The sequence below is a fragment of the Empedobacter sp. GD03861 genome (assembly GCF_029840885.1).
Classification (GTDB): Bacteria; Bacteroidota; Bacteroidia; order Flavobacteriales; family Weeksellaceae; genus Empedobacter; species Empedobacter falsenii_B.
In genome coordinates this window covers 57,672-115,342 of record NZ_JAOCDJ010000002.1, presented here as the reverse complement: position 1 = coordinate 115,342, position 57,671 = coordinate 57,672, and the positions used below count along the sequence as shown (strand labels likewise).

Below are 57,671 nucleotides of genomic sequence, written 5' to 3'. Positions count from 1 at the left end.
TGCAATCGTAGAATTAACGTGAGAATGATTGTTTGGATTTAATTTTTTCACATCCATTTCGAAAATACCAGGCGTGTAATCCATTGGTCCACCTAATAGACGTGTGAAAGGTAAAACCGTTACGTGATTTGGTTTAGAACCACCGAAAGCTTGGTATTCTGTTCCACGTGCAGATTCGTTTCCGATTAAATTTGGCCATGTACGCGCAACTCCAGTAGGACGAACCGCTTCGTGTGCGTTGACCATTATTTTATAATCAGCCGCTTTTTCGATTGCATATTGATAATGATTAATTGTATTTTGGCTGTAATGATAATCTCCACGAGGAACGATATCACCAACATATCCACTTTTTACAGATGTATAACCATTATCGTTCATGAATTTATAGGCTTTATCCAAATGTCTTTCGTAATTACGAATAGAACCCGAAGTTTCGTGGTGCATCATAATTTTTACACCTTTAGATTTTGCATAAGCATTTAACATTTTCACATCAAAATCTGGATAAGGTGTTACAAAATCGAACACATAATCTTTGTGATTACCGAACCAATCTTCCCAACCTTCGTTCCAACCTTCAACTAAAACAGCATCAAATCCGTTTTCTGCAGCAAAATCGATGTATTCTTTTACATGTTCGTTATTTGCTCCATGTTTTCCGTTTGGCTTCGCATTTTTATAATCGGTTACACCTAATTGTACTGTCGGAAAATCATCTGTATATGCCCAAGAGCTTTTTCCTGTAATCATTTCCCACCAAACACCAACGTATTTTACAGGTTTGATCCAAGAAGTATCTTTAATTTTTGAAGGTTCATTCAAATTATAAACCAATTGCGGCCCTTTGAAAGCAACTTCTCGTGCATCATCACTCGCAATAATAGTACGCCAAGGCGTATTGAAAGGCGCTTGTAAATAACCTTTATCACCCAAAGCATCAGGAGTCAACCAAGATTCAAACGTTAATGTTTTATCATCTAAATTCAAACTCATTGCAGGATAATTAATCAACGCTGCTTCGTGTAAATTGATGTAAAGTCCATTTGTTGCTTTCATCATCAAAGATGTTTGTACTCCTGTTTTTGAGAAAGCTTGTTGAGATGCATTTCCAATATAAGCTTTATCAAATAATCCTCTAATTTCTGATAATTTAGATTCTGTGTAATCGTATTCTTGCGTATCGTAATCACCAGGAATCCAAAAAGCAGTATGATCTCCTGCCATTGCGAATTGTGAATGCTCTTCTTTGATCACAAAATATTTCAAATTCTTTTGTTCTGGGAATTCGTAACGGAAACCTAATCCTTCATTAAACAAACGAAAACGAATAATCATTTGTCTATCTGTATTTGGTTGAGAAACCGTCACCGCTAATTCGTTGAAATTATTTCTGATTTTGTCTACTTCTCCCCAAACCGGTTTCCAAGTTTCATCAAAAGTTGATGTTTTAGTATCAATAATTTTGAAACCTGATAAGAAGTTTGCAATGTCTTTTGCACGCTCATCTTCTACTCGATCTTGCACTGCAAAATCCATTTCTTTATGCTTCGTTTTAAACTCAAATCCTAAATGACTTGGTTTAACCACATCTTTTCCTTTGTATTTTAACTGATAAGTAGGTTTTCCATCTTTAGACAACGAAAAATCCATTACAAAATTTCCGTTTGGAGATTTCAATTCTTGTCCATAAACCATATTCATCATCGCGATTCCTAACCCCAGTATAAACTTAAAGTTTTTCATATTTCTTGTTTTTGTTTTATTGTCTGTTTTATGCTTTACGCCTAATGCGTAAAGCAATAAATTTCTTGTCAAGCTGAACTTGTTTCAGCTTCTCATTCTCTACTTTATGTGATCCTGAAATGAATTCAGGATGACTTTTATATTTCATTCATTTTTGTCTTGACACAAAAACGAATCAAAAAAGTCAAGGCGGTAAATCTATTTGACTAAAAATTTAAACCGTTTCGAGAATGATTTAAAAATTCGCTATCGCTCATTAAATCATTTTTACTCTTCACTTATTAAATTTTATTAACATCATAGATTTAATGCCATTTTTAAATACATTTTCAGAATAAACTTAGAACGTAGAACTTAAAACCTACTACTTTTTAAGTTCAATAATCATCGAAGATTTACCATCAATTGTGATTTCACCGTTTGGATGAATTGTGAAATCTTGATTCGATAAAATATCTTTTCCAGTATGATATCCTTTGATCGATTCTTCAAAACGATCCAATTGGAGGGTTTGCTTATCTAATTTATTATTTAAAATCACCATTACCGATTCGTTGTCATTGTATCGGAAATACACATAGACATCATTGATTGGTGCATAATGTTTGGTTTTACCGGAATGAATCACCTCTTTATTTTTACGCCAATTGAATACTTTCGCTGTAAAATCATAGAATGCTTTTTGCGTTGCTGTTCGTGAATTTGGATTAAATGCATTTTGTGTATCAGACTTCCAACCACCAAGAAAATCTTGACGAATTGCTGCATCTCCACCAGTATTTTTATCTCCAGCCATACCGATTTCAGTGCCGTAATAAATTTGTGGAATTCCACGAACCGTTCCGATTAAAGTCGTTGCTAGTTGATACGGCTTAATATCTCCTTTGTAGATTTCGTTCCAACGTTCGGTATCGTGATTTTCAAAAAAGACCAATAAATTATTGATGTCTGGATATAAGAAATCATTCGTGAATGATTCGTAGATTTTCACCAAACCTTTATCCCACGATTCTTCTTCCTGAAAAGCTTTCGTCATATTTGCATACAACGAAAAATCCATCACCGCTGGTAAATTCGAATTGTACCCCGCCATTTCACCGATTTTCGAATCTTTTTGCCAATACGATACATGAGCTGGCGAATGCATCCACGCCTCTCCTACTACATTTAGATTGGGATATTCATCTGTAATTGCTTTTACCCAAGTTGCCATTCCTTCTTTGTTATTGTAAGGATATGTATCTACACGTAAACCTCCTAATTCGGCATATTCTATCCACCAAATGGCATTTTGAGTGATGTACTTTAATACTAATGGATTTGCTTGATTGATGTCTGGCATCGTCGTATCGAACCAACCATTTAATGCGCCTATTTTATCAATCTCTGAAGCATTAGGATCAAATTGGGTTGTTGTTCTATAATTCGAACGACGGAATCCATTTTCTCCTTCTGGAAATGTATGGATCCAATCTTTTGAAGGTAAATCCTGAATCATCCAATGTGAGATTCCCCAGTGATTCGTGACATAATCTTGAATCAAATACATTCCACGTTGATTCAATTTCTGAGACAATTCACGGTATTCTTCGTTTGTCCCGTAACGACCATCAATTTTATATAAATCGGTTTGAGCATACCCGTGATACGAATATTCTTTTTCATTGTCTTCGTTTACTGGAGTTAACCAAACTGCAGTGGCTCCTAAATTTTGGATATAATCTAAGTTGTTGATAATTCCTCGTAAATCTCCTCCGTGACGACCACCTGGCAATTGACGATTAACTTTCTCACGCAATTCTTTTTTCGAATCATTGCTTTCATCTCCATTGGCGAAACGATCCGGCATAATTAAATACACCACATCTTTTGATGAAAACGATGAACGATTCGCTGAATTTGGTTGACGATCTTTTAACTCGTATGTATACGAATCAACGATTTTATTTTTGTTTTTGATGTTAATTTTGAATGATGATTTGTTTACTTCATTCGTATTAATCGTTACAAAAACATAATTTGGATTTTCAGTTTTCTGTAAATTTTGAATTTTTACATTATCCGATAATTCAATATTGTATTTACTAATATCTTTTCCATAAACCAGAATTTGAACTTCTGGATTTTTCATTCCTTTCCACCAAAACATTGGCTCTACTTTTTGAATCTGTGCAAAAGCAAATGTTGATAGGAAAGATGATAATAATAGTATTTTTTTCATGTGTTTTGTTTTTTAGATTCCTCCATTCTGCGGAATGACATTTACTTTATTGTCGTTAATGAACTTGTCATTCTGAGTTTATCAAAGAATCTTTTTAAATTCTCTGTCCAGCTGAACTTGTTTCAGCTTCTCATTCTCTGCTTCATGCGATCCTGAAATGAATTCAGGATGACTTTTTTAAAATACGTTTTCAGAATAAACTTAGAACTTAAAACATCTATTCTAAATAAAAATACCCTGAAAACCGAAGCCTTCAAGGTATTAGATTCCCTTTATTAAATCGAAGGCTGAACAACTACTTTCTGGTCGAAAACATAAACCTCTAACGGTTCTGTTCCTTCCAGTTCAAAAATTGTTTCTCCTTTATTTACAATAACTTTTAGGATTTGATGACGGAAATTGACTTTGAACGAAAAACCTTCCCATTGTTCTGGTAAACGCGGCTCAAAATACAATTGATCGTTTTTCACACGCATTCCACCAAATCCTTCTACAATCGACATCCAAGTTCCAGCCATAGATGTGATGTGTAATCCTTCGTGAACTTCTTTGTTATAATCATCTAAATCTAAACGAGAAGTTCTCAAATAAAATGTATATGCTTGCTCCATTCTTCCTAACGTTGCTGCTTGGATGGAATGAACACAAGGCGATAATGATGATTCGTGAACCGTTAATGGTTCGTAAAAATCAAAATGTTTTTCTAATTGATCTTTCGAAAATTGATCTTCGAAATAATAGAACGATTGTAAAACGTCTGCTTGTTTGATATAAGCTGAACGTAAAATTCTATCCCAAGACCATTTTTGATTAATCGGACGTTCTTCTTTTGGTAATTCAGAAACAGGTGTTAAATCTTTATCCAAGAAACCATCTTGCTGTAAATAAATTCCTAATTCTTCACTGAATGGAAAATAAATATTCTCTGCAACTTCTTTCATTTCTGCTAATTCAGCATCAGTAATACTTCTCTTTGCAGCGATTCGAGCGAAATCCTCTGGATAATTTGTTTTGACGTTTTCAACTTGTTCCAACAAATAATTCATACACCATTGTGCACAATAATTTGAATGGAAATTGTTGTTGACATTATTTTCATATTCGTTAGGTCCCGTAACTCCTAACATCACATATTGTTTTTTGTCGTTTGACCAATTCACACGCTGTTTCCAAAAACGTGCAATTCCTAATAAAACCTCTAAACCAGCTTCTGGAATATACGTTTGATCTCCCGTAAAACGAACATAGTTGTAAATCGCAAATGCAATAGCTCCATTACGGTGAATTTCCTCGAATGTAATTTCCCATTCGTTGTGACATTCTTCACCATTCATCGTAACCATCGGGTACAAAGCTGCACCTTTGTTGAAGCCTAATTTTTCTCCATTTTCAATCGCTTTATCCAATTGATTAAAACGATACATTAATAAGTTTCGCGCAACTTCTTGATTTTTTGTTACCATGTAAAATGGCAAACAATATGCTTCTGTATCCCAATATGTAGAACCTCCATATTTCTCTCCCGTAAAGCCTTTTGGACCGATATTCAAACGCTCATCTTTTCCAGAATACGTTTGATTTAATTGAAAAATATTAAAACGAATACCTTGTTGCGCTTTCGTATCACCTTCTATAGTGATATCAGCCATTTCCCAAATCTTTGCCCAAGCTTCTTTTTGGTTTATTAACAATTGTTCATAACCTTGTTCATTTGCTTGAGATAATACATTTTCGGCAGCGTTAATTAATTCATTTTTAGGATGATTTGTCGAAACTACATAACCTCCAAATTTCTCAATTGTCGCGGTATCATTCGCTTTTACCTCAACTTCATATGTAAATTCTACTTTTGTTTCAGTTTTAACATCACTTGTTGGTGTATTTTGTTGATAACTTCCATTTACCAAGATTTTATTCTGCATAAATGTTACGACTTCAAAATGAGTTTTGAACGTACGCGCTTGTACAAAACCTTGTTCACCTTTAATTTCAGAAAAAATTGGTTCCCAAAAAATCTCTTCCCAGTTCGCATCTTCGTTCTTTACAGCTGCATCAACATAAGGTTTGAAGACAATTTTCGCATCATCATTGATTGGTTTGATGTCATATTTAATTGCTCCTAATTCATCTAAATCAGCAGAAAGAAAACGTCGAACAAAAACCTCAATTTCTAATCCTGAAGGTAAAATCGCAATAAATGAACGATCCAATAAACCTTCTTTCATATTCAATTCGCGACGGAAATTTTTAACTTCTTTACAAGTGTTTAAATCAAATTTTTCACCGTTAATTTCGATGTCAATTCCAATCCAAACTGGCGCATTTAATACTTTTGCAAAATATTCTGGATAACCGTTTTTCCACCATCCCACTTTTGTCTTGTCAGGATAATAAACGCCGGCAATATAGCTTCCTTGAAATGTATCACCTGAATAAAATTCTTCAAAATTGGCACGTTGTCCCATTGCTCCATTTCCGATAGAAAATAAACTTTCAGACGATTTTACACGATCTTTTTCAAACCCTTCTTCGATAATTGACCACGCATTCGGGATGATATAATCTTGATTCATTTTGTTTGTTGTATGTAGTTTGTATAATTATTGATTGATTAATTCGACCAAGAAATCCTCTGAGATTTCAGTAAAATTTTTAAAGTTGTATTTCGCTTCATTCAAAACCGAAGCTTCTCCAATTCCGATGCTTGTCATTCCTGCTACATTTGCTGCTTCAATTCCTGCAACAGAATCTTCAAATACAATTGAATTTTCGTTTGTTTGATTCGCTTTTTTTGCTCCAACGATAAAAACTTCTGGATCTGGTTTTGCGTTAGAAACATCGTTTCCATCCACGATATCATCGAAATAATTTAGAATATTAACTTTCTCTAAAATTGGACGCGCATTTTTAGAAGCCGAACCCAAAATAATTGGTTGATTGTTTTCTTTTAGAAAGTTTAAAACGTCCATAACGCCTGGTAAAATTTCAGAATCGTCCATCTTATCAATGTATTCTAAATATTCTTTGTTCTTCTGAATTAACCATTCGTTTTTCTGCTCATCAGAAGCTTTAACATTTCCCAATCCAAGAATAATTTCTAATGATCGCACACGAGAAACACCTTTCAACAGTTCGTTGTGTTCGTGCGTAAAATCGATATTTAGATTATTCGCTAATTTTTTCCATGCTAAATAATGGTACTTTGCAGTGTCGACGATGACACCATCTAAATCAAAAATAAATGCTTTAGTTTTCAAAATGATTATGCTTTGATTGGTTCATCCACATCTTTTACGCGCGTTACAAAAAGTGCTGCAATAATTAGCGCAACACCGCTGGTAACAATGGCGAAAATTGGATTATCGTGATATAAATATTTTACAATTGGACCGCCTAACAATGCGTTGACGATTTGAGGCATACAAATGAAGAAATTGAAAATTCCCATGTAAACACCCATTTTTTTCGCTGGAATTGCTCCCGCTAAAATTGCATAAGGCATCGATAAGATACTTGCCCAAGCGATTCCTACTCCGATCATGGAAAGGATTAATAATTTTGGATCGTGAATAAAATAGATTGAAATTAATCCTAATCCTCCACAAATTAATGAAATAGCATGTGTTGTTTTTCGACCAAATTTTAAGGCTATTGCTGGTAAAAAGAAGGCGAATATTGCAGAAATTCCGTTGTAAACTCCGAAGATAATTCCAACCCAATCCCCTGCTTTTTGGTACGTTTCTGAATGTGTATCACTCAAAGACAAACCGTACACATGATGAGCGATTGCAGGCGTAGCAAATACCCACATACCGAATAATGCAAACCACGTAAAGAACTGTACCAAACCTAATTGTTTCATCGTTTTTGGCATATTCCCAAAATCGGTAAAAATCTGTGTTAAGCTTGCTTTTTCTTCAACAATTGGTTCTCTACCTTCTGCTTTTTCGAAAGCGTCTAATTCTTCTGGCGAATATTCTTTTGTTGTAAAAATGGTAATTAAAACGGTTACAATAATTGCAATTGCTCCAATAATGAATGATAAAATTAAGTGAAACGGAACTTCTCCTTCCGCTGCAATACTTGAAACACCAAACCAGTTGCTCAAAATATAAGGCAACCACGAACCGACAACAGCTCCTAAACCAATAATTACAGTTTGAATTGAATATCCTAATGTACGTTGATCCGAAGGCAACATATCTGCTACAAATGCACGCATCGGTTCCATCGCGATATTGAATGAAGCATCCATTATCATCAAGAATCCAGCACCCATCCATAATGCAGGCATCAATGCCGTAAATGCACCTGCTTGTGGCATTAAGATTAATCCGAAAGAAGCCAATAAAGCTCCTACTAAAAAGTATGGTTTTCTTCGTCCAAATTTAGACCAAGTATTATCTGAATAATGACCAATAATAGGTTGAACAATCAATCCCATTAGCGGTGCAACAATCCAAAACCAAGACAATTCGTGCACATCGGCACCAAATGAACTTAGAATACGGCTCGCATTTGCGTTTTGCAAGGCGAAACCCATTTGAACTCCTAGATATCCGAAACTTAAATTCCAGATTTCAAGAAATCCTAATCTACGCTTTCTCATTATCGTAATTTTTTTATGTATTTTACGATAAGCGTTTTATGCTTATCAAAACTATATTTTTGTAATTTGAGAAGTAAAAATATGTTTTGATTTGTTTACAATGTTAAAACTTTTTTTTGGGATTATTGCAACTGTAACAATTATTTAACCAAAAAAAACTTACTAAATCGTTGTAGTTTCTCTGTGTAATAATTCTGTTCCGACAACTTCGGTAATGTAATGCTCATGCTCGTTTTCTGACTCTAATTTTTGAATCAATAAACGCGCTGCAATCTCACCCATTTTGAATGCATTTTGTTTGACTGTAGAAATGCTTGGAATTGAGTTCTTGGAAATTACACCATCTGTAAAAGCTATTAAATGTAATTCTTCTGGCACTTTGATTCCTTTTTTCAGTGCTGCTCTCAACACTTTTACGGCATATAATTCATTTACTGCCATTACTGCGTCAAATTTATTTTTTTCGAAAAACTCATCAATCATAGTGTCCAACTGACTCTCGTCTTCTACACGCAAAATCAAGTTTTCGTCAACTGCAATTCCATTCGCTTCTAATGTTCTTTTATATCCTTCGGTTCTTAAGCGTCCAACACTTATATAATCTGGCGTTGTGATAAAACCGATTTTCTTGCGTTCTTTACTTATAAAATACTGAATTGCTTCTTGTGTCGCAAGTACATCATCAATAATCACTTTATCAGTATAAACCTCACGCGTTACACGGTCGAACATCACAACTGGCATTCCTTGGTTGATGATTTCTTTGATATGATGATAATCTTTTTTGGCTTGAGTTTCTTTCGAAAGAGAAATCACAAATCCGTCTATACTACCCGCTGCAAGCATCTCCATATTAATCACTTCACGTTCGTACGATTCATTTGACAAACATATTAAGACATTATAACCATATTGATTGGCTAAATTTTCGATTCCACTAATTACCATCGCAAAAAAATCGTGAACGATTTCGGGAATAATCACGGCAATGGTTTTCGTTTTACGATTCTTTAGACTTAATGCTATATTATTCGGTTTGTAGTTGTATAATTTTGCAAATGCCTGAATCTTTTGTTTCGTTGCAGCACTAATCTCTTCGCTATTTTTCAACGCCTTAGAAACCGTTGATATCGAAACATCTAACTCTTTTGCAATCTGTTTTAATGTCAAATTCTTTTTCATAATCTTCTTTCTACTTTAACCATCAATCTTATTCTACTAATTTCCGTCTTTTTTATTAAAAATTAACATGCTATAACAATTAATTTAATTATTTATTAACACGAAAACGTTTTCGTTTAACTAGTTAGTGTATTACATACACAATCAATCAATTAAACAACTTATATTTGGTAATGAGAAGTAAAAATATAAATTAATAATTAACGAAACAAAACGAAAAATATATGAGGATTTTAAAACAATCTCTTCTAGCATTAGTTTTATCAAGCCCTGCTATTTTATCTGCACAAACTGCGATAAAAGGAACAGTACAAGATAGCGCTAATAACACGGTTTTAGCTGGTGCAGATGTTTCGAACATTACAACAGGAGAATCGACAGTTTCTGATGAAAAAGGAAATTTTACATTAGAAGCGAACGATGGTGATATAATTGTTATCAGTTTTTTTGGTTATGACGATCAAGAAATAACTTTTGCGGGACAAACGCAATTACAACTTCGTATGTCTAAAACAACAGAAAACTTAAAAGAAGTTGTTGTAATTGGATATGGAACAGCGAAAAAAGAAGATGTTACAGGTTCTGTAAATCAATTAAATTCAGAAGATTTCAATAAAGGATCAATCACTTCTGCGCAAGAATTAATGACTGGAAAAATCGCTGGAGTTGTGGTAACATCTGCTGGTGGTGCTCCTGGTGATGGACAAAATATTATCATTCGTGGTAATAGTTCGTTATCATTAAACTCTCAACCATTGTATGTTGTAGATGGTGTTCCATTAGCAGATGGTGTAATTGGAGGTTCTCGAAATCCTTTAGATTTCTTAAATCCAAATGACATCGAATCGATGACGATTCTGAAAGATGCTTCAGCAACAGCTATCTATGGTTCTCGTGCTGCAAATGGAGTTGTTTTAGTAACAACAAAAAAAGGTAAAGGACAAAAATTTACTTATAATTACAACGCTACAACTTCTGTCTATACTCCATCTAACTATGTAGATATGATGAATGCGGATCAATTCAGAACATTAGTTAATCAAGTTGGTTCTCCAACAGAAATAGCTAGATTGGGTAATGCAAACACTAATTGGCAAAAAGAAATTTATAAAAATGCAGTTGGTTTTGATCACAATTTAAGTGCTATGGGAAATATTGGTGGTAAAATGCCTTCACGTTTCTCTTTATCAAATACAAATCAGGATGGAATTTTAAGTGGTGATAACATAAATAGAACTACTGCTTCTATGTCTTTAAATCCATCATTTTTTGATGATCATTTAAAGATTGAGTTAAATGCTAGAGGTTCTTATATCGAAAATAAATTCGCTAATAGAGGTGCTATTGGCGCTGCTTTAGAATATGACCCTACACAACCTATTTATTCTGGCGCACCATTTTTTGGTGGTTATCACACTTGGATGGATGGTAATGTTAAACATAATTTAGCTCCTACAAATCCTGTCGCATTATTAAATGAGCAAGACGATACATCAGAAGTTAGACGTTTTGTAGGTAATGCAAAAGTTGATTATAAGTTGCATTTCTTACCTTCTGTAACTGCTACAGTAAATGTTGGTTATGATATCTCTAATGCAAACGGAAGAAATGTTGTTTCTCAGAACATGCCAAGCTCATCTTTAACATGGGATGGTTCTTATTACAGATATGATAATCAAAACTATAACAAATTATTTGATGCTTATTTAACTTTCAATAAAGACTTCGGTTTACATAATTTGAATGTTGTTGCAGGTTATGGATATCAATACTTCAATACATATTCTCATACATACGACAGTGAATTATTTGAGCAAGGATTAGATTATGAATTCATAGATAGAGATCATTTCACTTTATTATCATATTTCGGACGTTTTAATTACAACTACGATAACCGTTACATTTTAACGGGTACTTTACGTGCAGATGCTTCTTCTAAATTCATCAAAGACAATCAATGGGGTTATTTCCCTTCAGTTGCACTTGCTTGGAACATTTCTAATGAAGATTTCCTAAAAGGATCTTCTACAGTAAATGACTTGAAATTACGCGCTGGTTTTGGACAAGTTGGTAATGTAAATGGATTAGGAAGCTTTTTATACATGACACGTTACAATGTTTCACAATCTACAGCATATTACCAGTTTGGTAGTACTTTTTATCAAACCTATAGACCATCTACTGTAAGTAAAGATTTAAAATGGGAAATTGCAGAAACAATTAATTTAGGTATTGATTATTCTTTATTCAAAAATAAAGTTTATGGTTCTGTAGATCTTTATCAAAAGAAAACAAAAGATTTAATTGCTAATGTTTACATCGATCCTTTTACCAATTTCGGTAATATGATGAACAAAAACATTGGAGATATGGAGAACAAAGGTATTGAGTTTAACATCAATGCTGATCTTGTAAAATCAAATGATATAGATTTCACACTAGGTTATAATATTGCTTTTAACGACAACAAAATTACCAATCTTTCTAATGATAATTATGTTGGTGGAATTGACGGTGGTACAGGTAATAATATACAAATCCATAGAGAAGGTTATGCTCCATACAGTTTCTATGTTTACAAACAAATTTACGATGTTAACGGTAAACCTATCGAAGGTGCTTACGAAGATTTGAATGGTGACGGTATCATCAACGACAAAGATCGTTACATACATAAAAACCCATACGCAGATGTTACCATGGGATTCAATTTGTTTTTCCGTTACAAAAATCTAGATTTATCTGCTAGCGCTCGAGCAAACTTAGGTAACTATGCTTATAACAATGTTGCTTCTGCAAAAGGTTATAGTAGAAAAGCGACTGGTAATGGACAAAATTATTTATCTAATGTTCATACTGATTTTTACAATGCAGGATTCGTAGAAATTACAGATTCAAACTTAATGAGTGATTATTACGTACAAGACGCATCATTCTTCCGTATAGATAATATAACTGTCGGATATAATCTAAATCAAGCGATAAAAGGATTAGATGTACGTTTATACGGTGCGGTACAAAACGTAGCTGTATTTACAAATTATGATGGGTTAGATCCTGAAATGTTTGGCGGTATTGATAATAATTTCTATCCAAGACCTAGAACATTTGTATTCGGTTTAAATGTTAAATTCTAATCAAAAAGTCATGAAAAAAATAAAAATATCAAAATATATAATTGCAGCGGCATTAGCTTTCTCTATAACATCTTGTCACGATGATTTAGATTTAATGCCAAACGATCCAGACATCATCACAGAAAATGATGTATTTTCTGATGCCACACAAGCTAAATTTGCTTTAGCAAAAGTTTATGCAACATTAGCACTTACAGGTCAAAAAGGACCTTCTGATGATCCTGATATTTCTGGTGTAGACGAAGGTGCTTCACAATTTACAAGATCTTTATTTACATTAAATGTTATTACAACAGATGAGTCTTTAGTTGGCTGGGGTGATGCTGGTTTACCAAACATGCATGCGCTAAGTTGGGGATCTAATAACAGTTTCATAGAAGGGATGTATTACCGTTTAGCTCAAACTGTATCTTTTTCAAACTCATTCATCACCAATGCTACTCCACTAGCAGAAAATAATGAAGAGGTAAGTCAATTCATTGCAGAAGCTCGATTTATTCGTGCCTATGCATATTATAATCTAATGGATCTTTTTGCTAATGTTCCTTTAGTAACTGAAATTAACAACACTTTACCTACACAAAGTAATCGTCAAGAGATTTTTAATTTTGTAGAATCAGAACTTATTGACATACAAAATACGCTTGCAAATCCTAGAAGTAATGAATACGGACGTGTAGATAAAGTTGCAGCTTACGCATTACTTTCTCGTTTGTATCTAAATGCAGAGTCTTGGATAGACGTAGCTAAATATTCAGAATCTATCACCTATTCTAACTTAGCAATCGAATCAGGATACTCGTTAAACACCACGGATGCCAATGAAAATGGAACTGCGTATGACGAATTATTTTTAGCAGATAACGATACTAATGGTGCTCAAAACGAAGGTATTTTTGTATTAAATTTTGATGGAAATAATTCTAGAACTTATGGTGGTTCTACTTATTTGGTAAAAGCTGCTATCGGTGGTTCTATGCAACCAGCAGATTATGGTGTAAATGGTGGTTGGGGAGGTCCTCGTACTACAAGCGCTTTGGTTGAGAAATTTCAGTCATCACAAAATGATTCTAATGGTAATCCTATAGCTTGGACAGATAAACGTGCTATGTTTTATACAGATGGTCAAACATATGATATTTCAGAAGTTAGTAGATTTAGTGATGGTTATGCCGTAACAAAATTTAAAAATAAAAAATCTAATGGTAATAACGGTAATGACTCAACAGGTGAATTTGTAGATACCGATGTTCCTGTAATAAGACTTGCAGAAATTTACCTAAATTATGCAGAAGCAGTTCTTCGCGGTGGTGGAGGCGATCGTGCTACAGCTCTTAATTACATTAACGCATTGCGTACAAGAGCTTATGGTAACACTTCAGGTAACATCACAAACGCACAATTAAACCTAGATTTTATTTTAGATGAACGTGCGCGCGAATTGTATTGGGAAGGAACAAGAAGAACAGATTTAATCCGTTTCAATAAATTTACAACAGGTTACAACTGGCCATTTAAAGGTGGGGTAGCTAATGGGACTTCTGTTTCTGACATTAGAAAACTTTTCCCAATTCCTATCAATATCATTGCAATTAATCCGAATTTAACTCAAAATCCTGGTTACTAATGAAAAATTTTTTAAAATATATCTCAATTGCTTTAATTGGTAGTATTGCCATTACAAGCTGTTCAGAAGATGATGATTTACTAACTGTAAATCCATCAGATTATCAAGCGCCAGAATTGGTAACACCAAACGATAATGCGCAATTTATTTTAACAGAGGAGCATCAAGATTCAATTATTACTTTCTCTTGGAACAAAGCAGAATATGGACTTGATGTTGTCCCAAAATATTCTTTAGAATTTACAACAAAAGACGATAGTAACTTTGCTAATGCAACAGTTCTAATAGGTAATTCTACAACAACAGAGTTTCAAATATCATTTAAGGACCTTAATAACAAAGTAATTGATCTTGGTGTTGAACCAAATGTGGAACAAGATTATATTTATCGTGTAAAATCAGAATTAGGTACACAACAAGCAGAACCATTAGTTTCTGCTGTAAAAACAATCACAATCACAGCATATCCTACAGATTTATCTACGAATTGGGGTGTTGTAGGTTCTATTACGAATTGGGCAGATAATCAAGATATTCCTTTCTGGAAAAGTGAAGAAACTAATGTTTTAGTTGCTTATATTAATGTTGAAGAAGCTAACGCAGAAATTAAATTCAGACAAAATGGATCTTGGGATGTAAATTTCGGAAGTAACAATCCAACAACTGCATCTGACGGAACAGTATCTGGAAGTTTAGACGCTGGTGGAAATAATATTAAAATTCCAAATATCGGAAGATATAAAGTAACTTTTAATCAAAGTGATTCAACTTTCAAAATAGAAGCTTTCACTTGGGGAGTTATTGGTGATGCAACACCGCTTGGTTGGGATGCTGACACTGCTCTAAATTACGATGGCACAATAGATTCTTGGACAGCTACTATAGAATTAAAAGTTGGTGAATTCAAATTCAGACAAAATAAATCTTGGGATGTAAACTATGGTGATTCTGGAACTCCAGGAGTTTTAAAATCAGGTGGTGATAACATCAAAGTTACTGAAGCTGGGACTTACATTGTAACAGCAAATTTCAGTAAAGAAACTTATTCTTTTGTAAAACAATAAAGAAATTCCTCATTTAAAAATAGAGCTGTTACAAACATACTTGTGTGTTTTAACAGCTTTTTTTATCTAATCTAATAATTCAAAAATCGCAATAATATGAAAACATTTTATTTAACTTTCATGTTGATTTGCCTTTCTTTCTTAAAGATAGATGCGCAAATCACTTCAGATCCTAGTCCACCAGAAGCAGACAAATCGGTCACTTTGTATTTTGACAAAACAGGAACTCCACTAGAAAATTACCAAGGAAATCTTTATGCTCATACGGGTGTAACTATTGATGGACAAGATTGGCAAAATGTGATTGGTTCTTGGGGAGATAATTCTTCTCAACCTCAATTTATTCATCAATCTGGTAATGTTTATAAATTAGAAATCACACCTTCTATCACAAGTTTTTACAATGTAGAGCCAAACAAAACTATAACTAAAATGGCTTTTGTGGTAAGAAACGCAGAAGGTAATCAACAAACTTCATCGGATATTTTTATCAATGTTGGTGCATTGCAAGTTAATCTAATTCATCCGCTAGAAAACAGCACAACCAATGTGAATAGCGGTTCTAGTTTTAATATTCAAGCAACAAGTACAATTCATGTGAATTGGACATTAGAGCGTAACGGAAATGCTTTTGATCAAGTAAATGATAGTAATTCATTTGATAAAAATTATACCATTACAGAAAATCAATCATTTGTTTTAACTGCAACTAATCCTACGACTGGAGAAAAAATCTCGAAAAGTTTTCAGGTTTTTATTTCTCCAACTGTTGCTTCAGAAACCATTCCAACGGGATTGAAACAAGGAATTAATTATTCTAATGATTTAACTAAAGCGCAATTAGTTTTATTTGCGCCACAGAAAGAATTTATACATGTCATTGGATCGTTTAATAATTGGCAGTTATCAAATGATTATGTCATGAAACGCGATACATCAAATCCTGATTTGTATTGGTTAGAAATCGATAATCTAAATCCTAATGAAACTTACACTTTTCAGTACAGAACAAGCGATGGAGTAAAAACTGCCGATCCTTACTCTACTCTAGTTTTATCGCCTTATGATGATCCTTACATCACAACTTATCCAAACCTTCCTACTTATCCGCAAGATCAAGAATTTGAGGTTTCGGTAATCCAAACAAATCCAGAAAAATATAATTGGCAAACACAAAATTTTGAGCGTCCAAATAAAGAAAATTTAGTTATCTACGAATTATTGATTAGAGATTTTAATACAGAAAAAACATGGCAATCTTTGATTGATGATTTTGATTATTTCAAGAATCTAAACGTTAACGCCATCGAATTGATGCCAGTTTCTGAGTTCGAAGGAAATATTTCTTGGGGTTACAATACAGCCTATCATTTAGCTTTAGACAAAGCTTATGGTACTGCAAATAAAATGAAAGAATTTGTTGATCTGTGTCATCAAAATGGAATTGCGGTAATTCTGGACATTGCCTTAAATCATGTTTATGGTCGTTCACCTTTGGTAAGAATGTGGATGAATGATCCTGATGGTGATGGATTTGGTGAGCCAACCGCAAATAATCCATACGCAAATCAAGAAGCAAAACACAGCTACAATGTTGGTTACGATCTTAATCATCAATTAGAGCCGACGCAATATTATGTAGAAAGAACAATTAGTCATTGGATTAATGAATATAAAGTGGACGGAATTCGATGGGATTTAACGAAAGGTTTTACGCAAAACTGTTCTGCTAATGATGAATTTTGTACCAATGATTATCAAGCAGATCGTGTAGCAATTCTTAAGAAATACGCTGATAAACAATGGAATATTGATCCTAATTCTTATATCATTTTCGAGCATTTAGGGCACAATGGTTCTGCACAAGAAGAAACAGAATGGGCAAATTATCGTAATGATGAAGGAAAAGGAATTATGCTTTGGGGTAAAGCGACTAATAATTTTAATCAAAATACAATGGGATATGCTTCGGATAGTAACTTTGATTGGTTGAAGCATACTGTAAAAGGTTTTACGAAAAAACATTTGGTTGCCTATGCAGAAAGTCATGATGAAGAAAGAATGATGTACAAGAATTTACAATATGGTGCATCATCAGGAACTTATAATATAAAAGATTTAAAAACTTCTTTGGAAAGACAAAAAGCTCTTGGTGCAGTTTTATTTACAATTCCTGGTCCTAAAATGTTGTGGCAATTCGGAGAATTAGGATATGATTACTCGATAAATCATTGCGAAGATGGAACAAATAATGACGGATGCCGTACCAATCCAAAACCAATTCCAAGCGAAATTGGTTATTTAACAAATACTGATAGAAAATCTGTTTATGATGTTTGGGCAAAAATTATTGGTCTTAAATTAAACAACAAAGTTTTCGAAACTGATAATTATACAATTACATCTGGAGATTTAAAACCGCGTATTCAGATTACAAATAATTTATTATCGTCGTCTGATTTATATGAGGTAATTGTTATTGCAAACTTCACAACAAGCACTCAAGCAATTGCGCCACTTTTTCCATTTACAGGAAATTGGTACAATTTGATGGACGAAACAACGCTGAATGTCACCAATACAAATTCATCATTTACAGTTAATCTAAATCCAGGTGAATTTAGAATTTTCGGGAATGCAAAAGCAAATTTATCAACAGATAATATTGAGGTTAATTCAGAAAAAATCTCTGTAACTCCAAATCCAGTTTCTTCCTCTTTTTCATTAAATATTAATTCAGAAAAAGTAAAAATCTATGATTTAACAGGAAAACTGATCAAAGAGTTTTCAGGAAAATTTTCAGCGATACATCAATTTAACATCAAAGAATTACCAAAAGGTATTTACATTCTTGACATTGAAGCTAAAAATCGAAAATCGTCTGCGAAGCTGATTAAAAATTAATTTTTCAAAAAAGCCATTAAAACAAATTTTAATGGCTTTTTCATTTTCTCAAATCGTTGAAAAATCAATAACTTGTCGGTTAATTTACACACCATGACAAAAAAGAAAATTCTACTTACCATTTTTTCCTTCGCTTATACGCTAGGATTTGCCCAAACCAACAAACAAGTTTTATTTACAAGCAAAAATCAATCGGATGTCAAATGTTATCGCATTCCGAGTATCATTACATCAGCAAAAGGAACATTGATTGCGGCAATCGACGAGCGTGTTCCAAATTGTGACGATTTGCTTTACAATCCTGATATCAATATTGTGATTAGGACAAGTGATGACAAAGGAAAAACATGGTCAACAATCAAGCGAGTTGTCGATTTTCCAGATCAAGAATCTGCTTCTGATGTATCGATGGTTTTGGATGAAAAGACAAAAGAAATTTATCTTTTTTACAATTACATGAATCATAAAATTGCGAAAAATGAATTTCGATTACATTTTGTAAAAAGTGCTGATAATGGAGAAACGTGGTCAAAACCTGTTGATATTACAGACCAAATTACGCCAACGGAATGGAAAAAAGATTTTAAATTCATTACTTCTGGTCGTGGCGCATACACAAAAGAAGGTTGGATTTTGAATACATTGGTTCGATTGAAAGACGGTGTTTACGTATTCGGAAGTAAAGATCATGGAAAAACGTGGGAACGAATTTCGAGTGTTGCAGAAAAAGCTGACGAAACAAATATTGTACAACTTCCGAACAAAGATTGGATGTTAAATGCGCGCATTCAAAATGCTGGTTTCCGTAAAATATTTATCTCAAAAGATCAAGGAAAAACGTGGGTTTCTAAAATGGAAGAACAATTAATTGATCCTACTTGTAATGCATCGACATTAGTTTTAGGAAGAGATATTGTGTTTAGTAATTTGCATGATTCAAAAGATCGTCAAAACCTGGGATTGAAAGTAAGTAAAGATCAAGCGAAAACATGGAATTTTTTCAAAACTATAGAACCAAATTCTTCGGCTTATTCCGTTTTAACGAATATATCAAAAAATAAAATTGGTATTTTTTATGAAGCTGATGATTACCAAGATATGGTTTTTGAAGTAGTTGATTTAAAATAAATTCAATCATAAAAATATAAAAAAACCTCATCATTTGATGAGGTTTTTCGTTGCTTAAAAATTAAGCTTAATATTATATTTTTCGTAGAAATTCTCGATGTGAGCAACTGCTTCTTCCGCTGTATCAACCAAACGGAAAAGATCCAAATCTTTCTCAGAAATATAACCTTCTCTCAAAACCGTTTCTTTGATCCAATCAATTAAACCTGACCAATACTCAGTTCCAACTAACACAATTGGGAAACGTCCTGTTTTCTTCGTTTGTACCAATGTCATCGACTCAAACAATTCATCTAACGTCCCAAAACCTCCTGGCATTCCGATAAATCCTTGTGAATATTTCACAAACATTACTTTTCGTGCAAAGAAATAATCGAAATTAATTTCATATTCACGGTCGATATATTTGTTCAATTCTGTTTCGAAAGGCAATGTAATTCCCAATCCAACAGAAGTTCCTCCACCCTTTTGCGCTCCTTTGTTTGCAGCTTCCATAATTGCCGGACCTCCACCAGTAATTACACCAAAACCTATTTGCGTTAATCGATACGCAATTTCCTCTGCTAATGCATAATATGGATGATCTGGAGAAGTACGTGCCGAACCAAAAATAGACACGCAAGGTCCTATTTTAGACATTACTTCGTAACCATTTACAAACTCTGCCATAATCTTGAACAACGCCCAAGAATCATTTATTCTAATCTCATTCCAATCTTTTGGTCGAAACGGAGATTGTATTCTATCGTCTTCTTTTTCTTTATCTGTCATAGTATCTTAAATAAAAAAACCGCAACAAAAATGCTACGGTTCAATATACAAATTTATTGTTTCTTCATGATTAATCTCTACTCATAAAAATTCTCAAAATATACCAAAACAATAACATTAATGAAGCAAATAACGACAATGCCGCTGCAACATACTGTTGTGTTCCGAACTCATATTTTAATTGGTGAGTGTTGTACAAAATTGCTCCACCAGCTAAGGCGCACATTCCAACTGAGAACCATAATCCTAGATCGAACCCGAATAACATCCCTGCAATAATCAATCCAATTGCTAAGAAAAATCCTATAGTTAATGCTCCTCGTAAAATAGAGAAATCTGCTTTTGTTAAAAATACAATAGCTGACAATCCTACAAATAATCCGCCTGTTACTACAGCTGCTTGTTTTATCACATAAGTTCCGCCATAATACAATGCGATGTAAAGCATTGGTACAAAAATTAAAGCTTCTGCAACTATGTATAAAAAGTAGCCTAAATATTGTTTAGATTTTGAAATCGATCCGTAGGCCATTTTTTGTGCAATCCATGTAATTCCCATGAAACCTGCTAATAAAATAAGCCAAAGATATCCAGAAGTTAAACTTAACATGAAGCTCACTAATGCTTCTGATTTTAACATCAAAGATTCTATGAGTACAAAGACTAACACCCCTCCGGCAACGTGACCGTAAGTATGTTTATAAAAATTTGCCCTTTCTACGCTTGTTGCCTCGGCAACCAATTGGTTTTGTTGATATAAATGTTGATTTTCCATACAATTCTATTTAGGTAGATGTTTTTTTAATAATTATTGCTAAAATAATAAATTTCAGCTATTCTTTTACTCACTATTTTCAGGATTTTTTAGGCTGTCTTCATTTAATTGATTATTTAATAATTACTTAAAGTTTTGTTAATCCCCTAACCTTCTTTAAAAGATATATTTGCTCCTAAAAAATCATATCCATGAAAACACATTTATTATTATTACTATTTATTTTCCTAATCAAAACCAACTTACTCGCTCAATCAACACCAAATGACCCATTATTTTTTGAAAAAGGTTCTACCTGGCTTTACCTAGATGACGGTTCTAATCAACAAAAAGAGTGGACTCTCTTAACATATGATACAAAGAATTGGAAAGAAGGAAAAGGTCATTTCGGATTTGGAGACGGGGATGAAGACACTTTGATCCAAAAGGGATATATCCGCTATTTTTTCAGAAAAAAAATTACAATAGATGATGTCACAAAACTTCCTGAAGAAGTTATTTTTAATATCGTTCATGATGATGCAGCGATCTTACATATCAATGGAAAAGAAATTTTAAGAAGCTCTCTTCTTCCTCAGTCCGGAGATATTCCTCATGAGTATGAATTAAGTACGTTTATACCGAACGACAAAGAAAATAGTTTTTTTCAGTACAACGTTTCTTCTTCAAATTTTGTAAATGGTGAAAATATTATTTCTATCGAAATTAGAAATCAAAATACAAGAAGCTCAGATGTATCGTTTGATTGTTTTGTGAGTGAAGATAACACAACTCCTGTTCCTTTCCACAAAGACGGACCTTATGTATTTTATGATAACGATCAAATAACAGTGACTTATATTACGGAAGCTGGTGCTGTAAACGAAACATATACAACAAATGACAAGGTTATTCTTAAAGTGACTGATCCCACTACATCTACGACATTTGATGTTCCTTTAAGAAAACAACATCAAACAGAGTTATCAACATATCAAGCTCCAACAAAATTCTTTATGACATCAGATATTGAAGGTCAGTTTTCAGCTTTCAAAAAAATGTTAATTGACGGTGGTGTGATGAATGATCGTTTGGAATGGACATATGAAAACGGGCATTTAATTGTGAATGGAGATATGGTAGACCGCGGGCCTTATGTTACAGAAGTTCTGTGGTTAATCTATAAACTAGAAAACGAAGCTGAAGCAAAAGGAGGAAAAGTACATTACATCATCGGGAATCACGATATGATGACCATGACATACGATTTTCGCTATGTCAACAAGAAATATATAGAAAACGCCAGCTATTTAAAAAAGACATATGGCGATTTCTTTGAACCAAATACAGCGTTTGGAAAATGGTTCAGAACCAAAAACATTATAGAACAAGTAGGTGATTACACTTTTGTACACGCAGGCATAAGTCCACAGGTTTCTGATCTAAAATTACCTTTGGATGAAATGAATGACTACGGACGAAAAAAAATGAATGGAGAATCATGTACAGGCAATTGTGCTACTGTAACAGGTGGTAGTGCTTCCGGATTATACTGGTACCGCGGAATGGCAAATCAAGTTCTTTCTCAAACACAAGTTGATGATATTTTAACCAATTTTAAGACAAAACATATCATTATTGCTCACACTGTTTTCCCTCAAATCACTTCATTGTACAATGATAAAGTTATTGCAATCGACGTCTCTCATGTTGATAATATCGCAAATAATAAAGTGGAAGCGTTGACTTTCTCTGATTCTTGTTTCAAAACGATGGTTTCGATTGGAAATCAAATCACCTTCAAAAATTTATTCGACAAATGTGAAAACTTATCTATTTCAGAAAAAATAAAACAAAATATCACGATCTATCCAAATCCTACTACAGACTGGGTCAATATAGAAGTGAATTCGAATCAAAATCTCTCAATAAAATTAGTTGACATAAATGGTCGAAAAATCACTAGTCCTTCTACTAAAACATCCAAAGGAATCAAAACAAACATTCAAGCACTTCCTAAAGGAATTTACCTTTTAAAAGTTTATGACAACGGACAAGAAATTCTAACCAAAAAAATCATCATAAAATAGTTTACTTCAAAATCCTCCATCATTTTTGGAGGATTTTTTTCTTCCATTCTATCAGACCCAATATAGAAATACCCAACAAAACAAGGTATTGAAAAGATGTAATAACTGCTCCTTTATAAATCATTAATGGAATCATGATTAAATCGCCGATAATCCAGAAATACCAATTATCAATTTTTCGTCGCGCCATCATCCACATTCCAATCAAAAAGATAGCGGTCGTCGAAGCGTCTACAAAATCAATTTTAGAATAATGTAATTTACATTGGTTGATAAAACTGAAATCAAAACCATTTTGAATAACTGGACGGTAATAATAAATCGTCAAAATAAAGATAAAACTCAACGCGAAAAGTAAAGTTGCATATAAATATTCTTTCTTCGAAGCCCACGAAACATCGACATGTTTATGATCTGCTTCGAGATTTTTTTGCCACAAAATCCAACCATAAATCGCCATTGAAGTATAGTAAATATTAATAATAGTTTCGCCGTATAATCCCCAATTAAAAAATAAATAGATGAAAATAAACGTCGAAATAATAGTGGTTGGATAAACCAAAATATTACGTTTGTAGGTATAATAAACGGAAATAATCCCAAATAAAGTTGCAATTATTTCAAGTAAAATATTCAGTGTAGAATAGGTTTTATAAGGAGCAAAGATGTAATCAATAAAATCGTTCATTCTTAAGTTGTGAGTTAAAATAATTCATTCTAAATCGTAAATCTAAATTCGTAATTATAATTTCTAACTTCAATCTATTCATAATCCAACACCCAAACCAAATAATATTCACCAATCATTTTATAGAATGCATGATATTTTCGAGATTTCACATCATCCGAAATCCAACAAATAAATTGTTTATTCTCTACTAATTCAAATTCTTCTGCACGATAATGATTCAGAAAATTCCAAAGATTTCCACCATTCAATTTGTACAAACCTTCTTTCATTCCCCAAATCACATGCAAATATTCAATTTCATGCTCTTGCGGAATCCAAGCTATTTCATCTGGACGCGCAAATTTATGTTTGATGTTCAAAATTTTTCTTGGTCGAGCCAATTCAATATCTATCCCAATATTATATTCGCTCACGCCAACAGAAACCAATCCATAGGAATGTGTGATGGAAATTTCTTTATTTGTAGGCAAAAAAGGTTTTCCACGTTCGTCATAATTTACATCATAATCCAAGTCCAATTTCTTTAGACAAGCGCGCAAACCAAGATATTCTCTGGCCTGTTTAGGTCGAAGATTATTATATTTTTCTATTCTATAATCCTCTAAATGAAGATATTCTAATAATTCTTCATTCGATTCTGTTACATTCCACGTAATAATGCGGGTATGTTTAAAATCGTTAATATAATCGATAACGGGCATTTTATTAATCGAAATTTGTTTGTAAATTTGTTCCTTATAAACTTAAAAAAAAAGTTAGTTAAATATATCAATTGATGGATACAAAAACGCAATACATTCCATACAAAGTTAAAGATATTTCTTTAGCTGAGTGGGGAAGAAAGGAAATTACGTTGGCTGAGGCAGAAATGCCTGGGTTGATGGCTATCCGTGAAGAGTACAAAGCTGCTCAACCTTTGAAAGGTGCTCGCATTGCAGGTTGTCTACACATGACAATCCAAACTGCAGTATTAATCGAAACGTTGGTTGCTTTAGGAGCTGATGTTACATGGTCGTCATGTAATATTTTCTCTACACAAGATCACGCTGCTGCTGCAATAGCTGCTGCTGGGATTCCTGTGTATGCTTGGAAAGGGATGAACGAAGAGGAATTCGATTGGTGTATCGAGCAAACATTATTCTTCGGAGAAGATCGTAAACCATTAAACATGATTTTGGATGATGGTGGAGACTTAACGAATATGGTGATTGATCGTTACCCAGAATTGGTTGCTGAGATCAAAGGATTATCAGAAGAAACAACTACGGGTGTACACCGTCTTTACGAAAGAATGGAGAAAGGTACATTGCCTATGCCTGCAATTAACGTAAATGACTCTGTAACAAAATCTAAATTCGACAACAAATACGGATGTCGTGAATCTGCAGTAGATGCTATCAAACGTGCTACTGACTTGATGATCGCTGGTAAACGTGTTGTAGTTTGTGGATTTGGTGATGTTGGGAAAGGTACAGCGGCTTCTTTCCGCGGTGCTGGAGCAATTGTTACAGTAACAGAAATCGACCCTATTTGTGCTTTACAAGCATCTATGGAAGGTTACGAAGTAAAAAAATTAGATACAGTGGTTGCAAACGCTGATATCGTAATTACGACTACTGGTAACTTTGGAATTGTACGTGCAGAGCATTTCGAGAAAATGAAAGACAAAGTAGTTGTGTGTAACATTGGTCACTTCGATAACGAAATCGATATGGCTTGGTTAAACGGAAACTACGGAAACACGAAAGAAGAAATTAAACCACAAGTTGACAAATACAACATCAACGGAAATGACATCATCATTTTGGCTGAAGGACGTTTAGTTAACTTAGGTTGTGCAACAGGACACCCTTCTTTTGTGATGTCAAACTCTTTCTCTAACCAAACTTTAGCTCAAATCGAATTGTGGACAAATTCATCAGCTTACAAAAATGAAGTATATACTTTACCTAAGCATTTAGATGAAAAAGTTGCAGAATTGCATTTAGCTAAATTAGGAGTAGAATTAGAAGTTTTATCTCAAGAACAAGCAGAATACATTGGTGTAACGGTTGAAGGACCATTTAAACCAGAATATTATAGATATTAATTAATTTTAATTCAAAATTTTTATTTGAAAAAAGAAAAAAGCACTTAACTATATGCCCTCGCCCTGAACAAGCGAGGGCTTTTTTGTTAGTCATTTTCTACGCCAGAAATTGATTCAAGTTCATTATTCAATTTATTTAGCTCTTCCTTTGTTGTATATTTTTTAGGAATATTTTTCTTAAATTAAATGTCGCTTCTTTTTTATTTTTTATCAAAATATCAGCATTGATTGCAGGCGTAATTCCTAATGGTGTTTTCATCCACACATCAGAATCAGTCGTTTTATATAAACATTTAGCCAGCAAAGCTCCACTAAAATAAATTGGCTTTTCAACTTCTGTTAATAATTCTACTTTGATGAAAAAATCATCTTGATATTTAATATTCAAATCACGTAAATCCATCGAAAAGACATCATTCTGTTGATATTCTTTTTTTACAACAACTTCAAAAGGTTTTTCTAAAATTGATTGAGCTGGTTTCCCATTATTCATTGCCGTTAAATCAACTTTCAAAAGAATAGAATCTAATTTCAAACTATTACTAAAATTGAAATTAATACGTTGAAAAGTGAATTCTTTTTTAGGCGCATTTATTGGAATTGCAAATTCTTTGGTAAACTTAGGAAGTGAATCTTTACTAAAATTAATATCAGCCGTTAATCCGATTAAAATTGATTTCGTCTTGGTATCCGAACCAACACGTTTCAATCGAAATTTGCTTTTATCATACAAAATCGTTTCATGTCATTCTATCGTATCTTTTTTATAATCTTGTGCATTTGCAAACGTTATAAAACATAAAAAAAGAAAGTAAATTTTTGTCATCTATTTGGTTTTTAAATCATTTATCAATTTTATAAAATATAGATGTTCAAAATTCACAAAGGTTACACAATGACATGTTAAAGTTTAACGCATTACATTAACAAAAGAAGAGTAACTTTTGGTTACTCTTCTAATTGATGCAATATATTTTCTAATTCTACCAGATTCTTTTTATAATAAGTAGAAATCCACCATTTTAATAATAAAACGCAAATTAATACATAAAAAAATAGTGTAAGAAAAATATAAAGATAAAACTGAAATTTGTATTCAAATTGCAACGAGTTAGGATGCTGGATATACGAAATCCCAATAATCATCAACACTAAAATAGAAATCAAGTACGAGTAAATACTGTAAATATCAATCGCAGATTTGTAATTATAATAAAACCAATTGATGTTCTTTAGCGAATTATATTCCAGATGATATGATCGTTTATAAAACTTGAAAACATAAATAAACGGCACCAAAAAAGTCAACGAAATACACAACAATGTCCACCAAATTGTTGGCGTATTTGCATCAAATAAGAAAGGAAAAGTATATAAAAACAATAATCCTAATAATTGAACATAAAACTCTTTCTTCAAGGTTTTTCGTACTTTATCAATAATGGTATTTGCTTCTTGATTAAACTCAAGATTTGGATCAATTTTAACTTCATCTGAAGATTGATTGTCCCATTGTTTTTGTAATTCATCAAAATTCATAACCGTATTTTTTTATGATGATTTGTATTTTTTCTTTCGTTCTGTTCAATTTCACACGTGCATTTACTTCCGAAATTCCCAAGTTCATACAAATTTCCTTGTGATTTTGTCCTTCCAAAAACAGAAAAATCAATGCTTTTTCTACTTTATTCAATTCATGAACTGCTTTATAAAACAATTCGAGTTGTGTTTCTTTTTCACCAAAATCCATCTCATCTACTTGATCAATATTTTCTAAAAAAGTATGACGATCTGCTTTTTTCTTTTCTTTTCTAAAATAAGTTAACGCCGTGTTCAACGAAACGCGATACATCCAAGTTGAAAATTGAGATTTACCTTCGAAACGATCAAAAGATTTCCATAGTTGCAAAACAATCTCTTGTATCAAATCATTTTGATCTTCAGAATTATCCATATACATCTTAGCGATTTTGTGTAAAATCTCTTTGTGTTGATCGATTAATTCTAAAAAAAGGGTTTGTTTAGCTTCCAAAATCGTTACTTTATTTTTTTCAACGCAACTTGTTCATCGTCTATTATGATAACATTATTTTCAACTGTTATTTCCAAAATAGATTTCATCGCTTAATTATTTAGTGTTTATTAGTAAGTAAACATAAAGTAAAAACGTTACAAAAATTTTGAAAAAAAATTTAAAAAACCATTTCTAACCAAATCGGTAAACTGAATTCTTCTAATAAATGAGCCAATTGAAATTCTTTGTAGTTTTCTTTCGTTATCCACGCCATTTCTTCTATCTCAGAAGCGATTTTAAGCGTTTCTAATGATTTTAATTTAACATGAAATACATTTGCATAAACTTCGGTATTAACTTCATTAACGGCAATAGAAGTGTGTTGCCCTAAAAATGAAACATCGTGCTGTAGAATATCAACATTAATCTCTTCTAAAAATTCGCGTCGAAGTGTGGTTAATAATTCTTCATCTTGTTCTCGTTTTCCACCAACCATCTGAAAAAATTTCGATTTCTTTTTTCGGACAGCTAACATTCTACCCGTTTCATCTGTAACCAAGGCGTTCACCAAATAAATATGATTCATTGTTATACGTTATGCGTTATGCGTTATACGTTATGCGTTATGCGTTATGCGTTATGCGTTATGCGTTATGCGTTATGCGTTATGCGTTATGCGTTATGCGTTATGCAAAAATAAAAAGTTTGGAGCAAAAAAAAGCCTCACAATAAGTGAAGCTTATAAAAGTTGGCGATCCGGACGGGACTCGAACCCGCGACCACTTGCGTGACAGGCAAGTATTCTAACCAACTGAACTACCGGATCAGTCTGTTTTTTTATTTATAATTTTCGATCGCACTAAAATAGAAAAAGAAATAGATGCGATCCGGACGGGACTCGAACCCGCGACCACTTGCGTGACAGGCAAGTATTCTAACCAACTGAACTACCGGATCAGAAAATTATAAATTGATATATTTTTTATGAATTTTTATAAAAAATTGCGATCCGGACGGGACTCGAACCCGCGACCACTTGCGTGACAGGCAAGTATTCTAACCAACTGAACTACCGGATCAGAAATTATAAAAAATATATTGTGTAAAAGAACGAACTTTTTGCGATCCGGACGGGACTCGAACCCGCGACCACTTGCGTGACAGGCAAGTATTCTAACCAACTGAACTACCGGATCAAAATCTGTATCGATTTCGGATTGCAAATATAGGCGGTTTTCTGATAAAACCTAAACTTTTTTCAAAAAAAATCTCGGAAATTTTGCATCCGAGATTCTTTTATTTCAAAATCAACGATTTAATTTATTATAAAATCGCGTTTAATTTTTCTACTAATTGCTCTTTTGGAACAACTCCAACAACTTTGTCTACTACTTCTCCGTCTTTGAAGAATAAAATTGTAGGAATGTTACGGATTCCATATTTCGCAGCAACTTCTTGGTTTGTGTCTACATCAACTTTACCAATAACTGCTTTTCCTTGATATTCTGTAGCAAGCTCTTCCACAACTGGACCAACCATTCTACAAGGACCACACCAAACAGCCCAAAAATCAACCATTGCTGGTTTTCCTGACTCTATAATATCTGATGCAAATGATGCGTCTGTTACTTCTAATGCCATAATCTTATATTTTTTTATCTAATCTTAAGTTTACAAATCTACATAAAATTTTATTCTTGAAAAATTTCGTTCATATTATCTATCAATTATTGAATAGATGAAACGAATAATTAATTCAGTTTGAATGTAATTTCCTGCAATTCATCTAATTCTTTCAACAAATCTCGACAAATGTTAATTTTGATTTTACTTGCTGGTAAATCTAAATTATTCAAATAATCTTTTGGATCAATTAATTGAATTTTTAATAATTTATCTCCTTGATATTTGAACATAATATCTGATAATTTGCTAAATGTTTCTTCCGAAAATTCTGGAACTTCAATCTTCACCGTCATTTTTTCGGCTTGTTTTTCAACAATTTCATTCAACAACAAAATATTTGTGATGTTTTTATACACACGACCTTGCGTTACATTTCCTTCTTTGTCTTTGAATTCTTTTTTCGAGATATTCAATTTCAAATTCAAGAACATATTTTCCTGCATAAAGTGTCTATATTTCATATAATCGCTACCAAAAACCATGATATCCATCGAATCGGTGTAATCACTAAACGTAAAAATACCAAATTCGTTTCCATTTTTGGCAATTCTATGTTGAATATTTGACATCATTCCACAAATTGAAACTTCTTTGTTAACAAAATTATCTTCATTCGCATTGATATCAGAAATACTACAATTTGAAGCCATTTTCAACTCATGTTTGAAATCATCCAAAGGATGCGAAGAAATATAAATTCCAACAACTTCTTTCTCTTTCGACAAACGTTGTAACATATTCCATTTCTCACAATCTGGCAACATCGGAACCACATCTTCTACAACAGAATCACCTCCAAAATCACCAAATAAAGAAGTTTGAGAAGAGTTTTTTTGCTCCTGATAATTTCCTCCATATTTGATTAATTTTTCCAGATTCGTCGTTGTATTATCGATAAAAAAATAACGTCCACGATGAAATTCAAACGAATCAAAACCTCCAGCTAAAACTAAGTTTTCGATTGTTTTTTTGTTCACTGTTCGCAATTCGACACGTTTAACAAAGTCGTATATATCTTTGAACGGACCATTTGCTTCACGTTCAGAAATTATCGAGTTTACTGCGGCTTGCCCAACACCTTTTACAGCTCCCATTCCAAAACGAATTTCATAATTTTCGTTTACGTTAAACTTCGTAATCGATTCATTGATATCTGGACCAAGAACCGCCAATCCCATTCGCTTACACTCTTCCATAAAGAAGGTCACTTGCTTGATATCATTCATATTATTTGAAAGAACAGCCGCCATATATTCTGCTGGATAATGTGCTTTCAGATAAGCTGTTTGATACGCTACCCATGCATAACACGTCGAGTGCGATTTATTGAAGGCATAGGATGCAAAGGCTTCCCAGTCTGTCCAAACTTTTTCTAAAATCTTAGGATCATGCCCTTTTTCTGAAGCTTGCGCAACAAATTTTGGTTTCATTTTATCCAAGACAGCTTTTTGCTTTTTCCCCATTGCTTTACGCAAAACGTCGGCATCACCTTTCGAGAAACCTGCTAATTTTTGCGAAAGCAACATTACTTGCTCCTGATAAACCGTAATTCCGTAGGTTTCTGATAAATATTCTTCCATCGCATCCAAATCGTACTGAATTGGTTCTTCACCATTTTTACGGCGAACAAACGACGGAATATATTCGATAGGCCCAGGACGATAAAGGGCATTCATGGCAATTAAATCCGCGAAAACTGTCGGACGTAAATCCTTCATGTATTTTTGCATTCCGGGTGACTCGTATTGGAAAACCCCAACCGTTTCGCCACGCTGGAAAAGCTCATATGTTTTTTCGTCGTCAATCGGAATTTCATCCGGATTGATTTCGATTCCTGTTCTCGCTTTTACTAATTTGATGGTATCTTTAATCAAGGTTAAGGTTTTCAACCCCAAAAAGTCCATCTTCAATAATCCGGCACTTTCTGCAACCGAGTTATCAAACTGCGTTACATATAAATCTGAATCTTTAGCTGTTGTTACAGGTACGAAATTCGTAATATCATCTGGCGTAATAATTACCCCACACGCGTGAATTCCCGTGTTACGAACAGAACCTTCTAAGATTTTTGCTTGCTGAATAGTTTCCGCAGCTAAATCGTCTCCATTCGATAAACGTTTTAATTCGCTTACAGCATCAAACTCTTCTGGTTTTAAGGCTCCTTTTAATGCAGCTTCATCTAAATTGAAGATTTTAGATAACTTCATATTCGGAATCAAACCTGCAACACGGTTCGCATCAAACAATGGTAAATCCAATACACGCGCCGTATCTTTAATCGAAGATTTCGCCGCCATTGTACCATAAGTGATGATTTGCGCTACTTGATTTGCTCCATATTTATCAATCACATAATCCATTACCAACGATCGACCTTCGTCATCAAAGTCGATATCGATATCGGGCATAGATACACGATCAGGATTTAGGAATCGCTCAAAAAGTAAATCGTACTGAATTGGATCTAAATTGGTAATCCATAAACAATAAGCAACTGCTGATCCTGCCGCCGAACCACGACCTGGACCAACCGATACGCCCATTTTACGCGCCGCAGCAATAAAATCTTGTACAATCAAGAAATAACCAGGATAACCTGTTTTTTCAATTGTGGCTAATTCGAAATCCAAACGTTCTTTAATTTCGTCTGTCAATTCTGGATAACGAATTTTTGCACCTTCGTAGGTTAAATGTTTTAAATAAGCATTCTCACCTCTTTTCCCTCCATCTTCATCATCTTCTGCGTGATGAAATTCTTCGGGAATATCAAATTTTGGAAGTAATACATCTCGATAAAGCGTGTATTCTTCTATTTTATCAACAATTTCTTGAATATTAATAATTGCTTCGGGAATGTCTTGAAACAATTGTTTCATTTCTGCTTCCGACTTAAAATAATATTCTTGATTTGGCAAACCAAAACGGAATCCACGACCACGACCAATTGGCGTTGATTGTTTTTCTGCATCGCGCACACACAACAAAATATCGTGTGCATTCGAATCGTCTTGATTGATATAATACGTATTATTTGTCGCAACAACTTTTACATTGTGTTTACGCGCAAACGCAAGCAAAGTCTGATTAACACGATCTTCATCTTCTTGTCCGTGGCGCATCAATTCGATGTAAAAATCATCACCAAACTGCTCTTTCCACCAAAGTAAAGCTTCTTCGGCTTGCTTTTCACCAAGATTCAAAATTTTGTTTGGAACTTCACCTTGTAAGTTTCCAGACAAAACAATTAAATCTTCTTTATATTCTTCAATAATCGCTTTATCAATTCGAGGCACGTAGTAAAACCCATCAGTATAAGCCTTCGATGCCATTTTTGCTAAATGATGATAACCATTTTTGTTCTTTGCAAAAATTACAATTTGATAGCCATTATCCTTTTTTGTTTTGTCTAAATGATTTTCACAAACAAAGAATTCGGAACCAATAATAGGTTTTAAGATAACTTCCGTTGGTTCTGCTCCGTCAGCAATTAACTCTTCATTCTTTACTTTTGCAGCTTTATTATGATTTTGTACTTCTGCATTAAAATGAAAAGCTCCCATCATATTTCCATGATCGGTAATTGCAACTGCAGTCATTTTATTTTTTGCCGCAGCACTCACCAAATCGTTTACAGAAATAGTCGATTGAAGAATTGAAAATTGTGTGTGATTATGTAAATGTGCAAATTTTGCTTTCTCGAATTGTGCTAAAACTTCTTCCGAAATATCAATAACCTCATCTCCTCCATCTTCTTTGGCTTTAATTTTCGCAATTTCTTGTGAAGCTTTTTTAAGATTTACGTGATTTAGTCCAACTGGCTGAATATTTGTTTCATTAATTGCATTAAATCGAACAAAATATTCATCTTCAACTTCTAACTCGTTTTTTGTAAAAATACCTTTACGAATCAACTCGAAAAAACAACGCGTAGTTGCCTCCACATCGGCAGTTGCGTTATGCGCTTCGCCAAACGAAACACCAAAAAGATATTGATGCAATTCCGTTAACGTTGGTAATTTGTAACGACCTCCACGACCTCCAGGAAGTTTCAATAACTCAGCAGTCACCTCGGTACAGGTATCCAAAACAGGTTTTTCGGCTAAATTATTTTCATAATTCAGACGATAAAATTCGGCTCCCATAATGTTAATATCGAAACCTAAATTTTGTCCAACAATAAATTTAGCTTTACCTAAAGCTTCGTTGAATTTATCTAAAACTTCTTTTAATGGAACACCTTTTTCGGTTGCTAAATCAGTTGAAATTCCGTGAATACGTTCAGAATCATACGGAATATCAAAACCATCTGGACGCACCAAATAATCTTGATGTTCAATAATTTGCCCCATTTCATCGTGCAATTGCCAAGCGATTTGTATACAACGCGGCCAGTTGTCGGAGTCAGAAATCGGCGCATTCCAATCTTTCGGAAGACCAGTTGTCTCTGTATCGTATATTAAGTACATTGAGTTTTCGTTTGAATCTGTAAATTTACGAAATCTTAGCAGAAGATTTTCTTAAGATAAGTTAAGAATAATTATCTATTTTAGATGTTCAAATCAACGAAAATGAAAAATATTTTCATCATTAATGGAAGCACAAGCGAAAATTCATCTAATCAAAAAATCATAGAAAATTTTATTTCTTCTACATCTCAATATTTCAAATGTACTGTTTTTGATGAATTAAAAACTCTTCCTCATTTTGATCCAGAACGTTCTATCGAAAATACGCCGCAAGAAATACTTGGTTTTAGAACTGAAATAGAAAAAGCTGATGGAATAATTATTTGTACGCCCGAATATATTTTTAGTATTCCGAGTGGATTAAAAAATGTATTAGAATGGTGCGTTTCTACAACCATTTTTGATGGAAAACCTTTAGGAATTATCACTGCGTCTGCAAATGGAGAAAAAGGACATGAAGAATTGCAATTGATAATGAAAACGTTGATGACAAACTTCAATAATGAAACAACTTTACTCATTCAAGGTGTTAAAGGAAAAGTAAATTCGGAAGGAAAAATTATTGATAAAGTAACTTTACAACAATTGGAAGAGTTCATCGTAGCTTATAACCAACTATTAACCTAAAATATGTTTTACGTTTATACTATTGCAATACCACTTTTGATTATTTTGACTTTTTATTTCGTTGAACGAAAAATATTCAAAATAAATAACCTTCTCATTTTAGTTTTTTTATTCTGGCTTTACTTGATTAGCTTATTTTTTTTACAATATTTTAAAATTTTAAATGATTTTTGGAGTTTATACTCCATTTTACTCTTCTTACTTCCAATCACTATTATTGTATTAATTATAAAAATTGTAATGATTATTCTAAATAATTTTAAAAAATAAATGAAACAAAAACTAATCTATATACTTTATTGGTCAGCAATATTTACGGTTTCAATATCAATGTTTGTGTATGGAATTGTAAAACCTACTCAATTCACAAATATGGATAACAGCATTAATAATCATCTTTCTGAAGGTCATCGATTGATGTGGAATTTTTATAGTTTTACCAAAGGGTATCCAATAATCATCGGAATTTTTGAAGTGATTGGTGCAATCACATTACTTTTTAGAAGGACAAGAATTTTTGCATGCTTGTTATTAACTACAATTTTAATCAATATTATTCTACAAGATTATTTCTATGAAATTGTTGCGCTAAATTCTTCTATTTTTTATCAAGTTTTAGTCTTTGTTATCTTAATTATTGACAAAGAAAGAGTGATTGAAATTTTTTCGAAACTATTTGAATTAAAAACTAAACTAAAACCAAACTGGATTCTAATCATTATAAGTTTTATACTTGCAATTGGCTTTAAATTTATTGAAACAAAAGTTTTATAACCAAAAAAGATGAACTTAATTCAGTTCATCTTTTTCTAAAATTTCTTCCGACTCAAAACTCATTTTAAGTTTGATGAGTTCATCTTTTATATTTTCTAATCGCTTCACAACATCTATTTCATCTGTTGTTGTCGCAATTCCTTTTTTACCAATCGCTTGTTTTGCACCTTCTAACGTATAGCCTTTTATTTTTACCAAATAATAGATATTCTTGAAACAATCAATATCATTTTTGGTAAATAATCGATTTCCTTTTTTGTTCTTTTTGGGTTGAATAATTTCAAATTCTTTCTCCCAAAATCGAATCAACGATGCATTTACATCAAAGGCTTTGGCGACTTCGCCAATCGAGTAATATAGTTTATCAGGCAGGTCTACGTTCATTATCAGCGTTTAATCCAAAGATAATGACAATTTTTTAGAGTTTTGATAAATTTTAATGAAATCGTCTGGATCTACATCATTGTAGAAATACATAATTGGATCTACAGGTTCTCCATTCTTGTGAATTTCGTAATGCAAATGCGCTCCTGTCGACAATCCAGTCGTCCCAACATAACCAATTACATCGCCTCTTTTCACTTTTTGTCCACTACGAACTTTCGCACGAGACATGTGAGCATACAAACTTTCGTAACCATTTCCGTGTTTCAAGACCACCATATTTCCGTAACCCGAATTAAATTCAGAAACTTTTACAGAACCATCTCCAGTTGCATAAATTGGTGTTCCTGTAGAAGCTGCAAAATCTAAACCTTTGTGCATTTTATTCACTTTCAAAATTGGGTGAAAACGAGATCCATAACCAGAAGCTAATCTACTTACATATTTATCTGCAACAGGTTTTAGTACTGGCATTGATGATAAATTGGCATCTTTAACACCAGCCGAACGAAATACTTCGTCCAACGATTTTGATTCAATTTCAATTTTATCAATCAATTTTTCGATATCTTCTGCTGTATAATTATCAATTTCTTTGTTTACAGAATCGATATTTTCATTGACACGCATATCATAAATTGTACGATAAATATTGCGATCTTTTTCTTCGATTTCTGTCAAAGCTTCTTCAACTTCTTTGAATTTTTTATGTAATTGCTGATTTTCATTTTCCATTCTTTCCAACTCAGCTAATAATTTGCTTTTGTCATCTTTGAATTTCCCTGCTCTCGATGCGTATTCAGAATCATTAAAATGATAACCAATCATTCCAGCAGATATTGTCGATAGACATAAAAATAGTAATACGTATAATGCTGTTTTAGGAGTTTTTTGGACTCTTTTCTTCGCCCAACTCATTAAAAATTTCACAGAATTATACTTATAGTTTTTATTTTCCATTACTTAACCAACCTTTTATTATCTTTGTAAAACGTTTGCAAAGTAACGAATATTGTACGAGTAAACTTGTTAATCAAATGATAAAAATAATTTAATTAAATGAAATCCAAAGATATAAGAAAAGAATTTCTGCATTTTTTTGAGACAAAAGGCCACTTAATAGTAGACTCTGCGCCGATTGTTTTGAAAGACGATCCGACATTAATGTTCAATAATTCGGGGATGGCACAATTCAAAGAATATTTTTTAGGAAACGGAACTCCAAAAAGTAATCGTATCGCGGATACACAAAAATGTCTTCGTGTTTCTGGTAAACATAATGATTTGGATGATGTAGGAAAAGATACTTACCACCACACGATGTTCGAAATGTTAGGAAACTGGTCTTTTGGTGATTATTTCAAAAAAGAAGCAATCGCTTGGGCGTGGGAATTACTAACAGAAAAATACGGAATCTCTAAAGATCAAATTTATGTAACCGTTTTTGAAGGTGATAAAGGTGACGGAACATCATTAGATGAAGAAGCATTAGAACTTTGGAAACAACATATTGCTGAAGATAGAATTCTTTACGGAAATAAAAAAGATAATTTCTGGGAAATGGGTGATATCGGACCATGTGGACCATGTTCTGAAATTCATGTTGATATTCGTCCAGAAGCTGATCGTTTAGCTGTTGATGGTAAAACATTGGTTAATATGGATCATCCACAAGTTATCGAAATTTGGAACTTGGTATTTATGCAATATCAACGTAAAGCGGATGGTTCTTTAGAATCTTTACCGGCTCGCCATATCGATACAGGTATGGGATTTGAGCGTTTGGCAATGGTTTTACAAGGAAAATCATCTAACTATGATACAGATGTTTTTCAACCAACAATTCAAAAATTAGAAGAAATTTCTGGTGTAAAATACGGAACAGCAGAAAAAACAGATATCGCTATTCGTGTTGTAGTTGACCATTTACGTGCAGTTTCTTTTGCAATTGCAGACGGACAATTACCATCAAACACAGGAGCAGGATATGTAATTCGTCGTATTTTACGTCGTGCAATTTCTTACGGATATCGTTTCTTAGGTCTTAAAGAACCTTTTATCTATAAATTATATCCAATCTTGAAAGCTGAAATGGGTGATTTCTTCCCAGAATTAGTGAAACAAGAAACAATTGTAACTGGCGTTATTCGCGAAGAAGAAGCATCTTTCTTACGTACAATTGAACAAGGATTAAATCGATTAAATCAAATCATTGAGCAATTAGGAGATTCTAAAGTTGTTCCTGGTGATGTGGTTTTCGAATTATATGACACATTTGGTTTCCCCGCAGATTTATCTCGTATTGTAGCAGAAGATCACGGTTTCACAATTGACGAAGCTGGTTTTGAAGCTGAAATGGCGAAACAAAAAGAACGTTCGAAAAAAGCAACTGCTTTAGTAACGGATGACTGGGTTATTTTAGATGATAAAGGAAAGGAAACCTCTATCGCTTATGATAACACAGAAGCTGAAGTAAAAATTACACGTTACAGAAAAGTAAAAAATAAAAAAGGAGAATTTTTCCAATTGGTATTCAACCAAACGCCATTCTATGCAGAATCTGGAGGACAAATTGGTGATACAGGATCAATTTCTACTTTGAATGAAACAATTGAAGTTGTTGACACGAAAAAAGAAAATAACTTAGTAATTCATTTCGTTGAAACTTTACCAGAAAATGTAAACGCTACATTCAATGCGAAAGTTGACACAGAAAAACGTAATGAGACAACTAAAAATCACTCTGCAACACACTTAATGCACGAAGCTTTACGCGAAGTTTTAGGAACGCACGTAGAACAAAAAGGTTCGTATGTTGGAGACGATTATTTACGTTTTGACTTTTCTCATTTCTCTAAAATGACAGATGAAGAATTGGCTATTGTTGAGCAAAAAGTAAACGATAAAATTGCAGAAGCTTTACCATTAATCGAAAAAAGAGATTGTGATATCAACGAAGCTATTGCTGATGGAGCTATGGCTCTATTTGGTGAAAAATATGGTGATAAAGTTCGTGTCATTCGTTTCGGATCTTCAATCGAATTATGTGGTGGTACGCACGTAAAAAACACAGCAGATATTCGTTTGTTCAGAATTTTATCTGAATCTTCTACTGCTGCTGGTATTCGTCGTATCGAAGCAATTACATCAAACAAAGCAATCGAAGCATACAAAGATGCTGAGAAAAATTACAATGATGTTTTAGCTGCACTTAAAACGAAAAATGATGCGGTAAAAGCGGTTCAACATTTATTAGATGAAAATGCAGAATTGAAAAAGCAATTAGAGTCTTTTGTTGCGCAACAAGCTGCTGCTGAGAAAGCGACTTGGAAAGCTGCGATTAAAGAGATTAATGGTGTTAATTTCTTAGCGGTTAAAACGAATTTAGATACAAATGCCGCAAAACAAAATGCAATTGATTTGACAAAAGAAATCGAAAATGCATTTATCGTTGTTGGTACGAATGATGCCGTAAAACCATCGATTACAATTTCTATCGCAAAAAACCTTGTAGATGAAAAAGGTTATAACGCAGGACAAATTGTAAAAGAAATCGCGAAGCACATCAATGGCGGCGGTGGTGGACAAGCTTTCTTAGCTACAGCAGGTGGTAAAGAGGTTTCTGGATTAGATGCTGCACTAAAACAAGCAGAGGATTTTGTTAAATAATAAATCTCTATTATAATACTTTAAAAGCGACTTGGTTTATCAAGTCGCTTTTTTTTTATTTTTATAATTCTATTTTAGAATTAACACTTTTAACTTTTTTATCTTGAAAGAGATCAAATTATTGATTGCCGTAAGTATAGTTGCAATTGTTTGGGGAACAACTTTTCTCGGAATTCGTGTAGCTGTAGAAACTATTCCAGGTTGGTTTGTAGCTGGAATTCGTCAATTTTTGGCAGGAATTATTATGCTAATTATTTTACTTTCGAAAAAGGAATTAAAATGGATTGGCTGGAAAAATTTGTCTTATCAACTTATATTTTCAAGTTTGATGTTAATCGCTGCAAATGGCTTAACTACTGTTGCAGAAGAAAATTTATCGAGTAGTTTAGCTGCATTAATTAGTGCAACCTCACCTATTCTCGTTTTTTTAGGAAGTATTTTTATTGGCTTACAAAAATTCAGTTAGCGTGGATTATTAGGTGTTTTACTTTATTTTGGGGGTGGAATATTTATTTTTTGGTAGGGAAATCAAGAATTAGCAAATCTAGCATATAGAACTGGAATTATTTTACTTTTTTGTGCAATTACAGGTTGGGCAACAGGAACTATTTTCATTAAAAAAATGAATATTCAATCCAAAAATATTTCTCTCAATCTTTTTTACCAATTTATATTTGCTGGAATTGTTTAAATTATTTTTGCATTCGCTTTTACTAAAAATTATAATTTCGAAAATTGGAGTACAAAAAGTATTTCTGCCATGCTTTATTTAGCTGTTTTTGGTTCTGTGATTACGTTTTTTTCATTTCATTATGCGTTGACCAAAATTTCTCCAATACAAGTTTCTATTCTTTCTTATTTCAATACGATTATTGCAATAATTTTGGGTTGGTTAATATTAGACGAACAAATTTCATCAAAGTTTATCGTCGCTACTATTCTAATTATTCTTGGTGTTTTTATTATTAATTATAAGCCAGAAATGTTCAAAACTAAACGTTTAAAAGCAGATTAAGAGTTACGTAATAAAATTTATTTTAATATTTTTAACATAATTTAACAACTTAATCTATGATTGAAATATACAAACGAGTAATGTTTGACAATTACGCCAATTTCTCGGGAAGAGCCCGCAGAAGCGAATATTGGTATTATACATTATGTAATGTTATCATTTCATTTGTAATGTATATTCTAGTTATTATCTCTGTAGCTATTGGAAGCGACGGAGAAAGTCCTGGAATTTTATTTTACTTAATTTATGGAATTTTAATGTTGTATGCATTAGCAACTTTTATCCCTTCTTTAGCAGTTGTTGTAAGACGATTACACGACACAGGAAAAAGTGGTTGGTATTATTTAATTGGTTTAATTCCTCTTGTGGGAGCTATTTTATTAATAATAGCATTAGTTACAGATAGCCAACCAGGTTCTAATCAATGGGGACCAAACCCAAAAGAAACTGATGATTCTATCAACGAAATAGGAAACGATTTAATCGAAAGATATTAAAATTAAAAAGCGAGATTAATTCTCGCTTTTTAATTGGATTAATTTTATCCATTGTTTTAGATTATATCGTCTAAAAATTCCGAAATAACGTTGATTAAAAGAGTTCACCCAAATCGAATTGTCTTCACAGTAAATCACAACTGTTTCGATATAATCTCTTCTTCGGTAATTGTATTTGTAAAAAATATTTCGTTCCGAATATTCAAAAAGAAACAAACCTTCTTCGTCCAATGATTGCGTAAAATTATGTTGACGCTGTGCTAATTCTTTGATTAAATTAATATTCTCACTCAACGATTTTGATGTTTTAATTTCTACAAAAAATCTGTCTTTAATTGTCGTTATTATTCGGATTCCAAAAATTAAAATCATTGAAATAAAAACAATATTCATTTCACTTGATGCATAAATAAAGAATAAAACAAGTGCAAACATCAGCCCAAAATCTAAATAATTCCAAATTTCGAAAGGTAGAAAATATTTATCACCAACCTTTTTGAGTTTTGTTTTATGATGAAATGTGGAAAGATCATTTGTATTCATAAGTTTTAGATTTCTCTTAAAAATAAGAAATATTATCGAATTGAAACAATCTTAAATGAATAACAATTAACTATTTTTATTAAAATAAGAAATTTTAATTATAAAACAAAAACATTCGAATCATTTTTGTAATTTTGCACCTCAAAAAATAAGTAATAAATACAATTCAATAAAATGGCAAACATTACATTTACAATGATTAAGCCTGATGCAGTTGCAAAAGGACACATCGGAGATATTTTAAAAGACATTACTGACGCTGGTTTCAAAATTAAAGCGGCTAAAATGACTCAATTAGCAAAACAAGATGCTGAAGCATTTTACGCTATCCACGCAGAGCGTCCTTTCTTCAAGGATTTAGTAGAATTCATGACTTCTGGACCAATCGTTGCTGCAGTTTTAGAAAAAGACAACGCAGTTGCTGATTTCCGTACTTTAATCGGTGCTACTAACCCAGCTGAGGCTGCAGAAGGTACAATCCGTGCTAAATATGCTGAATCTATCGATGCTAACGCTGTTCACGGTTCTGATTCTGACGAAAATGCTGCTATTGAAGCTGCTTTCCACTTTGCTGCGAAAGAAATTTTCTAATCGAATAAGATTACAAAACATTATACAAATCCTTCTGAAAATATTCGGAAGGATTTTTTTTGGCTCAAAATTTACTTACCTTTAAATCAAATTCTAAAAAATGAAAAAAATAATTTTAGCCACATTTACAATCGCAGCTTTTGTTGTGTCAAGTTGTAAAAGCGAAACAGAACCTGTAAAAAATGATGTAGAAAATGTAGAAGATTCAGTAAAAGTTGAAGCAAAAACTGCCGAAGAATCTATTCAATACGAAGGAGCTTACAAAGGAATTTTGCCTTGTTATGAGAAAGATTGCAAAGAGGTTGAAATGGAAATAAAATTATTGCCAAACAAAGGATATGTTTATTCTACAAAACGTTTGGGGTTAGATAAAATGGCCATTATGACAACTGGAACTTTTCAGTTTAAAGAAGATGGAAATACAATTGTTTTTCCTGAAATTGCCAATGTTCCGAATGCTTTTTTAGTTGAAGAAGGAAAAATTATTCAGTTAGATAAAAATCAAAAGAAAATCGAATCGGCTGATTCTGCTAAATTTGTTTTGACAAAAGAAAAATAGATAAAAAGGTTTCGTAATGAAACCTTTTTTTTATTGTAATAATTTTAGATTCTTTGATAAACTCAGAATAATTGTTTTCAAAACTCTGATAAAGTAAATGTCATTCCGACGAAAGGAGGAATCTGAGATTCTTCATTCCACTTACGTTGCATTCTGACTTATTATCCATAAGTCATGTTGAACTCATTTCTACATCGCATTATACAAAGTATTTTACCTCAACTCCAATCGACAAACAAAGTTTACTTTTTCTTGATTGATGATTTTAAACTGAATTAAATGTTCAGTTTCTAATTTCTGAATTTCTATTTTGTCATGTAAACTTAATTCTTTCAAGAAATTCATATCAATCGCTTTGATACGATGTTTTAATATGATTTCAGGATCAATAGTATTCAAGCACCAATCCAAATATTTGGTATTATTTGCGTGTTTTACGATATCTAAATCAGAAAACTGAACTTTATATTGAATAACTTCTGTTGGTTCAAAATCGATGTTTAAAATCGAATTCTCGACTTCCGTTGGTTTCAGATCAGGAAAACGTTCAATGTGAGATGAATCAATTTGAAGAATATCAGGACGACGTTTTTCTGTATTGAAAACCGCCCACAAACTTGAAGCTCCAATTAATTTTTTTCCATTTTTCTCGATTGTAAAATCACGAATAGATTTTGCACCTTTCAAAACTTCAATCCATGTTTTCACGTCAACAAAATCTGTCCAAGAAGGTAATTCATCAATCTCAATTCGAAGTCGATTCATTACCCAAGATTGATTAAATTCTTGTAAATCAAAGAAACCTAAACCTCCTTTTATCGCGTGTTCTGAAGCAGTTAATTGAAAAAGATTTGCCATTTCAGACAATTTCATCTTACCTGTCGGATCACATTGAGAAAAGTAAATCTCCCAATTTTTCGTATAAATTGATTTAAAATCTTCTGCTATTGGCATCGATAAAGTTTTGAATCTATTATGCTGAAATTATTTACCTAATTTCTTTTTCATATCCGCCATCATAACCGCAGCTACACCAGCTTCAACTCCTTTATTTCCATGTTTTCCGCCAGAACGATCAATTGATTGCTGTTCATTTTCGTCTGTTAAAACACAAAAAATAATTGGCATATTGTGTTTGATATTCAAATCTTTGATTCCTTGTGTCACACCTTGACAAACATAATCAAAATGCGCTGTTGCTCCACGAATCACACATCCAACAACGATAATTCCGTCCAAATCTGGATGAACTTGCGCGACTTTATCAGCTCCATAAATCAACTCAAAACTACCAGGAACTTCATATAAAGTAACATCATCAGGATTTGCGCCCAAATCAATCAATGTATCTTTTGCTCCATCTCGTAAATTAAATGTGATATGATTATTCCATTCAGATGTAATGATTGCAAACTTAGAGCCCGCTACATTTGGTAATTCTGCTTTATTATATTGAGATAAATTTTTATTTTCTGTTGCCATTTTGTTTAAAATTTGAATGGTAAAATTACAAAAATGATTTAGGATAAACTTTGATTTGAATCAATAAAAAAAGCCGAACAATTTGTTCGGCTTGTAATTATCTTTTGAAGTGAATTATTTTGCAGTTTCAGAAGCGTATTTTAAACGCTCAATAAACTTCGCAGTTTCACCATTATTTGCATTTGGATATTTATCCTCTAAAGCTTGAAAATATTTTAAAGCATCAGCATTTTTACCTAATTCCATCGCAATTTCACCTGCTTTTGTGTAGTAAGTTGATTGTAAAGTTTCAACTTCTGTTGCTTCAGCTGCTTTTACGTAGTAAGGCAGTCCTTCTTCCATTTTGTTAGAAGCGACTAAAGCATTTCCTAGCATCCCGTATTTTTGAGCAAGCATTACCTTATCATCTGTATCAAAATCTTCTAATAATTTTACAGCAGATGCGTAATCTCCTAATTTATAATAAGAACTTGCCGCTTTGAAACGTGCTAAATTACCAGCATCAGTATTTCCATATTCATCAACAATTTGTTGTAAACCTTGGAAACTTCCTGCGCTACCATTAAGAGCAACGTTAATAGAATCTTGATCAAAAAGACGTTCTGCTTGAACCATTTCTTTGAAAGCATCATCCGATTTAGGTTCTACGACTAGTTTTAAGTAAGCAAAATAACCTAAAACAGCTACAATAATTACTCCTAAACCAATACCAATTGCTTTAGCATATTTTTCAACAAAAAACTCTACGTTGAAAGCTGTTCTATCTAATTTTTCTACGAATTGCTCTGTAGCGAATTCTTCTTTTTTATTATTTTTTGCCATTTTAATAATTTACGAGGTTGCAAAAATACAATTTGGAACAAATATATCCAATAAATTTATTTACAAACAACCTTTTAGAATAAATATGCCACAGATAAGTTTAACATTTGTGGACGATTTTCTGTTTGAAACTGTCTGCCATCAGAGTTAACAATTTCAGAACCGATTTTTCCTAGACCAAATTCGTAACGTAAATCGAACAATAATTTAGAAACCTGTACGCCTCCGCCAATTTGCATTCCGACATTAAATTCATCTTGTTTTGCTTTAGTAAACTCTTTCACAGAAAGTTTATCGTCAAAATAATAAGAGAAAACAGGACCTGCTTGAATGTGCGCAATTCCTAAAAACCTTTTCCCAACATTTACAGGAATATCCATACGTTTTTTAGTAACATCAAAACTTTCTCCTTCAATATTGTATTCATTTTTGAATTGCGTATACAATAACTCTGGTTGAATGTAAATTCCTGCTAAAGAGACACGAGCTAAAGCACCAGCTTGAAACCCTGCAGAAGCTTTCCCATCTTTCTTGAAAATATTTCCAGCATCTTCCCAAACAACTTTTCCTTTATCTGTATTGAAAACAGCTCCTCCTTTGATACCAAAATTGATATTTTGTGCTGTTGCAAAATTTGCAGTTAAGCCGATAAATGCAGCTAAAATTAATTTTTTCATAGAATTTTTATTTTTATTGATTTTTATTGTTTTTCTTTTAATAGAGCTTCTCTCAATTTCTTGAAAAGATTTGACGAATATACAAAATCAATTACATTCGGATTATCAGCCACCAGAATCTCTTCTTTCGTCCCTTCCCATTCTAAGAAACCGTTTTTAAGAAATACGATATGGTCACCGATTTCCATTACCGAGTTCATATCATGTGTATTGATAATTGTAGTAGTATTTAATTCCTTTGTAATATCGTAGATCAATTGATCAATTACCAAAGCTGTTTTTGGATCTAGACCTGAGTTTGGTTCATCAGCAAATAAATATTTTGGATTATTTACAATCGCGCGCGCAATCGCCACACGCTTTTGCATTCCTCCAGAAATCTCCGATGGATATTTCTTTAACGCTGTACGAGCTATTTCTACACGGTCTAACACTTCACGTGCACGTTTTTCGGCATCTGCATTTGACATATCCGAAAACATTTGCAATGGAAATTTTACATTTTCGACAATATTCATCGTATCATACAAAGCCGAACCTTGAAAAACTACTCCAATTTCTGAACGTAAACGTTGTTTTTCTTTGTAATCAAACTCGATCATATTATCTCCTTCGTACAAAATTTGACCTGAAGTTGGCGTTAATAATCCAATCAAATTTTTCAAGAAAACTGTTTTTCCAGAACCACTTTGACCAATAATCAAACTAACTTTTCCTTTCTCGAAAGTGACAGAAAAACCTTTCAGAACTTCTACTGCATCAAATGATTTTCTGATATCTTTTACTTCAATCATTAGCTCAAAATTGTTTGTGTTAATATTAAGTTGATCACAATAATTGCTACTGATGTCCATACAACAGCTGTTGTTGCAGAACGACCAACTTCTAACGAACCTCCTTTTACTTTATAACCATAGTATGCCGGAATTGTTGCGATAACAAACGCGAATACCATTGTTTTAAGGAATGTATAGACAAACAATTTTGTTGCCATATTCATTTGTAAACCTGTAATAAAATCGGCTGCCGACCATAGTTTTGTAAAAACTCCAATATAATAACCGCCTAATAATCCAAATCCGATAGAAATCATAACCAATAAAGGATTGAAAAATACACAGGCGATAATTTTTGGTAAAATCAAGAAGTTTGCAGAATTGATTCCCATAACATCTAACGCATCAATTTGTTCGGTAACACGCATGGTTCCGATACTCGAAGCGATATACGAACCTACTTTACCAACTAAAATTAGCGACATAATGGTTGGAGCAAACTCTAATACCAAAACCACTTTGGTTGCATAACCAATGTAGGCATCTGGAACAGGAATAGAAGCTCCCTGAAAGTTTTGCGCCATTTGTATTGCTACAACTGCACCCATAAATGTTGAGATAAAGGTTACAATCCCTAAAGAGTTGACACCTAAATCATATATTTCTCTAACGGTCAATTTCCAGAAAACGCTCAATTTTTGAGGTTTGCTAAATACTTTACCCATAAGCATAAAGTATGACCCTAAATTTTCGATTAGTTTCATTACGACAAAATTAATATTTTTATTGGAAAGGCTTTTTATTTATCTTGCACAATGTGAATTTAGAACATTTAACTTCTTATCTCCCTCATAATGCAGACTTGTATGTAAAAAAGTGGTTAGAAAATCATTTTATAACGTTAAAAATTACAAGAAGACGTGAAACTAAGTTGGGAGATTATCGCAAATTGGTCGAAAATAATCGTCATCAAATTACAGTGAATGGCGACTTAAATCAGTATGCTTTCTTTTTTGTTTTTACACATGAAGTGGCGCATCTCAAAACTTTTGTTCAGTTTGATTCGCGTAAAATAAATCCGCATGGAAAAGAATGGAAAACCATTTTTGGGCATTTATTATTAGAATCTCTTCACATTTATCCCGAAGAATTGCAACCGTATATTCTTCATCATGCCAAACATCCGAAAGCGAGTTTAGGAGCAGATATTAATATCTCAAAATATATTATAGATGATAAAAATCCTGCTCAAATTTATCTTGAAGATTTGGAGGATGGTACAATATTTTCGATAGGAAAAAGAATCTTTAAAAAAGAATCTAAAAGAAAATTAAGGTATCTTTGTTTAGAGTTGAAAACCAAGAAAAAATATTTGATAAACGCAACTGCAACTGTAAATAAACTTTAAAAGACAATCATGAATAATAAAGATAACTACGCTGTTATCCTTGCCAGTGGTACAGGAGTGAGATTATGGCCTTTGAGTACAATTAAAAAACCAAAACAATTTCATGATTTATTAGGAATAGGAAAAACTTTTATTCAATTAACGTATAATCGCCTTAAAAAAGTCGTTCCGCAAGAAAATATTTTCATTGTAACTATTCAAGATTATAAAGAGATTGTAAAAGAACAATTACCAGATTTTGAGGATAAAAATTTTATCATCGAACCAAGAGTCATGAATACCGCAGCTTGTAATTTATTGGCCGCAATGACAATCCAACAATTTAATCCAAATGCAAAATTGATTATTTCTCCTTCAGATCATTTTATTTTTGATGAAGATGAATTTGTAGAAAAAGTAAATCTTGCTTTCGAAGATGCTGATAACGATCGATTGATTACTTTGGGAGTAGCTCCAACGCGACCAGATGTTAATTACAGTTATATTCAGTTCATCGAAAATACAACACCTATAAAAAAAGTAAAATCTTATATCGATAAACCTGATTTAGAATTTGCTGAATCTTTTATAACGAGTGGTGAATTTATTTGGAATACAGGAATCCTTATTTGGTCTGTAGATAGTATTGTAAAAGCTTTTCAACAACATTTACCTTCGATGAAAGAAACTTTGAAAAAATATTTTAATCTTGAACGTTCTTTACAAAATACAGAAACTTTAAAACCTGTTTACACAACGTTAGATGTAACTTCTATCAACAAAGGAATTTTAGAGCAAGCAGATAATGTTTATGTCATTCCGACAACTTTTGGATGGAGTGATATTGGAACTTGGTCGGCAATCAACGAAAAGTATAAATATACAGGTGAAGATCAGGACGAAAATCACAATACATTATTATGTAAACATTTTTCTGGTTACAACGCCAAAAATAATTTCATTTATTCTACGCAAGACAAAGCTATTATTATTGATGGATTAGATAGTTATGTGGTTATTAATTCGGAGAAAGGATTACTCATTTGTCCTCGAAGCAATGTACAGTTTATAAAAACTTATGTGAGCGATTTGAAATTACAGAAAAACGGAGAAAAATATTGTTAAATAAAAAAATCTCTTCAATATTATTGAAGAGATTTTTTTATGTATTTATAATTTTAATATTTATCGAAGTGTAATCACATTTTGACCAACTTTGTATCCATTTTGGTAAATATCGATTTTATATTCACCTTTTGGAAAGTCATAATCAACCCAGTCAAAATTAACTCTTGAACCAGACATATTATTGTAATTAACTTTTACACGATCAGAATATTCTACAGAAGATCCTGAACGTAAAGTTGTTTCACCAGCATCAGCACCTTTAAATTTTCCTATCTCGCCACTTGGTTTGTAAATAGAAACATACAATTCTTTGGTTTCAGAAGTTGCATTCAAGTTTTTATCCAAATCGAAAGATACTCTAACCTTATCAATTCTTCTTGCTCGTGTTGTTTCCACTTCTTTTCCGCTCGATTTTACTCGCAAACCTTTAATCGTATAATTTGAAATTGATAAAGTAGAATTTGTCTCTTTGATTAAATTCTGATGATTTTCTTTTTCAGTACTCAAGTTTGATTCAACCGTTTTTTTCTGCTCATTCAAATGAGAATTTTCCGAAGTTAACTCTGTATTCTTGTTTGTCAGCTTTTTATTTTCGTCTTTCAAGCGAACAATTTCTTCTTTATAAACTTTAATATCTGCTTGTAAAGAGGTTATCAAACGTTTAGCACGCTGCAATTCTCCATTTGTAATGCCTTCTTTATTTAAGATTGATTGAATTTCTTTTTGTTTCTCCAAAATCAATCGATCTTGATAACTTAAAGAAGAATCTTTTTTTACAACACGAGTTTTAGCATCATCAAAATCAGATCTAATTATACGTAATTCTTGTTTCAGAATTTCTCTAGATCGTTCCAAATCATTGATATCACTTTGCATTTCTATCGAAGATTTTGCATTTGCTTCTTTAGAATATACAATATACCCAATAGCTAATAACAGGGCTACTGCTAAAACAGCAATAATAATATTCTTTACGAATTCATTTTTATGTTTAGGGTTTGTAGAGGGTTCAAGATCTTTGTATTCAGTCATTTTAATTATTTCGAGGAAAAATTATTAAATCAAAAATTAAACCAATTTTATAATAATTAATAACTAATGTTAAATTTAACATTTACAAATTGTAATAAAACTTAATAAATAAAGACTTTTTAATCGTATGTCTCTTTTTTAATGTCTTCAGAAGCTTCGTCTAATTTATTTTCGGCTTTTGTTTTTAATTCATCAGCTTTTTCTTCCAATTCTGTTTTTTCTTCTTTAAAAGTTTCTTTCAAATCCGAAACTTTCTCTTTCACAAAAGCACTTGTTTCTTTCATTTGCTTTTCCGCAATATCTTTTACTTCGTTATAATCTTGCTTCGATCTTTCTTTAAAATCTCTAGCGGCTTCTTTCGATTGTTCTTTCAAATCACCCGAAGCATCTTTTATATTATTGATTGTTTTACGCGCAAAATCCGATGCGTCATCTGCAATCAATGTTCCTGCTTTTTTTACAGTTGCCGAAACATCGTCAAATTTATCTCCCGCAACATCAATCGCAGTTTCAGTTTTTCCTAAAATTCTTTTCAAAAAAGTTCTAAGTCCCATAATAATTTATTTTGTTGATTATTTTCAGTTTAAATTTACAGCTTCATTCGCAATTTTAGAATGAATTAATTTAATTTTTTATTTAAAAAAATGAATTTCAGCTATTTTAAACGATATTATTTCAGAATTTTAATGTTCAGTTTACTGACTATTTTTAGTTGTAATCCGAAGAAAAATCAATCCAAAACACATCAAAATACTTCATCCGAAGAAATATCCTTCAAATATTCGACCAAAAATAAAAACTTTGTCAGCGCACATCGTGGCGGAAGTGGAATACATGGTTTTCCTGAAAATTGTGTCGAAACTTTTGAACATCTTTATCAAAAAGGAATTCAAATTTTTGAGATTGATGTTGCCGAAACAAAGGATAATCAACTTATTTTAATGCACGATAATTCGTTGCAACGAACAAGCACAGGGCGACAAGATGTCAATCAAGTTGACTTAAAAACCATTAAGGAATACTTTTTGGTAGATGATTTTGGACAACAAACGTCATACAAAATTCCGACTTTTGCAGAAGCGCTAAATTGGGGGAAAAGTAAACCGATTTATTTTATGGTTGACATAAAAAAAGGTGTTGATTATCGTGATATTGTGAAGACAATAGAACATGTAAACATGCAAAAACAGGTTGTTTTGGTGACGTATACAGTTGGTCAAGCGAAAAAGTTGCATCAACTTGCGCCAGATATGCTATTGTCTGTTTCGATGCGAAACGAACGCGAATTTAATGAAATGATGAACAGCGGAATTCCGACTGACAAAATGGTTGCCTTTACAGGAACTCGACGCAATGACAAATCATTTTTAAACAAAATTCATGACAAGGATATTTTGGTCATTTTTGGGACGTTAGGAAACTTAGACAAAAGTGTTTCGGCGAGAAATGGACAACTTTACCGCGATTTAGAAAAAGATGGTGTCGACATTTTTGCAACAGACAGAGCAATGGATGTACATCAAACGATTAATAAAAATTAAATGGAAACAATATCACTTAAGGATTCAAATTATTTTTCAAAATTGATGCTAAATTATATCAATCAAGACGAGGATTTGAAAAACTTCTACAACCTATTTCCAACCAAAGAAAACTATATAAAACAAGCGAAAAATAAGCTTGGACATTATAAAAATAGAGCAATTCTTGTTGAACAAATTTCGAAACAATTAGGTCATTTAGATTTATCGGAAAAGCAACAAAATAATCTACAAAAATTAAGAGAAAAGAATACAGTAACGATTACGACTGGACATCAATTAAATTTATTTACAGGTCCAATTTTCTTTTTTTATAAAATTTTGCAAGTTATCAAAGCATGCGAAGAATTGAATAATGAACAAAGTGAAATCAATTTTGTTCCGATGTTTTGGATGGCGACAGAAGATCACGATTTCGAAGAAATTAATCATTTCAAATTTGGAGATCGAATTATTCATTGGGAAAAAGAATTTGGTGGACCAGTTGGTCGTTTATCAACAAACGGTTTACAAAAAGTTTTTGATTCATTTTTGTCATTAATTCCAAATGGAAAAAAGAAAACTGAATTGCAAAATTTGATTGAAGCATCTTATTTATCGAATGATAATTTGACAGACGCAACACGAAAATTGGTTCATTTATTATTCAAAGATCTTGGATTGTTGATGATTGATGGAGATGATAAAGAATTGAAAAAATTGATGATTCCAACTTTTGAAGAAGAATTAATTCAGTCAACATCGTTCAAAAAAGTAATACCTCAAAATGAGAAATTAGAACAATTGGGGTATTCTATTCAAGTGAATCCTCGTGAGATAAATTTGTTTTATATCAATCAAAATAATTCGCGCGAACGTATTGTTGAACAAAATGGAACGTATTTTGTCAATAACACTTCAATCAAATTTTCGAAAGAAGAAATTATTGCCGATTTACATCAAAATCCAGATAAATTTAGCCCAAATGTGATTTTGAGACCATTGTACCAAGAAACAATTTTACCAAATGTTGCCTATGTTGGCGGCGGTGGCGAAATGGCTTATTGGTTACAACTGAAAGAAATGTTCAATCAATTTGAAGTTGATTTTCCACTTTTAGTTTTGAGAAATTCATTGTTAATCCGAACTGAAAAACAATACGAAAAACAACAAAAATTAGATCTATCAAACGAAGATTTATTTTCGAATAGTTTAGCCATCACAAAAAAACGTTCGATAAATTCGTCAGAAATTGCTCCAAAACTTCCTGAATTGGAAGAAGAATTAAAAAGCATTTTTGATCGTTTGGAACATTTGAGTTCGTTAACAGAATCTTCTTTTGCGGATATGATACAAGCGCAGCGTACAAAACAGTTGAAAGGTTTTGAGAAAATAAAACAACGTTTGGTGCATGCAGAAGTGAAAAAAAATGAGGATTTATTGAAGAGAATCGAGCAATTACTGAATGATCTTTCTCAACAAAATGGTTTGCAAGAACGTGTGAAGAATTTTGCTGATTTTGATTACATTAACACTCAGTATTTCATTGATTTTATTGAAGATAGTCTTCGACCTTTTGATTTTGAGTTCATCATAAATACATTGAAAGAGGAACTCTAAACAAAACATAATTTGTATATTTGACCACGAAAATTCATCTAAATGAAAAAAATATTAGCTTTATTGTTATTTGTTGGTGCATCAGCACTTTATGCTCAACAAAAAACGCATACAGTTCAAGCAAAAGAAACCGTTTACGGAATTTCGAAACAATATGGTGTTTCGCAAGAAGAATTGTATAAAGCCAATCCTAAAATTGAAAAAAATGGGATTCATCCAGGTGATTTGATTGTGATTCCGGGTAAAGGAACTACGACAACCAAACCAACTGAAACCAATACACAAACGACTACGTCAAACGTAAAAATTTCGGACGATAATTATCAATATATTACAATTGAGCCGAAAGAAACGGTTTACAATTTGACAAAAAAATATAAAATTTCGGAAGAAACATTGAACTCATTAAACCCTCAAATCAAAGAAAGAGGTTTAGAAATTGGTGACGTAATCAAGCTTCCAAAAGATGTGACAAATAAAGTTTTTTCTGTTCCAAAAGGAACGCATTTAATCAAAAAAGGAGAAACTTTATACACTTTAGCAAAACAGTATAATGTAAGTGTTGACGATTTATATGCAGAAAATCCAGCTTTACAAACAGGTGTAAAAGAAGGAATGGTGATTACGATTCCTAAAAAATCTGGTTCTGTTGTGATTGAAGAAAATACGATCAATTATGTTGTTCAGAATGGAGATTCGGCTTACGGAATTTTAGAAAAATATAATACGAATTTAGATGAATTATTGCGTTTAAATCCTGATTTAATAAATGGTTTAAAAGCTGGAATGACACTTAAAATTCCATTGCAAAAAAATGCTAAAATCATCAAATACGGAACTGCAGGAAAGTTGAAACGTGCTAATGACAATGAAATTAATGTTGCGATTATGCTACCTTTTGATGTTGCAAATAATCCGCAATTAAAAAATTCGCAAGCAATGCAATTTTTTACTGGAGCTAAATTAGCGTTGACTCATTTGGCGAAAAAAGGTAAAAATGTAAATGTAAAAGTGATCGACACGAAAAGCGGAAACTTACAAGATATTCTATCAACAACAGATTTTAGTAAAACGGATGCTGTTATTGGACCTTTGAACACATCTGATGTTACGGAAGTTGCGAATTTCTTTAGCAATTCTGGTATCGCCGTGATTTCGCCTTATGCAAATGATGATTCGTTAAATTCTTTCAATGATTTATTGATTTCTAATCCAAAAGATGAAGTAATCGCAGATCAAATTATCGAAGAAATTGGGAAAAATTTTGCTGGAGAACAAGTTTATTTGTTGACAAATCGTGACGATCAAGAGTTAGCAAATTACACGAAAAAGCAATTAGAAAAACAGTTGAAAGCAAATGTTGTCATTGTAGATAGCGCTGCAAAAATTGTTCAACCACACGATAAAGTAAATGGCGAAGATTATTATACGCCAATTATTACGGTTTTAGTTGGTGATGATGATAATTTGGGAAAACAATATTTAGAAAAATTAAAAACATTTAACAAAGACAATATCAAAGCTTACGGAATAAAATCGGTTTCGGTTTATGATGTTTATAACGCAGATAATGCAAAAAATATCGATGCATTCCGCGAATTTGGTTTTGTGTTTAGTACTGCGCGATTAATCAATACAAGAGATACGGAAGTGCAAAGTGTGATCAAAGATTTCAAGGAAGTTTATTGTGAATTTCCGACGCGTTACGAGCAATTAGGCTACGATGTAACGTATGATATTGTGGACAGAATGAATAATAAAGGTGATGTTACCAACAATATTACAACAGAAAATACACGTTTGGCATCGAAGTTTGCATACAAAAAAATAAGCGGAAGTAAAGCTTATACGAACGATGCTAGCCGAATTGTTCGTTTACCTAAAAAATAATTTTATCAAAAATTATATACCAAAAAGCGATGCTAAATTTTAGCATCGCTTTTTTCTTTTTATCAACATTTTGAATTAAAACCTTGTATTGAACGGATTTTTTCTAAATTTGACTATGCACAAACTTAAAGACAATTTACTCGTAAAAGTTATTCTAGCCATTGTACTCGGAATTGTACTCGGTGGAATTATCCCAGAAGCTGTTGGTCGTATTTTTATGACTTTCAATGATTTTTTTAGCGAATTACTTAACTTTTTAATTCCATTAATCATTGTTGGATTAATTGTTCCATCAATTGGGAGATTAGGACAAACAGCCGGAAAATTATTATTAGCAACTGTTTTAATTGCTTACGGATCAACCATTTTTTCAGGATTATTAGGTTATTCTGTAAGTATGTCTGTATTTCCAAGTTTATTAGAACATCAAACTGGTCAAATTAATTTAGCAGAAAAAGCCAAAGAATTTGCACCTTACTTTTCAATCGAATTTCCTCCATTATTTGGTGTAATGCCAGGTTTAGTTTTTTCATTTCTTTTCGGAATTGGATTATCACGATTGAAAGATTCGACTTTTGGAAAATTTGCAGATGATTTCGAATCAATTATTACGTATTTAATTCAAAATTTAATCATTCCACTATTACCAATTTTCATTTTCGGAATCTTCTTGAACATGTCATATTCAGGACAAGTGGTAACAATTATGAATGTATTTTTGAAAATTATTGGTGTAATTTTCGTGCTACATGTTTTCTTGTTAGTGCTTCAATTTACAATTGCCGGAATTATTGCAAAAAAGAATCCTTTTACTATGTTGAAATTGATGTTACCCGCCTATTTCACAGCATTAGGAACACAATCTTCTGCTGCAACAATACCTATAACAATTGCGCAAGTAAAGAAAATTGGTGTTCGTGACGAAATTGCTAATTTCGCTGTGCCGTTGTGTGCGACAATTCATTTATCTGGTTCGATGTTAAAAATCGTTTGTTGTTGTTTAGCATTGATGTTAATCCAAGGAATGGAAATTGATTTTGTTCAATTTTTAGGATTTATCATGATGCTTGGAATTGCAATGGTTGCAGCTCCTGGAGTTCCTGGTGGAGCGATTATGGCAGCAATTGGTATTATTGCTTCTATGTTAGGATTTAATGCAGAAAATCAAGCTTTGATGATTGCACTTTATATCGCAATGGATAGTTTTGGAACAGCAGGAAATGTAACTGGAGACGGTGCAATTGCTGTAACGTTGAATAAATTATTCAAGAAAGAAGTTCAATAAAAAATAAAATATTAATTCAAAAAAAAAGAGTTCCAAAAAATATTGGAACTCTTTTTCGTTTTAAGAATATTTAAATAAATGAAGAATACATTTTATTAATTAGAAACCAACTCCTCCTGATTGCTCAGATTTGTTTTGTTGAGCTTCTGCACGATTTCGTACTTTTCCACCGAAATTATACGTAAATCCGATGTTCATTGTATGTGCTTCCCAACGGAATTTTCCTGTTGCTCTATCTGGATTATACATTTCTAAACGTCCATAAAATGTTCTGAAAATATCACTTACACGTGCACTCAAACTTGCTTTTCCTCCCATAAATGTGTAACGCGCTCCTAAATCCATACGCCACATATCGCGCATTTCTCCTTGGATAAATTTGTATTTCCCTTGATACATAAAGAAATGTTGTAAACTGATAGCTTTCGAAACTTTGAATGTATTATTCATACGAGCTGTTAAACGATTTGCATCAATCTCGACAAAGTAGGGAACTTTAACCCCATTTTCTTCTTTCTCTTGTTGAACAACCATTGTGTTATGTGTATAATCTCCACTGATATTAGATGACCACCATTTTGTTGGCACAAGATTAAATGCTAATTCAAAACCATATGCATCTACTTTATCATAGTTTAGATAATTCTGAATATATGCTCCATAAACTTCTTCGTTTCGTAAAACATTTCTAAAAATATTGTCTTTAATATGTCTGTAAAACACATTCGCAGAAATAGAATTTTTACCAATTCGTTGTAAATATCCAACTTCGAAATTATCTGTATATTCTGGTCTTAATGCTGGATTTCCGATACTTGACATCATTGGTGTCGACCATTCTGGCACTGGAGATAATTGCCCAATTCCTGGGCGATCAATTCTACGGCTATAATTTAATGACACTTGTCCTTTTTCGGTAACATCATATGTTAAGAAAGCTGATGGAAAGAAATCTAATTTATCTTGTTCAATTTTTCCTTCTTCATTTACATTAACAACGAAATCTCCTTTGTCTCTAAACTGTTCTGCACGTAAGCCTAACTGCATTCCAAATTTCCCAAATTTTTGACCATAATTTACATATGCAGAAAAGAAATCTCGTGTAAAATTAAAATCTGTACTTGGATTGTATGTTTCACCTTTTACAATTATTCTTCGGTCTGTTAATAAAATATTATCGTTATCTTCTCTTCTAAATTGTAATCCAGCCT

The 57,671-nt window shown here is 32.6% G+C and carries 48 protein-coding genes, 4 tRNA genes and 1 pseudogene (2 of these 53 cut by a window edge); 21 read left to right on the top strand and 32 right to left on the bottom strand.

All coding sequences use genetic code 11. The features are described 5' to 3' along the window. The 6 genes from N5D03_RS01720 to N5D03_RS01695 all read right to left on the bottom strand — a co-directional run. Positions 1 to 1,746, bottom strand: partial view of a glycoside hydrolase family 97 protein gene (locus N5D03_RS01720; protein WP_280050763.1) — the 5' portion only. It extends 432 nt beyond the left edge of the window; 1,746 of the gene's 2,178 nt are visible here — the first part of the coding sequence; it begins with the start codon at positions 1,744 to 1,746; its stop codon lies beyond the left edge, outside the window. A gap of 364 nt (positions 1,747 to 2,110) precedes the next feature. Continuing rightward, complete coding sequence (locus tag N5D03_RS01715; protein ID WP_280050762.1) at positions 2,111 to 3,967, bottom strand: glycoside hydrolase family 13 protein; 1,857 nt, start codon at positions 3,965 to 3,967, stop codon at positions 2,111 to 2,113. Positions 3,968 to 4,242: 275 nt separating this feature from the next. Then, a complete protein-coding gene (locus tag N5D03_RS01710) occupies positions 4,243 to 6,540 on the bottom strand; it encodes a glycoside hydrolase family 65 protein (RefSeq protein WP_114998830.1) in 2,298 nt (765 codons plus the stop codon). Positions 6,541 to 6,567: 27 nt separating this feature from the next. Further along, the gene (gene pgmB / locus N5D03_RS01705; RefSeq protein ID WP_280050761.1) at positions 6,568 to 7,224 is read right to left on the bottom strand and encodes a beta-phosphoglucomutase; all 657 of its coding nucleotides are present in this window, start codon (positions 7,222 to 7,224) and stop codon (positions 6,568 to 6,570) included. A 5-nt stretch (positions 7,225 to 7,229) separates the two neighbouring features. Further along, positions 7,230 to 8,576 carry an MFS transporter gene (locus tag N5D03_RS01700; RefSeq protein ID WP_038331042.1) on the bottom strand — a complete coding sequence of 449 codons (1,347 nt, stop codon included), beginning with the start codon at positions 8,574 to 8,576 and terminating at the stop codon, positions 7,230 to 7,232. A 162-nt stretch (positions 8,577 to 8,738) separates the two neighbouring features. Then, positions 8,739 to 9,758, bottom strand: coding sequence for a LacI family DNA-binding transcriptional regulator (locus N5D03_RS01695; RefSeq protein WP_125349451.1), 1,020 nt, complete (start codon positions 9,756 to 9,758; stop codon positions 8,739 to 8,741). Positions 9,759 to 9,982: 224 nt separating this feature from the next. Here N5D03_RS01695 and N5D03_RS01690 point away from each other — a divergent pair, with 224 nt between their 5' ends. The 5 genes from N5D03_RS01690 (at position 9,983) to N5D03_RS01670 (ending at position 19,621) form a co-directional block, all read left to right on the top strand. Next, entirely contained in the window at positions 9,983 to 12,898 is a 2,916-nt protein-coding gene (locus N5D03_RS01690) for a TonB-dependent receptor (RefSeq protein ID WP_280049886.1), read from the top strand. Positions 12,899 to 12,908: 10 nt separating this feature from the next. Beyond that, positions 12,909 to 14,525, top strand: a complete 1,617-nt coding sequence (locus N5D03_RS01685; protein WP_280050760.1) for a RagB/SusD family nutrient uptake outer membrane protein — start codon at positions 12,909 to 12,911, stop codon at positions 14,523 to 14,525. Then, on the top strand, positions 14,525 to 15,589 hold the full coding sequence (locus N5D03_RS01680; RefSeq protein WP_280050759.1) for a SusE domain-containing protein: 1,065 nt from the start codon (positions 14,525 to 14,527) through the stop codon (positions 15,587 to 15,589). The genes N5D03_RS01685 and N5D03_RS01680 overlap by 1 nt, the downstream gene beginning before the upstream one ends. A gap of 96 nt (positions 15,590 to 15,685) precedes the next feature. Beyond that, complete coding sequence (locus N5D03_RS01675) at positions 15,686 to 18,493, top strand: alpha-amylase family glycosyl hydrolase (RefSeq protein ID WP_280050758.1); 2,808 nt, start codon at positions 15,686 to 15,688, stop codon at positions 18,491 to 18,493. Between the two features lie 72 nt (positions 18,494 to 18,565). Next, positions 18,566 to 19,621 (top strand): sialidase family protein, encoded by a 1,056-nt coding sequence (locus N5D03_RS01670; protein WP_280050757.1) that lies wholly within the window; start codon positions 18,566 to 18,568, stop codon positions 19,619 to 19,621. Between the two features lie 54 nt (positions 19,622 to 19,675). Here the strand turns inward: N5D03_RS01670 and N5D03_RS01665 are convergent, their stop codons facing one another. Further along, a complete protein-coding gene (locus tag N5D03_RS01665; RefSeq protein WP_280050756.1) occupies positions 19,676 to 20,392 on the bottom strand; it encodes a TIGR00730 family Rossman fold protein in 717 nt (238 codons plus the stop codon). Between the two features lie 70 nt (positions 20,393 to 20,462). Further along, positions 20,463 to 21,167, bottom strand: coding sequence for a Bax inhibitor-1 family protein (locus N5D03_RS01660; protein ID WP_280035353.1), 705 nt, complete (start codon positions 21,165 to 21,167; stop codon positions 20,463 to 20,465). A 191-nt stretch (positions 21,168 to 21,358) separates the two neighbouring features. Between N5D03_RS01660 and N5D03_RS01655 the strand changes: the two genes are divergently transcribed. Continuing rightward, complete coding sequence (locus N5D03_RS01655) at positions 21,359 to 23,236, top strand: T9SS type A sorting domain-containing protein (protein WP_280035355.1); 1,878 nt, start codon at positions 21,359 to 21,361, stop codon at positions 23,234 to 23,236. 19 nt (positions 23,237 to 23,255) lie between these two features. Here N5D03_RS01655 and pnuC read toward each other — a convergent pair whose 3' ends face one another. Continuing rightward, on the bottom strand, positions 23,256 to 23,924 hold the full coding sequence (pnuC, locus tag N5D03_RS01650; protein ID WP_280050755.1) for a nicotinamide riboside transporter PnuC: 669 nt from the start codon (positions 23,922 to 23,924) through the stop codon (positions 23,256 to 23,258). Between the two features lie 74 nt (positions 23,925 to 23,998). Beyond that, the gene (locus N5D03_RS01645; protein ID WP_280050754.1) at positions 23,999 to 24,628 is read right to left on the bottom strand and encodes a 4'-phosphopantetheinyl transferase family protein; all 630 of its coding nucleotides are present in this window, start codon (positions 24,626 to 24,628) and stop codon (positions 23,999 to 24,001) included. Between the two features lie 74 nt (positions 24,629 to 24,702). On the opposite strand from N5D03_RS01645, the gene ahcY reads away from it, so the two are divergent. After that, a complete protein-coding gene (gene ahcY, locus N5D03_RS01640; RefSeq protein ID WP_038331025.1) occupies positions 24,703 to 26,016 on the top strand; it encodes an adenosylhomocysteinase in 1,314 nt (437 codons plus the stop codon). Between the two features lie 136 nt (positions 26,017 to 26,152). Here ahcY and N5D03_RS01635 read toward each other — a convergent pair whose 3' ends face one another. The 4 genes from N5D03_RS01635 to N5D03_RS01620 all read right to left on the bottom strand — a co-directional run bounded on the left by N5D03_RS01635 (position 26,153) and on the right by N5D03_RS01620 (position 28,616). Next, the gene (locus N5D03_RS01635; RefSeq protein ID WP_125349459.1) at positions 26,153 to 26,749 is read right to left on the bottom strand and encodes a hypothetical protein; all 597 of its coding nucleotides are present in this window, start codon (positions 26,747 to 26,749) and stop codon (positions 26,153 to 26,155) included. 215 nt (positions 26,750 to 26,964) lie between these two features. Then, positions 26,965 to 27,555 (bottom strand): hypothetical protein, encoded by a 591-nt coding sequence (locus tag N5D03_RS01630; protein ID WP_038331016.1) that lies wholly within the window; start codon positions 27,553 to 27,555, stop codon positions 26,965 to 26,967. Continuing rightward, positions 27,545 to 28,048 (bottom strand): sigma-70 family RNA polymerase sigma factor, encoded by a 504-nt coding sequence (locus N5D03_RS01625; protein WP_038331014.1) that lies wholly within the window; start codon positions 28,046 to 28,048, stop codon positions 27,545 to 27,547. The genes N5D03_RS01630 and N5D03_RS01625 overlap by 11 nt, the downstream gene beginning before the upstream one ends. Before the next feature lie 160 nt (positions 28,049 to 28,208). Further along, positions 28,209 to 28,616: an NUDIX domain-containing protein gene (locus N5D03_RS01620; RefSeq protein ID WP_038331012.1), complete on the bottom strand. Its 408-nt coding sequence runs from the start codon at positions 28,614 to 28,616 to the stop codon at positions 28,209 to 28,211. Here N5D03_RS01620 and N5D03_RS01615 point away from each other — a divergent pair. Continuing rightward, complete coding sequence (locus N5D03_RS01615; RefSeq protein WP_280050753.1) at positions 28,616 to 28,762, top strand: hypothetical protein; 147 nt, start codon at positions 28,616 to 28,618, stop codon at positions 28,760 to 28,762. The two genes, N5D03_RS01620 and N5D03_RS01615, sit on opposite strands and share 1 nt — an antisense overlap. A gap of 17 nt (positions 28,763 to 28,779) precedes the next feature. Here the strand turns inward: N5D03_RS01615 and N5D03_RS01610 are convergent. The 6 genes from N5D03_RS01610 to dnaE form a co-directional block, all read right to left on the bottom strand. Beyond that, a tRNA-Asp gene (locus N5D03_RS01610) sits at positions 28,780 to 28,856 on the bottom strand. 57 nt (positions 28,857 to 28,913) lie between these two features. Beyond that, positions 28,914 to 28,987, bottom strand: a tRNA-Asp gene (locus N5D03_RS01605). Between the two features lie 48 nt (positions 28,988 to 29,035). Beyond that, a tRNA-Asp gene (locus tag N5D03_RS01600) sits at positions 29,036 to 29,109 on the bottom strand. Positions 29,110 to 29,152: 43 nt separating this feature from the next. After that, positions 29,153 to 29,226: transfer RNA gene (locus tag N5D03_RS01595), tRNA-Asp, on the bottom strand. A 127-nt stretch (positions 29,227 to 29,353) separates the two neighbouring features. Further along, complete coding sequence (gene trxA / locus N5D03_RS01590) at positions 29,354 to 29,671, bottom strand: thioredoxin (protein ID WP_038331009.1); 318 nt, start codon at positions 29,669 to 29,671, stop codon at positions 29,354 to 29,356. A 110-nt stretch (positions 29,672 to 29,781) separates the two neighbouring features. Beyond that, positions 29,782 to 34,182, bottom strand: coding sequence for a DNA polymerase III subunit alpha (gene dnaE / locus N5D03_RS01585; RefSeq protein ID WP_114998805.1), 4,401 nt, complete (start codon positions 34,180 to 34,182; stop codon positions 29,782 to 29,784). A gap of 102 nt (positions 34,183 to 34,284) precedes the next feature. Between dnaE and N5D03_RS01580 the strand changes: the two genes are divergently transcribed. Both N5D03_RS01580 and N5D03_RS01575 read left to right on the top strand, forming a co-directional pair. Then, entirely contained in the window at positions 34,285 to 34,809 is a 525-nt protein-coding gene (locus N5D03_RS01580; RefSeq protein WP_115001941.1) for an NADPH-dependent FMN reductase, read from the top strand. A 270-nt stretch (positions 34,810 to 35,079) separates the two neighbouring features. Beyond that, entirely contained in the window at positions 35,080 to 35,583 is a 504-nt protein-coding gene (locus N5D03_RS01575; RefSeq protein ID WP_038331001.1) for a hypothetical protein, read from the top strand. Positions 35,584 to 35,598: 15 nt separating this feature from the next. On the opposite strand, the gene N5D03_RS01570 is transcribed toward N5D03_RS01575, so the two are convergent. Then, entirely contained in the window at positions 35,599 to 35,967 is a 369-nt protein-coding gene (locus N5D03_RS01570; RefSeq protein ID WP_038331000.1) for a MerR family transcriptional regulator, read from the bottom strand. 9 nt (positions 35,968 to 35,976) lie between these two features. After that, complete coding sequence (locus tag N5D03_RS01565) at positions 35,977 to 36,927, bottom strand: M23 family metallopeptidase (protein ID WP_038330999.1); 951 nt, start codon at positions 36,925 to 36,927, stop codon at positions 35,977 to 35,979. Positions 36,928 to 37,026: 99 nt separating this feature from the next. Between N5D03_RS01565 and alaS the strand changes: the two genes are divergently transcribed. The 3 genes and pseudogenes from alaS (at position 37,027) to N5D03_RS01550 (ending at position 41,148) form a co-directional block, all read left to right on the top strand. Then, positions 37,027 to 39,636 carry an alanine--tRNA ligase gene (alaS, locus tag N5D03_RS01560; protein ID WP_280035363.1) on the top strand — a complete coding sequence of 870 codons (2,610 nt, stop codon included), beginning with the start codon at positions 37,027 to 37,029 and terminating at the stop codon, positions 39,634 to 39,636. A gap of 103 nt (positions 39,637 to 39,739) precedes the next feature. After that, positions 39,740 to 40,651, top strand: a pseudogene (locus N5D03_RS01555) (EamA family transporter). Positions 40,652 to 40,707: 56 nt separating this feature from the next. After that, positions 40,708 to 41,148 carry a DUF805 domain-containing protein gene (locus N5D03_RS01550; protein ID WP_038330995.1) on the top strand — a complete coding sequence of 147 codons (441 nt, stop codon included), beginning with the start codon at positions 40,708 to 40,710 and terminating at the stop codon, positions 41,146 to 41,148. 15 nt (positions 41,149 to 41,163) lie between these two features. On the opposite strand, the gene N5D03_RS01545 is transcribed toward N5D03_RS01550, so the two are convergent. Further along, positions 41,164 to 41,691 carry a hypothetical protein gene (locus N5D03_RS01545; protein WP_221856200.1) on the bottom strand — a complete coding sequence of 176 codons (528 nt, stop codon included), beginning with the start codon at positions 41,689 to 41,691 and terminating at the stop codon, positions 41,164 to 41,166. A gap of 174 nt (positions 41,692 to 41,865) precedes the next feature. Between N5D03_RS01545 and N5D03_RS01540 the strand changes: the two genes are divergently transcribed. Both N5D03_RS01540 and N5D03_RS01535 read left to right on the top strand, forming a co-directional pair. Then, on the top strand, positions 41,866 to 42,282 hold the full coding sequence (locus N5D03_RS01540; RefSeq protein ID WP_038330990.1) for a nucleoside-diphosphate kinase: 417 nt from the start codon (positions 41,866 to 41,868) through the stop codon (positions 42,280 to 42,282). Positions 42,283 to 42,382: 100 nt separating this feature from the next. Continuing rightward, complete coding sequence (locus N5D03_RS01535; RefSeq protein WP_280050752.1) at positions 42,383 to 42,841, top strand: copper resistance protein NlpE N-terminal domain-containing protein; 459 nt, start codon at positions 42,383 to 42,385, stop codon at positions 42,839 to 42,841. A gap of 213 nt (positions 42,842 to 43,054) precedes the next feature. Here N5D03_RS01535 and N5D03_RS01530 read toward each other — a convergent pair whose 3' ends face one another. The 6 genes from N5D03_RS01530 to N5D03_RS01505 all read right to left on the bottom strand — a co-directional run bounded on the left by N5D03_RS01530 (position 43,055) and on the right by N5D03_RS01505 (position 47,362). Beyond that, positions 43,055 to 43,795, bottom strand: coding sequence for an acyl-ACP thioesterase domain-containing protein (locus tag N5D03_RS01530; protein WP_280050751.1), 741 nt, complete (start codon positions 43,793 to 43,795; stop codon positions 43,055 to 43,057). Positions 43,796 to 43,825: 30 nt separating this feature from the next. Beyond that, entirely contained in the window at positions 43,826 to 44,323 is a 498-nt protein-coding gene (gene ribH / locus N5D03_RS01525; protein ID WP_180905773.1) for a 6,7-dimethyl-8-ribityllumazine synthase, read from the bottom strand. A gap of 114 nt (positions 44,324 to 44,437) precedes the next feature. Continuing rightward, complete coding sequence (locus N5D03_RS01520) at positions 44,438 to 45,145, bottom strand: tetratricopeptide repeat protein (protein WP_280050750.1); 708 nt, start codon at positions 45,143 to 45,145, stop codon at positions 44,438 to 44,440. A gap of 74 nt (positions 45,146 to 45,219) precedes the next feature. After that, positions 45,220 to 45,822, bottom strand: coding sequence for a porin family protein (locus N5D03_RS01515; protein WP_280050749.1), 603 nt, complete (start codon positions 45,820 to 45,822; stop codon positions 45,220 to 45,222). Between the two features lie 23 nt (positions 45,823 to 45,845). Further along, a complete protein-coding gene (locus N5D03_RS01510) occupies positions 45,846 to 46,616 on the bottom strand; it encodes an ATP-binding cassette domain-containing protein (RefSeq protein WP_280035372.1) in 771 nt (256 codons plus the stop codon). After that, positions 46,616 to 47,362, bottom strand: a complete 747-nt coding sequence (locus N5D03_RS01505) for an ABC transporter permease (RefSeq protein WP_171622564.1) — start codon at positions 47,360 to 47,362, stop codon at positions 46,616 to 46,618. Before N5D03_RS01505 ends, N5D03_RS01510 begins: the two co-directional genes overlap by 1 nt. Positions 47,363 to 47,415: 53 nt before the next feature. On the opposite strand from N5D03_RS01505, the gene N5D03_RS01500 reads away from it, so the two are divergent. Next, complete coding sequence (locus tag N5D03_RS01500; protein ID WP_180905771.1) at positions 47,416 to 48,006, top strand: SprT-like domain-containing protein; 591 nt, start codon at positions 47,416 to 47,418, stop codon at positions 48,004 to 48,006. Between the two features lie 9 nt (positions 48,007 to 48,015). After that, entirely contained in the window at positions 48,016 to 49,110 is a 1,095-nt protein-coding gene (locus tag N5D03_RS01495; protein ID WP_280049382.1) for a mannose-1-phosphate guanylyltransferase, read from the top strand. Between the two features lie 60 nt (positions 49,111 to 49,170). On the opposite strand, the gene N5D03_RS01490 is transcribed toward N5D03_RS01495, so the two are convergent. Further along, the gene (locus N5D03_RS01490) at positions 49,171 to 50,145 is read right to left on the bottom strand and encodes a hypothetical protein (protein WP_219033794.1); all 975 of its coding nucleotides are present in this window, start codon (positions 50,143 to 50,145) and stop codon (positions 49,171 to 49,173) included. 119 nt (positions 50,146 to 50,264) lie between these two features. After that, positions 50,265 to 50,699, bottom strand: a complete 435-nt coding sequence (locus tag N5D03_RS01485) for a hypothetical protein (protein WP_219033795.1) — start codon at positions 50,697 to 50,699, stop codon at positions 50,265 to 50,267. Positions 50,700 to 50,831: 132 nt separating this feature from the next. Here N5D03_RS01485 and N5D03_RS01480 point away from each other — a divergent pair, with 132 nt between their 5' ends. The 4 genes from N5D03_RS01480 to N5D03_RS01465 all read left to right on the top strand — a co-directional run bounded on the left by N5D03_RS01480 (position 50,832) and on the right by N5D03_RS01465 (position 56,460). Continuing rightward, positions 50,832 to 51,686 carry a glycerophosphodiester phosphodiesterase family protein gene (locus N5D03_RS01480; RefSeq protein WP_260509597.1) on the top strand — a complete coding sequence of 285 codons (855 nt, stop codon included), beginning with the start codon at positions 50,832 to 50,834 and terminating at the stop codon, positions 51,684 to 51,686. Then, positions 51,687 to 53,285, top strand: a complete 1,599-nt coding sequence (gene bshC, locus N5D03_RS01475) for a bacillithiol biosynthesis cysteine-adding enzyme BshC (protein ID WP_280050748.1) — start codon at positions 51,687 to 51,689, stop codon at positions 53,283 to 53,285. Between the two features lie 42 nt (positions 53,286 to 53,327). Then, positions 53,328 to 55,175, top strand: a complete 1,848-nt coding sequence (locus N5D03_RS01470) for a LysM peptidoglycan-binding domain-containing protein (protein WP_280050747.1) — start codon at positions 53,328 to 53,330, stop codon at positions 55,173 to 55,175. Between the two features lie 115 nt (positions 55,176 to 55,290). Next, positions 55,291 to 56,460, top strand: coding sequence for a dicarboxylate/amino acid:cation symporter (locus N5D03_RS01465; RefSeq protein WP_280050746.1), 1,170 nt, complete (start codon positions 55,291 to 55,293; stop codon positions 56,458 to 56,460). A gap of 99 nt (positions 56,461 to 56,559) precedes the next feature. On the opposite strand, the gene N5D03_RS01460 is transcribed toward N5D03_RS01465, so the two are convergent. Beyond that, positions 56,560 to 57,671: the 3' portion of a TonB-dependent receptor gene (locus N5D03_RS01460; RefSeq protein WP_280049370.1), read on the bottom strand. 1,297 nt of this gene lie beyond the right edge of the window; 1,112 of the gene's 2,409 nt are visible here — the last part of the coding sequence; its start codon lies beyond the right edge, outside the window; its stop codon occupies positions 56,560 to 56,562.

Coding starts and splice junctions, on each gene's coding strand:
- N5D03_RS01715 (WP_280050762.1), bottom strand. CDS start 3,967: ATGAAAAAAATACTATTATTATCATCTTTCCTATCAACATTTGCTTTT.
- N5D03_RS01710 (WP_114998830.1), bottom strand. CDS start 6,540: ATGAATCAAGATTATATCATCCCGAATGCGTGGTCAATTATCGAAGAA.
- N5D03_RS01700 (WP_038331042.1), bottom strand. CDS start 8,576: ATGAGAAAGCGTAGATTAGGATTTCTTGAAATCTGGAATTTAAGTTTC.
- N5D03_RS01695 (WP_125349451.1), bottom strand. CDS start 9,758: ATGAAAAAGAATTTGACATTAAAACAGATTGCAAAAGAGTTAGATGTT.
- N5D03_RS01690 (WP_280049886.1), top strand. CDS start 9,983: ATGAGGATTTTAAAACAATCTCTTCTAGCATTAGTTTTATCAAGCCCT.
- N5D03_RS01685 (WP_280050760.1), top strand. CDS start 12,909: ATGAAAAAAATAAAAATATCAAAATATATAATTGCAGCGGCATTAGCT.
- N5D03_RS01680 (WP_280050759.1), top strand. CDS start 14,525: ATGAAAAATTTTTTAAAATATATCTCAATTGCTTTAATTGGTAGTATT.
- N5D03_RS01675 (WP_280050758.1), top strand. CDS start 15,686: ATGAAAACATTTTATTTAACTTTCATGTTGATTTGCCTTTCTTTCTTA.
- N5D03_RS01665 (WP_280050756.1), bottom strand. CDS start 20,392: ATGACAGATAAAGAAAAAGAAGACGATAGAATACAATCTCCGTTTCGA.
- N5D03_RS01660 (WP_280035353.1), bottom strand. CDS start 21,167: ATGGAAAATCAACATTTATATCAACAAAACCAATTGGTTGCCGAGGCA.
- N5D03_RS01655 (WP_280035355.1), top strand. CDS start 21,359: ATGAAAACACATTTATTATTATTACTATTTATTTTCCTAATCAAAACC.
- pnuC (WP_280050755.1), bottom strand. CDS start 23,924: ATGAACGATTTTATTGATTACATCTTTGCTCCTTATAAAACCTATTCT.
- N5D03_RS01645 (WP_280050754.1), bottom strand. CDS start 24,628: ATGCCCGTTATCGATTATATTAACGATTTTAAACATACCCGCATTATT.
- ahcY (WP_038331025.1), top strand. CDS start 24,703: ATGGATACAAAAACGCAATACATTCCATACAAAGTTAAAGATATTTCT.
- N5D03_RS01630 (WP_038331016.1), bottom strand. CDS start 27,555: ATGAATTTTGATGAATTACAAAAACAATGGGACAATCAATCTTCAGAT.
- N5D03_RS01620 (WP_038331012.1), bottom strand. CDS start 28,616: ATGAATCATATTTATTTGGTGAACGCCTTGGTTACAGATGAAACGGGT.
- trxA (WP_038331009.1), bottom strand. CDS start 29,671: ATGGCATTAGAAGTAACAGACGCATCATTTGCATCAGATATTATAGAG.
- dnaE (WP_114998805.1), bottom strand. CDS start 34,182: ATGTACTTAATATACGATACAGAGACAACTGGTCTTCCGAAAGATTGG.
- N5D03_RS01580 (WP_115001941.1), top strand. CDS start 34,285: ATGAAAAATATTTTCATCATTAATGGAAGCACAAGCGAAAATTCATCT.
- N5D03_RS01575 (WP_038331001.1), top strand. CDS start 35,080: ATGAAACAAAAACTAATCTATATACTTTATTGGTCAGCAATATTTACG.
- N5D03_RS01570 (WP_038331000.1), bottom strand. CDS start 35,967: ATGAACGTAGACCTGCCTGATAAACTATATTACTCGATTGGCGAAGTC.
- N5D03_RS01565 (WP_038330999.1), bottom strand. CDS start 36,927: ATGGAAAATAAAAACTATAAGTATAATTCTGTGAAATTTTTAATGAGT.
- alaS (WP_280035363.1), top strand. CDS start 37,027: ATGAAATCCAAAGATATAAGAAAAGAATTTCTGCATTTTTTTGAGACA.
- N5D03_RS01550 (WP_038330995.1), top strand. CDS start 40,708: ATGATTGAAATATACAAACGAGTAATGTTTGACAATTACGCCAATTTC.
- N5D03_RS01545 (WP_221856200.1), bottom strand. CDS start 41,691: ATGAATACAAATGATCTTTCCACATTTCATCATAAAACAAAACTCAAA.
- N5D03_RS01540 (WP_038330990.1), top strand. CDS start 41,866: ATGGCAAACATTACATTTACAATGATTAAGCCTGATGCAGTTGCAAAA.
- N5D03_RS01535 (WP_280050752.1), top strand. CDS start 42,383: ATGAAAAAAATAATTTTAGCCACATTTACAATCGCAGCTTTTGTTGTG.
- N5D03_RS01530 (WP_280050751.1), bottom strand. CDS start 43,795: ATGCCAATAGCAGAAGATTTTAAATCAATTTATACGAAAAATTGGGAG.
- ribH (WP_180905773.1), bottom strand. CDS start 44,323: ATGGCAACAGAAAATAAAAATTTATCTCAATATAATAAAGCAGAATTA.
- N5D03_RS01520 (WP_280050750.1), bottom strand. CDS start 45,145: ATGGCAAAAAATAATAAAAAAGAAGAATTCGCTACAGAGCAATTCGTA.
- N5D03_RS01515 (WP_280050749.1), bottom strand. CDS start 45,822: ATGAAAAAATTAATTTTAGCTGCATTTATCGGCTTAACTGCAAATTTT.
- N5D03_RS01510 (WP_280035372.1), bottom strand. CDS start 46,616: ATGATTGAAGTAAAAGATATCAGAAAATCATTTGATGCAGTAGAAGTT.
- N5D03_RS01505 (WP_171622564.1), bottom strand. CDS start 47,362: ATGAAACTAATCGAAAATTTAGGGTCATACTTTATGCTTATGGGTAAA.
- N5D03_RS01495 (WP_280049382.1), top strand. CDS start 48,016: ATGAATAATAAAGATAACTACGCTGTTATCCTTGCCAGTGGTACAGGA.
- N5D03_RS01490 (WP_219033794.1), bottom strand. CDS start 50,145: ATGACTGAATACAAAGATCTTGAACCCTCTACAAACCCTAAACATAAA.
- N5D03_RS01485 (WP_219033795.1), bottom strand. CDS start 50,699: ATGGGACTTAGAACTTTTTTGAAAAGAATTTTAGGAAAAACTGAAACT.
- N5D03_RS01480 (WP_260509597.1), top strand. CDS start 50,832: ATGTTCAGTTTACTGACTATTTTTAGTTGTAATCCGAAGAAAAATCAA.
- bshC (WP_280050748.1), top strand. CDS start 51,687: ATGGAAACAATATCACTTAAGGATTCAAATTATTTTTCAAAATTGATG.
- N5D03_RS01470 (WP_280050747.1), top strand. CDS start 53,328: ATGAAAAAAATATTAGCTTTATTGTTATTTGTTGGTGCATCAGCACTT.
- N5D03_RS01465 (WP_280050746.1), top strand. CDS start 55,291: ATGCACAAACTTAAAGACAATTTACTCGTAAAAGTTATTCTAGCCATT.